The sequence below is a fragment of the Amycolatopsis echigonensis genome (assembly GCF_014174495.1).
Classification (GTDB): Bacteria; Actinomycetota; Actinomycetes; order Mycobacteriales; family Pseudonocardiaceae; genus Amycolatopsis; species Amycolatopsis echigonensis.
Genome location: NZ_JACJHR010000004.1, coordinates 173,015 through 216,835 on the forward strand (window position 1 = coordinate 173,015; position 43,821 = coordinate 216,835).

43 protein-coding genes and 1 pseudogene (1 of these 44 running past the window's edge) are annotated in these 43,821 nt (G+C 67.0%); 29 read left to right on the plus strand and 15 right to left on the minus strand.

What is annotated here, in order from left to right; translation table 11 throughout:
* The 3 genes in view from H5411_RS04780 to H5411_RS04790 are tightly spaced (at most 9 nt apart) and all read right to left on the minus strand, a layout consistent with a single transcriptional unit that may run on beyond the window.
* Positions 1–593 carry the 5' portion of an acyl-CoA dehydrogenase family protein gene (locus tag H5411_RS04780; RefSeq protein ID WP_134662666.1) on the minus strand. It extends 565 nt beyond the left edge of the window, so 593 of the gene's 1,158 nt are visible here — the first part of the coding sequence; its start codon is at positions 591–593; its stop codon lies off the left edge, out of view.
* Between the two features lie 9 nt (positions 594–602).
* Entirely contained in the window at positions 603–1,382 is a 780-nt protein-coding gene (locus H5411_RS04785) for an enoyl-CoA hydratase (protein ID WP_134662665.1), read from the minus strand.
* 3 nt (positions 1,383–1,385) lie between these two features.
* Positions 1,386–2,189 carry an enoyl-CoA hydratase/isomerase family protein gene (locus H5411_RS04790; RefSeq protein WP_183123022.1) on the minus strand — a complete coding sequence of 268 codons (804 nt, stop codon included), beginning with the start codon at positions 2,187–2,189 and terminating at the stop codon, positions 1,386–1,388.
* Positions 2,190–2,367: 178 nt separating this feature from the next.
* Between H5411_RS04790 and H5411_RS04795 the strand changes: the two genes are divergently transcribed.
* From H5411_RS04795 to proC, 3 genes are read left to right on the plus strand one after another with little or no spacing between them, the layout of a single operon-like run.
* Positions 2,368–3,108, plus strand: a complete 741-nt coding sequence (locus H5411_RS04795) for an SDR family NAD(P)-dependent oxidoreductase (RefSeq protein WP_134662663.1) — start codon at positions 2,368–2,370, stop codon at positions 3,106–3,108.
* A 23-nt stretch (positions 3,109–3,131) separates the two neighbouring features.
* Entirely contained in the window at positions 3,132–4,787 is a 1,656-nt protein-coding gene (locus H5411_RS04800) for an AMP-binding protein (RefSeq protein ID WP_134736075.1), read from the plus strand.
* A 51-nt stretch (positions 4,788–4,838) separates the two neighbouring features.
* Positions 4,839–5,672: a pyrroline-5-carboxylate reductase gene (gene proC, locus H5411_RS04805; RefSeq protein ID WP_134662661.1), complete on the plus strand. Its 834-nt coding sequence runs from the start codon at positions 4,839–4,841 to the stop codon at positions 5,670–5,672.
* On the opposite strand, the gene H5411_RS04810 is transcribed toward proC, so the two are convergent.
* Both H5411_RS04810 and H5411_RS04815 read right to left on the minus strand, forming a co-directional pair.
* The gene (locus H5411_RS04810; RefSeq protein ID WP_205669875.1) at positions 5,669–6,319 is read right to left on the minus strand and encodes a TetR/AcrR family transcriptional regulator; all 651 of its coding nucleotides are present in this window, start codon (positions 6,317–6,319) and stop codon (positions 5,669–5,671) included. The genes proC and H5411_RS04810 overlap by 4 nt on opposite strands.
* A 187-nt stretch (positions 6,320–6,506) precedes the next feature.
* On the minus strand, positions 6,507–7,016 hold the full coding sequence (locus H5411_RS04815; protein ID WP_134662659.1) for a hypothetical protein: 510 nt from the start codon (positions 7,014–7,016) through the stop codon (positions 6,507–6,509).
* Positions 7,017–7,544: 528 nt separating this feature from the next.
* Here H5411_RS04815 and H5411_RS04820 point away from each other — a divergent pair.
* The 8 genes from H5411_RS04820 (at position 7,545) to H5411_RS04855 (ending at position 16,261) form a co-directional block, all read left to right on the plus strand.
* Entirely contained in the window at positions 7,545–8,204 is a 660-nt protein-coding gene (locus H5411_RS04820; protein WP_240690602.1) for a sigma-70 RNA polymerase sigma factor region 4 domain-containing protein, read from the plus strand.
* Positions 8,205–8,353: 149 nt separating this feature from the next.
* On the plus strand, positions 8,354–9,247 hold the full coding sequence (locus H5411_RS04825; RefSeq protein ID WP_312877636.1) for a conjugal transfer protein: 894 nt from the start codon (positions 8,354–8,356) through the stop codon (positions 9,245–9,247).
* Positions 9,248–9,261: 14 nt separating this feature from the next.
* Positions 9,262–9,492, plus strand: coding sequence for a hypothetical protein (locus H5411_RS04830; RefSeq protein ID WP_240690600.1), 231 nt, complete (start codon positions 9,262–9,264; stop codon positions 9,490–9,492).
* Between the two features lie 2 nt (positions 9,493–9,494).
* Positions 9,495–9,902 (plus strand): hypothetical protein, encoded by a 408-nt coding sequence (locus H5411_RS04835; protein ID WP_240690599.1) that lies wholly within the window; start codon positions 9,495–9,497, stop codon positions 9,900–9,902.
* 32 nt (positions 9,903–9,934) lie between these two features.
* Positions 9,935–12,508 carry an ATP-binding protein gene (locus H5411_RS04840; RefSeq protein ID WP_134662656.1) on the plus strand — a complete coding sequence of 858 codons (2,574 nt, stop codon included), beginning with the start codon at positions 9,935–9,937 and terminating at the stop codon, positions 12,506–12,508.
* A gap of 19 nt (positions 12,509–12,527) precedes the next feature.
* The gene (locus tag H5411_RS04845; RefSeq protein WP_183123023.1) at positions 12,528–14,573 is read left to right on the plus strand and encodes a hypothetical protein; all 2,046 of its coding nucleotides are present in this window, start codon (positions 12,528–12,530) and stop codon (positions 14,571–14,573) included.
* A gap of 1 nt (position 14,574) precedes the next feature.
* Positions 14,575–15,729, plus strand: coding sequence for a C40 family peptidase (locus H5411_RS04850; RefSeq protein WP_183123024.1), 1,155 nt, complete (start codon positions 14,575–14,577; stop codon positions 15,727–15,729).
* 25 nt (positions 15,730–15,754) lie between these two features.
* Positions 15,755–16,261, plus strand: coding sequence for a hypothetical protein (locus H5411_RS04855; protein ID WP_183123025.1), 507 nt, complete (start codon positions 15,755–15,757; stop codon positions 16,259–16,261).
* Positions 16,262–16,375: 114 nt separating this feature from the next.
* Here H5411_RS04855 and H5411_RS04860 read toward each other — a convergent pair whose 3' ends face one another.
* On the minus strand, positions 16,376–16,909 hold the full coding sequence (locus H5411_RS04860; protein ID WP_183123026.1) for an immunity 26/phosphotriesterase HocA family protein: 534 nt from the start codon (positions 16,907–16,909) through the stop codon (positions 16,376–16,378).
* 341 nt (positions 16,910–17,250) lie between these two features.
* Here H5411_RS04860 and H5411_RS04865 point away from each other — a divergent pair, with 341 nt between their 5' ends.
* Positions 17,251–17,874, plus strand: a complete 624-nt coding sequence (locus tag H5411_RS04865; RefSeq protein ID WP_240690598.1) for a hypothetical protein — start codon at positions 17,251–17,253, stop codon at positions 17,872–17,874.
* A 33-nt stretch (positions 17,875–17,907) separates the two neighbouring features.
* On the opposite strand, the gene H5411_RS04870 is transcribed toward H5411_RS04865, so the two are convergent.
* Positions 17,908–18,294, minus strand: coding sequence for a histone-like nucleoid-structuring protein Lsr2 (locus H5411_RS04870; RefSeq protein WP_134662648.1), 387 nt, complete (start codon positions 18,292–18,294; stop codon positions 17,908–17,910).
* 232 nt (positions 18,295–18,526) lie between these two features.
* Here H5411_RS04870 and H5411_RS04875 point away from each other — a divergent pair, with 232 nt between their 5' ends.
* The 9 genes from H5411_RS04875 (at position 18,527) to H5411_RS04915 (ending at position 29,639) form a co-directional block, all read left to right on the plus strand.
* Positions 18,527–20,671, plus strand: a complete 2,145-nt coding sequence (locus H5411_RS04875; protein ID WP_240690597.1) for a type IV secretory system conjugative DNA transfer family protein — start codon at positions 18,527–18,529, stop codon at positions 20,669–20,671.
* 3 nt (positions 20,672–20,674) lie between these two features.
* Entirely contained in the window at positions 20,675–21,535 is an 861-nt protein-coding gene (locus H5411_RS04880; RefSeq protein ID WP_134662647.1) for a replication-relaxation family protein, read from the plus strand.
* Positions 21,532–22,656, plus strand: coding sequence for a ParB/RepB/Spo0J family partition protein (locus H5411_RS04885; protein WP_134662646.1), 1,125 nt, complete (start codon positions 21,532–21,534; stop codon positions 22,654–22,656). The genes H5411_RS04880 and H5411_RS04885 overlap by 4 nt, the downstream gene beginning before the upstream one ends.
* 242 nt (positions 22,657–22,898) lie before the next feature.
* On the plus strand, positions 22,899–23,780 hold the full coding sequence (locus H5411_RS04890) for a DUF4417 domain-containing protein (protein WP_220816526.1): 882 nt from the start codon (positions 22,899–22,901) through the stop codon (positions 23,778–23,780).
* Positions 23,777–24,088: a hypothetical protein gene (locus H5411_RS04895; protein WP_134662644.1), complete on the plus strand. Its 312-nt coding sequence runs from the start codon at positions 23,777–23,779 to the stop codon at positions 24,086–24,088. Before H5411_RS04890 ends, H5411_RS04895 begins: the two co-directional genes overlap by 4 nt.
* Before the next feature lie 12 nt (positions 24,089–24,100).
* Positions 24,101–26,458, plus strand: a complete 2,358-nt coding sequence (locus H5411_RS04900) for a hypothetical protein (RefSeq protein WP_134662643.1) — start codon at positions 24,101–24,103, stop codon at positions 26,456–26,458.
* 227 nt (positions 26,459–26,685) lie between these two features.
* Entirely contained in the window at positions 26,686–28,404 is a 1,719-nt protein-coding gene (locus H5411_RS04905) for a hypothetical protein (protein WP_240692034.1), read from the plus strand.
* A gap of 14 nt (positions 28,405–28,418) precedes the next feature.
* On the plus strand, positions 28,419–28,871 hold the full coding sequence (locus H5411_RS04910) for a hypothetical protein (RefSeq protein WP_134662642.1): 453 nt from the start codon (positions 28,419–28,421) through the stop codon (positions 28,869–28,871).
* 108 nt (positions 28,872–28,979) lie between these two features.
* The gene (locus H5411_RS04915) at positions 28,980–29,639 is read left to right on the plus strand and encodes a pentapeptide repeat-containing protein (protein WP_134662641.1); all 660 of its coding nucleotides are present in this window, start codon (positions 28,980–28,982) and stop codon (positions 29,637–29,639) included.
* Here the strand turns inward: H5411_RS04915 and amcA are convergent.
* A complete protein-coding gene (amcA, locus tag H5411_RS49235) occupies positions 29,636–29,821 on the minus strand; it encodes a multiple cyclophane-containing RiPP AmcA (protein ID WP_370318180.1) in 186 nt (61 codons plus the stop codon). The genes H5411_RS04915 and amcA overlap by 4 nt on opposite strands.
* Positions 29,796–30,896: a cyclophane-forming radical SAM peptide maturase AmcB gene (gene amcB / locus H5411_RS04920; RefSeq protein WP_134662640.1), complete on the minus strand. Its 1,101-nt coding sequence runs from the start codon at positions 30,894–30,896 to the stop codon at positions 29,796–29,798. Before amcB ends, amcA begins: the two co-directional genes overlap by 26 nt.
* A gap of 182 nt (positions 30,897–31,078) precedes the next feature.
* Here amcB and H5411_RS04925 point away from each other — a divergent pair, with 182 nt between their 5' ends.
* The 3 genes from H5411_RS04925 to H5411_RS04935 all read left to right on the plus strand — a co-directional run bounded on the left by H5411_RS04925 (position 31,079) and on the right by H5411_RS04935 (position 33,871).
* Complete coding sequence (locus H5411_RS04925) at positions 31,079–32,548, plus strand: helix-turn-helix domain-containing protein (protein ID WP_134662639.1); 1,470 nt, start codon at positions 31,079–31,081, stop codon at positions 32,546–32,548.
* A gap of 406 nt (positions 32,549–32,954) precedes the next feature.
* Positions 32,955–33,572, plus strand: coding sequence for a prepilin peptidase (locus H5411_RS04930; RefSeq protein WP_167756558.1), 618 nt, complete (start codon positions 32,955–32,957; stop codon positions 33,570–33,572).
* 59 nt (positions 33,573–33,631) lie between these two features.
* Positions 33,632–33,871 (plus strand): hypothetical protein, encoded by a 240-nt coding sequence (locus tag H5411_RS04935; protein ID WP_312877627.1) that lies wholly within the window; start codon positions 33,632–33,634, stop codon positions 33,869–33,871.
* 64 nt (positions 33,872–33,935) lie between these two features.
* Here H5411_RS04935 and H5411_RS04940 read toward each other — a convergent pair whose 3' ends face one another.
* Complete coding sequence (locus H5411_RS04940) at positions 33,936–34,979, minus strand: hypothetical protein (RefSeq protein WP_183123027.1); 1,044 nt, start codon at positions 34,977–34,979, stop codon at positions 33,936–33,938.
* Positions 34,980–35,086: 107 nt separating this feature from the next.
* Between H5411_RS04940 and H5411_RS04945 the strand changes: the two genes are divergently transcribed.
* Positions 35,087–35,893, plus strand: coding sequence for an N-6 DNA methylase (locus tag H5411_RS04945; protein WP_183123028.1), 807 nt, complete (start codon positions 35,087–35,089; stop codon positions 35,891–35,893).
* 60 nt (positions 35,894–35,953) lie between these two features.
* Positions 35,954–36,253, plus strand: a complete 300-nt coding sequence (locus H5411_RS04950) for a hypothetical protein (RefSeq protein ID WP_134662634.1) — start codon at positions 35,954–35,956, stop codon at positions 36,251–36,253.
* Between the two features lie 21 nt (positions 36,254–36,274).
* Here H5411_RS04950 and H5411_RS04955 read toward each other — a convergent pair whose 3' ends face one another.
* The 3 genes and pseudogenes from H5411_RS04955 to H5411_RS04960 all read right to left on the minus strand — a co-directional run bounded on the left by H5411_RS04955 (position 36,275) and on the right by H5411_RS04960 (position 37,481).
* Positions 36,275–36,841 (minus strand): Scr1 family TA system antitoxin-like transcriptional regulator, encoded by a 567-nt coding sequence (locus tag H5411_RS04955; RefSeq protein WP_246368749.1) that lies wholly within the window; start codon positions 36,839–36,841, stop codon positions 36,275–36,277.
* A gap of 6 nt (positions 36,842–36,847) precedes the next feature.
* Positions 36,848–37,042 (minus strand): annotated as a pseudogene (locus H5411_RS49240) (helix-turn-helix domain-containing protein); the annotation flags it as partial.
* Between the two features lie 178 nt (positions 37,043–37,220).
* Positions 37,221–37,481 (minus strand): hypothetical protein, encoded by a 261-nt coding sequence (locus H5411_RS04960; protein WP_183123030.1) that lies wholly within the window; start codon positions 37,479–37,481, stop codon positions 37,221–37,223.
* Between the two features lie 318 nt (positions 37,482–37,799).
* On the opposite strand from H5411_RS04960, the gene H5411_RS04965 reads away from it, so the two are divergent.
* Both H5411_RS04965 and H5411_RS04970 read left to right on the plus strand, forming a co-directional pair.
* Entirely contained in the window at positions 37,800–38,840 is a 1,041-nt protein-coding gene (locus H5411_RS04965; RefSeq protein ID WP_183123031.1) for a helix-turn-helix domain-containing protein, read from the plus strand.
* A 31-nt stretch (positions 38,841–38,871) separates the two neighbouring features.
* Entirely contained in the window at positions 38,872–39,528 is a 657-nt protein-coding gene (locus H5411_RS04970; RefSeq protein WP_312877633.1) for a YdcF family protein, read from the plus strand.
* A gap of 39 nt (positions 39,529–39,567) precedes the next feature.
* On the opposite strand, the gene H5411_RS04975 is transcribed toward H5411_RS04970, so the two are convergent.
* Both H5411_RS04975 and H5411_RS04980 read right to left on the minus strand, forming a co-directional pair.
* Positions 39,568–40,914: an FAD-binding protein gene (locus H5411_RS04975; RefSeq protein WP_183123033.1), complete on the minus strand. Its 1,347-nt coding sequence runs from the start codon at positions 40,912–40,914 to the stop codon at positions 39,568–39,570.
* Positions 40,915–43,125 carry an ATP-binding protein gene (locus H5411_RS04980; protein ID WP_183123034.1) on the minus strand — a complete coding sequence of 737 codons (2,211 nt, stop codon included), beginning with the start codon at positions 43,123–43,125 and terminating at the stop codon, positions 40,915–40,917.
* A gap of 328 nt (positions 43,126–43,453) precedes the next feature.
* Between H5411_RS04980 and H5411_RS04985 the strand changes: the two genes are divergently transcribed.
* Positions 43,454–43,780, plus strand: coding sequence for a DUF6355 family natural product biosynthesis protein (locus H5411_RS04985; RefSeq protein WP_183123041.1), 327 nt, complete (start codon positions 43,454–43,456; stop codon positions 43,778–43,780).
* The last annotated feature ends 41 nt before the right edge of the window (positions 43,781–43,821 follow it).

Below are 43,821 nucleotides of genomic sequence, written 5' to 3' on the forward strand. Positions count from 1 at the left end.
CGGGTGAAGCCCGGGGTTCCGCGCTCGACGACCAGCAGGCTGACCCCGGAGTGCTTCTTCGCCGAGTCGGTCTTCACCGCGAGGATGATCAGATCCGCGTTGATCCCGTTGGAAATGAAGGTCTTCGCGCCGTTGACGACGTAGTGGTCGCCCTCGCGCCGGGCCGTGGTGGCCATCGACGCGAGGTCGGAGCCGATCCCGGGTTCGGTCATCGCGATCGCGGTCACGGCCTCGCCGGAGCCGATTCCGCCGAGCCAGCGCGCTTTCTGCTCGGGCGTGGTCAGTTCCAGGAAGTACGGCGTGCAGATGTCGGCGTGCAGGGTGAGCCCGAGCCCGGCGGCTGCGGCGCCCGCTCGGGCGGCTTCTTCGCCGCGGACGGCGTTGAACCGGAAGTCGGGCACGCCTCCGCCGCCGTACTCCTCCGGGACGGCGGTGGAGAGCAGTCCGGCTTTCCCCGCCGCGGTGAACAGCTCCCGGGGCAGGATGCCGTCCTGCGCCCACGTTTCCGTGTACGGGACGATCTCGTCCTCGACGAACTGCCGCACGGTGGCGCGGTAGTCCTCGTGTTCGGTGTCCCACAGTGTCCGTCGCATGTCTGGTCCTCAGGCGTGGTGGAAGTTCGGCGGCCGTTTGCCGATGAACGCGGCCATGCCTTCCGCGCGGTCGCGGGTGGCGAAGGCGGAGTGGAAGGCGCGGCGTTCGAAGAGCACGCCTTCGGAAAGCGGGGTCTCGAAGGCCCGGTTGACGGCTTCCTTGGCCATCATCGCGGCCGGCGCGGACATCGAGGCGATCGCGGCCGCGGTCGCGAGGGCTTCGTCGATCAGGGCGTCGGCGGGCACGATCCGGGATACCAGTCCGGCTCGGTCCGCTTCCTCCGCGCCCATGGTGCGGCCGGTGAGGATCAGGTCCATGGCCTTCGCCTTGCCGATCGCGCGGGTCAGCCGCTGCGAGCCGCCCATGCCGGGGATGACGCCGAGCGTGATCTCCGGCTGGCCGAACTTCGCGGTGTCCGCGGCGATCAGCAGATCGCACATCATCGCGAGTTCGCAGCCGCCGCCGAGCGCGTGCCCGGCGACCGCGGCGATCGTCGGCGTGCGGATCCGCGCCAGCGTTTCCCACTGGGCGAACAGGTTGTCCCGGTAGACGTCGCTGAACTCCAGCGTCGCCATTTCCTTGATGTCGGCTCCGGCGGCGAACGCCCGCGCCGAGCCGGCGAGCACGATGGCTCCGACATCGGGCGCGCGGTCGAGTTCGCCGGCTGCGGTGGTCAGTTCGCGCATGACCTGCTGATTCAGCGCGTTCAGAGCTTTCGGCCGGTTCAGCGTGATCAGCGCGACCCGCTCGGCCGGGCGCTCGAGAAGAATCGTCTCGTAGCCGTCCATGGTTCAGGCGCTCGCGGACGGGAACCGGGGCGCGCGCTTCTCGCGCAGGGCGGTGTAGCCCTCGACGACGTCCGGGCCGAGGAAGGTCAGCATTTCGTACGCGGCCGACTGGTCGAAGGTCGGCCCGGCGGACCGCAGCCAGTTGTTGAGCGACTTCTTCGTCAGCCGGATCGCGTGCTGCGCGCCGGTCGCGAGGGTGTCGGCGACCCGCAGCGCCTCGTCCAGAACCTGTTCGCGCGGAAGGGCCTTCGCGACCAGTCCGGTGCGTTCCGCTTCCGCGCCGGTGATCATCTCGCCGGTCAGCAGGTAGTAGCGGGCCTTCGCCATCCCGGTCAGCAACGGCCAGATGATGGCGGCGTGGTCGCCCGCCGCGACGCCGAGTTTCACGTGCCCGTCGCCGATTTTCGCGTCCTCGGCCGCGATGGCCACGTCGGCCAGCAGGGCGGCGACCGTGCCTGCGCCCACCGCGACGCCGTTGATCGCCGAGACGATCGGCTTCTCGCAGTTGATGATGTTGTAGACGAGGTCGCTCATTTCCTTGAGCATGTGCGAAACCCGGTCGTAGTCGCCGGCCATGCGCTCGACCATCGCGAGGTCCCCGCCCGCCGAGAACGCCTTGCCCGCTCCGGTGATGACGACGACGCGGGTTTCCGGGTCCGCGTCGACGTCGGTCCACACGCGCGCGAGTTCCGTGTGCATCTGCTCGTCGGCCGCGTTGTACTTCTCCGGCTGGTTCAGCGTGATCAGCAGGACTCCGTTGCCGCGCCGGGTGAAGGTCAGCTGTTCGTAGCCGTCGAACCTGGTCATCGTCGCTCCTCGTCTCCGTCGGGCCGGGACGGTTTCGAGCCCCGGCGCGGGCCAACCATAACCCCGATTAGTCGACTGTGTCGAATGAAGTTCGACTCATGGGTTGAAAAAACGAGCCGACGGTCGTTAGGCTCGGCGAGCCGCGGACCGGAGGTGTCCGCTGACGGAGGAGGCAGGCGTGAAACTCGACGACAAGGTGGCCCTGGTGACCGGGGCCGCGTCCGGGATCGGGCGCGCGATCGCGGTCGCGCTGGCCGGTGCGGGCGCGACGGTCGCGGCGGTCGACCGCAACGGGGAAGGACTCGCGGAAACCACCCGGCTGATCGGCGTGCGGGCCACCGCGCACAAGGCGGATCTCGGCGATGCCGCCGCGATCCTGGGGTTGCGCGACGAGGTCGTCAGCACGCACGGCGTGCCGGACGTGATCGTGAACGCGGCGGGGTTCGACAGGGTGGAGCCGTTCATGAAGAACGACGACGCGCTGTGGGAGTCGCTGGTCGCGGTGAACTTCCTCGGCCCGGTGCGGCTGACCCACGCGCTGCTCGAGCCGATCATCGCGCAGGAACGCGCGGCGAAGATCGTCAACATCGCCAGCGACGCGGGCCGGGTCGGCAGCCTGGGGGAGACCGTCTACGCCGGGACCAAGGGCGGCGTCATCGCGTTCACGAAGTCCTTGGCCCGGGAGGTCGCGCGGCACCGGATCAACGTCAACTGCGTGTGCCCCGGCCCGACCGACACTCCGCTGTTCGCGACGCTGCCGGAAAAGGTGCGCGAAGGACTCGTGCGCGCGATTCCGTTCCGCCGCCTGGGCACGCCAGAGGAGGTCGCCGACGCGGTGCTGTTCTTCGCGTCGGACTACGCCGGATTCGTCACCGGCCAGGTCCTGAGCGTCAGCGGCGGCCTGACGATGGCCGGCTGAACACTTCCCGAGGAGACGAACCCGTGAGTTCACTGTTGAGCTACGCGTCCGGCACGGCGGAGCTTCCGCTGCTGGGAGACACGATCGGCGCGGACTTCGACCGCGCCGCGGCGTGTTTCGGCGACCGGGAAGCCTTGGTCGACCGGCCTTCCGGACGCCGGTGGACCTACCGCGACCTGGCCGTCGACGTCGACCGCGTCGCCGCGGGCCTGCTGGAGAAGGGAATCCGCCGAGGCGACCGGGTCGGCATCTGGGCGCCGAGTTCGCCTGAGTGGCTCCTCGTCCAGTACGCGACGGCGAAGATCGGCGCGATCCTCGTCCCGGTCAATCCCGGGTACCGCGCGGACGAACTGCGCTTCGTCCTGCGCAACGCAGGCGTCCGCCTGGTCGTCTCCGCCGAGAGGTTCAAGACCTCCGACTACCGCGCCATGCTCGACGAGGTACTGCCGCAAGTACCCGCAGCGGATGACGTGCTCTACGTGGAAACCGGCGATTGGCAGCAGTTGCTCGACGCCGGAAGCCGTGCGCTGGCGGAGGATCCGGATCTGGTCTCGCGGCTGCAGGACGAGTTGTCGGCCGACGACGCGATCCACATCCAGTACACCAGCGGCACCACCGGCGCTCCGAAAGGCGCGACCCTGTCCCATCATTCGGTGCTCAACAACGGCGCCTCCATCGGCGAGGTGCTCGGGTACAGCGAACAGGACCGGGTGTGCGTGCCCGTGCCGTTCTACCACTGCTTCGGCATGGTGATCGGAAACCTCGGGGCCACCGCGCACGGCGCCGCGATCGTGATCCCGGCCCGCTCCTTCGACGCGCGCTCCACTCTGGAGGCATTGTCCGCGGAATCGTGCACCGTGGTGATGGGCGTGCCGACGATGTTCATCGCCCAGCTCGCGGACCCCGGGTTCGACGAATTCGACCTGAGCGCGCTGAGGGCGGTCCTGCTGGGCGGCTCGCCGTGCCCGGTCGAACTGATGAAGAACACCATGGCGCGCATGGGCGTCGAGGAAATCTCGGTCTGCTACGGGATGACCGAGACCGCACCGGTTTCGATGCTCACCCGACGCGACGACAGCGTCGAAAAACGGGTCGCCACGGTCGGCCGGGTGCTCCCGCACCTGGAAGTCAAGATCGCCGACCAGGAGACCGGGCGTCCGGTGCCGCGCGGGACCGCCGGCGAATTCTGCACTCGGGGCTACTCGGTGATGAAGGGGTACTGGAACGACCCGGACCACACGGCCGCCGTGCTCGATGCCGACGGGTGGATGCACTCGGGCGACCTCGGCGTGATGGACGACGAGGGGTACGTCGCGATCACCGGCCGGATCAAAGACATGGTGATCCGCGGCGGCGAGAACATCTATCCGCGCGAAATCGAGGAATTCCTCCACACCCACCCCGGCATCGAGGACGCACAAGTCATCGGCGTGCCGGACGCGCGGATGGGCGAGGAGCTGATGGTGTGGATCAAGATGCGCCCCGGCCACGAACCGCTCGACGCGCGGGCGCTCCGGGCGTTCTGCAGCGGTCGGCTCGCGCACTTCAAGATCCCGCGATACGTCCATGTCGTGAACGATTTCCCGATGACGGTCACCGGGAAGATCCGGAAAGTCGAGATGCGCGCACTGTCGCTGCCGTTGCTCGACGCGAGCGAGGAATCTCAGCCCACCGGCTGAGACTTGAACGGTCGCGGCTCTCGCGAGCTGTTGTGCTGGTGGAGGTTCGGTATGGTGCGGGACAGGAAGATCGCCCTGCTGGGGGTGGGACAGCTCGGCGAAGCGCTGCTCGCCGGGTTGCTCGCCGCGGGCAGGCGACCGCAGGACCTCACAGCGGTCGTGCGCAGCCCTGATCGTGCTGCGGAGTTGACCGAGAGATACGGCGTCCGGGTCGCCGACGCGGCACGCGCGGCGGCGTCGGCCCAGATCGTGGTGATCGCGGTGAAGCCGCCGGACGTGGCGGAGATTCTTCAAACCATCGGCGGTGAGCTGAAACCCGACGCGACGGTGGTGTCGCTGTGCGCGGGAGTGCCGACCGCCTGGCTGGAGGCGCAGCTGCCCGCCGGCGCCGCAGTGGTTCGCGCCATGCCGAACACGCCGATGGCGATCGGCGAGGCGATCAGCGCCATCTCTCCCGGCCGGTACGCCGCCGACGCACGACTGGCCGAGGTCGAATGCCTGCTCGCGCCGGTCGGCAAGGTGGTGCGTGTCGCGGAGGAACAACAGGACGCCGTCACTGCCTTGTCCGGGTCCGGACCCGCCTACTTCCATTACCTGGTCGAGGCGATGATCGACGCGGGGGTTCTGCTCGGCTTGCCGCGAGCGGCGTCCCGGCAGCTGGCGGTGCAGTCGATGCTGGGCAGCGCCGAACTTCTCCGTGCGCGCCGCGATCATCCCGCGCTGGCGCGGGACCAGGTCACGTCACCGGGCGGTGCGACCACCCGCGCGGTCCAGGAACTGGACCGGCATCGGGTGCGTGCCTCGTTCATGGCCGCGATCGAGGCCGCCAGCGATCGCTCGAGGACACTCGGCTCGCGCTACGCGGTCCCCGGTCCGGATGCCTAGGCGGCTTGCTTCAGGCTGAGCATCCGCGACGCGGTCTCCACGACCGCCTCCCGGAGTTCCTCCTTCTTCTCCGCCGGGAACGACGGGCGAATCCACAACGAGGACTGGTTGAGCACGCCGTGCAGGCAGTGCAACGCCACGTCCGCGTCCGGGCAGTCGAACTCCCCGGCCGCCAGACCGGCCTCGACCACGCGGCGGAAGATCGCGTCGTGCCGGCGGCGGCTGTCCTTGATGATCTCGTCGAACGCGTCCGGCCACGCTTTCGGCCACGAGAACACCGTCGCGACTTCCGGTGCGGTGTCGGTGAGAATGCGCACCTGCTCGCGGATGAGGGTGCGGATCTGCTCCAGGAAGCTCTGGTCGCGCACGAGTTCGAGGGCGGCTTCCAGCCTGGTGTTGACGTCGACGGTCAGCGCTTCGAGCACCGCGGCGACGAGTTCGTCTTTGCCGGAGAAATAGTGGTACAACGTGGCTTTGGCGATGTCCGTCTGCTCCGCGACGTCTTCCAGGTTCATGCCTTGGTAGCCGTGCTCGGACAGCAGTTCAGTGGCGGTGCGGACGATCTCGGCCTTGCGCCGGTCCCGCCGCCGCGCGACACGGCTCGACTCCTTGCGCGCGGGCGCGGGGGTGGTCGCTGGCTCAGCCACTGGACGCCTCTTTCTCGTCGGGATCGGCCTGGGTCGGCCGGACTGCTTCGCCATCGTAGCGCGAATCGACCCATCGGACTGTTCCCCGACTGAAGCGACGAATTTTGCGAGGGAGCTTCGGCGGAGAAGCACGGGCGTGAAGTATCGGCGGTGGAGCAACTCGCGGTGCGAGGATTTCGCACCGCAGTCAGCGATCGAGCGCCTGTTTGCCGATCGGCTCGGTCAGGGGCAGCTCACTTGCCTGCGGCCCTTGGCAGTGGCGGAAGCTCGTTCTGACACCGATTAGCCGTCGGGCGCGAGCGTGAGCAGTTCGTGCACCACCGCGTCCAGCACGGTGTCTTGTCGTTGCGCCGCCACGCCGCTCGCACATCCACCTGGCCTCCTGTGCATCCAGTGGCACGAAATACGACGTGCGGGTCCGTGAAGTTGCGGCGACAGATTCCGGCGTCAGACCGCTGACCTGCGCGTGCTGCTCGGCCAGTTCCGCGGCCTGATCGGCGCCGCCGTGCCAGTCCGGCGCGCCCTTGCTCGCCATGATCTGCTTGACCAGTTCCGACTGGGGCACGGCCTGCTCGCCGAGGTTGCCCTCGAACAGATCGCCGAACCATCCGCCGGCGTCGCTGGCCCGGTCTCCGACCCGCTCGACGGCGTGCCCGACGGCTTTCGCCGCGTCGCCCAGGACATCGAAGATCGACATCACGAACCGCTTTGTGCTTCAGATTCGTCATCACCCGCTGGGCGGCGACGTTCGCGACGTAGCAGGGTCGACGGTGCCCTTCTTCGCGGAGCTGAGGCCGATGGAGACGTCCCACGGTCCGCTGGTCGTTGATCCCGATGGTGACCTGGCAGAACTAGTCAGGTGATTCGCTGCTCTGCGTGTCGTGGTCGTGTGTCGCCGCAAAGGGTGAACTCACGCTTGCTCTTAGCGCGGGGTAAGGATCGGACCCAGCAAAGGAGACGCAGTTCGTTCAGAGGGTCGGGCGAAGCAGCCACGACTTGAGGAGGAACTGCGATGAGTTCACAACATGCAGATGGAATCCGGGAAAGCCCGTTGACGGCGTTGCAGAGCCGTCTTCGTCACCCGCGCGTGATCGGGAGGTTCGACCGGGCCTTGGAGGCGTGGTCGCGGTCAGATCTCGCGTTGGTCGAGACATCGAGTCGAGACCGTCTTGCACGGGTACTGGCGACGCGAGAGTACGAGACACACGACCGGATCCTGCACGCGTTGCTCGAACGTGCCGCGGTGCCGGGCCGAGACGGAGCGACGGCGGCGGAGATCGTGCTCTCGGCGATGTTGCCCGCAGTTCCGGGGGTGACTGGCCGGGTGATCCGGGCGGTGCGGGCCTCGACCGGCGGGGGAGGTCCGCGGAGGGGCGTAACCGGCGGGGGAGCCTCGGCAGACGAGGCCAACGCTGACGTGCAGGCCACAGTGATCGGACACCTGTGGGAGCAGGTCCGGTGTTTCCCGTTGCGCCGTCGGCATCACGTGGCGGCGAATCTGGTTCGGGAAACGCAGCGGGCGGCGTTGCGCTCGTTCGGGGTGGACCATGTTCAGGCCGCGGTCGAGGTGGCGAGTGTGGACGACGACGCGTTCCGCGGCGCGTTGGCGCAGCCGGAGCGCGAGGTTGCCGCGTCAGAGGAATTGCTGTCAGTGCTGTCGTGGGCGGTGGCGCGTGGCTTGCTCGACGAGCGGGGCCAGGCGGTGCTGACGCGCCGGTTCTTCGGTGACCGGGCCGGTCGGGACGGGGTGGCCACGGATCGGCAGGTCGGCGAGGAATTGGGAGTGAGCCAGCCGACGGTGACCCGGTGGCGCAACCGGGCGATCGCTGCGCTCGCGGACGCCGCGGAGGAGTACCCGGGCGGAGTTCTGCCGTGGGCGAGTTGAACGAGGCCGCATCAAGCCGGATGGCGAGAGGCATGTCTGCGAGGCCAGTGTCCGGCGGGAGGCGGGAGAGGGCCATGGCGCATAGCGCGAAGCCCGTCGGTCGGGCCGTGCGCAAGCCGGGCGGACGACGGAATAGCGCGTTGGCAAGGGTGTTGCCGGACGCCGCGGTCGAGCCCGCACGCCGCGCGATGACCGGCAGGGCCGGACGAACGGTGGCCTGGATGGTCGTCGTGGCCAGCCCGTTGGCGACGGTAGGAGGGCTGGTCGTGTTGCGCCCCGGTGCAGCTCCGAATCCGGTGCCGGCGGCTGAGAAAGTACAGCGGGGTCCGCAGGGGTGGGCGGAGATGTATGTGCGGTCGTGGTTGTCGGCCAGCCGCGACGATTCCGCAGCCCTGGTGGCTTTCTACCCCGACGGGATGCGCTCGGAGCGAGAAGTCGGGTCGCAGATCCCGGTGGCGACCGCCACGGTCTCCACTGTCTCGCCCGAGCCGGGGGTCTGGTCGGTGGTCGTCGCGGCGAACCTGCTTACCCTGCAGCCAGACGGCACGCGTCCCGCGAAGATCACCTGTGAGCAAGTCGGTTTCGTCGGGGACGGCAGCTCGTACGCGGCGACGTCGCTGCCGACCCCAGTGACCTGCCCCGCGACGGCAGCGCAGCCCGAACTCGCCTACGGCCAGCCCGCTGATCCGGCAGGACCGGTCGGGCAATCGGTCGTCGGGTTCCTGACCGCTTATCTGGTGGGGCAGGGGCAGCTTGACCGGTATGTCAGTCCCGGGACCAGCGTCGCACCGGTGTCGCCGACGCCGTTCGTGTCGGTCCGGCTGCAGGACCTGCGGACCCACGAGACGTTCGAGCCGGGGCAGGCCGCGCGGCCGCTGGACGGGACGCAGGTCCGGGTGCTGGCGCGGGCGAAGTGTTTCGACGCGACCGGGCAGAGCACGCTCGCTGACTACCCGCTCACCCTGACCGCGCGGTCAGGCCGGTGGGAGCTGACCCGGATCGACCCGGTCCCGCTGCGGGAACCGACTCCAGGGAGGCGTTGAGGATGGGAATGCTGATGGCTGCTGATGTGAAGTCGTGGCTTGACGCGAATCTCGCGTGGGGCGGCGAGGCGGTCCGGCGGCTGATCCTGCTGGTGGCTGTCGTCGGCGGGATCGGTCTGTTGATCGGCACTCGCGGGAACTTCACGAGGGCGATCAAGTACGGGGTGATCGCGGCGGTGTTCCTCGGGATCCTGCTGAACCTGGACGCCGTGTCGGGGATGTTCGGCTCCTGGTTCACCCACTAGCCGTGCCCGCGCCGAAGCCTCGCGGCGAGACGTTGATCGGCCGGTCCTACACGCGGTCGCGGCGGTATCCGCGGATGTTCGGCCGGATGCCGGGCCGGGACGGCGGGTATCTGCCGGGCGGGCCCTACACCCTGACCCAGGGCGTGGTGTTCCTGCTTCTCCTGCTCACGGTATGGAAGTTGCCGCTGCTGGACTGGCTCGGCGCGGCGCGTTGGTGCTTGCCGTTGTCGGCGGTGTTCCTGCGTCGTGCCCGGATCGAGTCGCGGACCCCGCTCGGCTGGTTGTGCGGCTTGGTCTCGCACGTGCTGGCACCACCGTCCGGGATGCTCGGCCGTCGTTCGTACCGGCCTGCCCGTCCTGTGCGGACACAACACCGGATTCATCTCCATCTCGGTGCGCTGCAGGACTAGCCGCAGACTGCGGCGGAGACGAAGGAGCGGAGATGGAGCAGATCCTCGACCTGAGCGGGAACCTCGTTTTCTGCGCTGACGGCTCGACCTGGGCCGTATGGCGGGTGCTGCCGAGGGAGAGCGCGCGTTCGAGCGGACGGCAGCTGCGGACCTTGTACGAGCGCACAGTGACGTTCATGAAATCCCTGCGCGGCCAACCGCTGATCGTGTCGCTGTGCGAACAGGCCCAGCCGCACGCGATCGTCCGCCGCTGCCTGGCCGGGATCGACGTCGAGACGAACCCGCACTGGGCCGAAACCGTGCACAACGCCTGGGACCAACTCGACGCCCTTGACCTGCTCGGCCGGACCTACTGGATCGCGCTCCCGCTGACGGGCCACGGCTGGCGGGACACCGCCGGCGGCCTGCTGCGCGCGACCGGTGCCGCGCTGGCGGCCAGTCTCGGTCTCCCCACGAGACCAGCGACAACCGCGGCCGTAACGCAGGCCAAGGAACGGGCCCGAGCCGCGGGACAGGAACTCGGCGGAGCGCTGCCGCTGCGCCCGGCGACGGAAGCCGAACTGCTGTGGTGGCTGTGCCGCGCACCGGTTCGCGGCGTGAACGAGCCACAGCTCGAGACCAGCGAGACCGTCCACAACACGCGAGTCTCGGTCTCGCCCCAGCGGCGAACCGCTCTCGCGACATTCCCGGCGAGCGTGCTCGACGAAGGCGGTCGCACCGACCACGACGGCCGCGGCCTCCTCGCGCCGCTCGCGACCCTGAACCGCCGGTTCCTCAAATGCCTGACCCCGTCCGACGACGGCGTCCTCGCGAGCTACCAGGCCTACCTCGTCCTCGCCGAGATGCCACGCGTCTTCACCTTCCCCGGTCACGAAATCCTCGCCCGGCTGGCTGATCTCGGGTTCGGCATCGACTACGCCCTTCGGGTCACCGTGAAAACCAACGAGGAAGCCCGAGCGGCCAACCGCCGCCGCACTCGTGACCTGATGGGACAGGACGAGGAGCATGCTGCCGACAGCGCCGGCGTGCCCGCCGACGTGCATTCCGCGCAGGAGGAGATCCAGCACAAGAACGCTCGCCTAGGTGCCAGTTCCACCGAAGTCGACCTCGAGGTCGGCGTCATCGCCTGTGTTTGGGGCCAGACCGCGGACGAGTGCGACGCCGCTGCGAAAAGGCTGCGGCAAACGTTCCTCGGCGGCGAATATCGATGGGAACGCCCGCTCGGCGGACAGCGCCAGCTCTACCAAGCGATGCTGCCCGGCTACCGCACCCCGATGGTCGTGCGCGAATGCAGCCAGAGCCTCCTCGCGACCGACGCCGCCATGCTCCTGCCGTTCTCCGCCACCGACTTCGGTGATCCGACCGGCGCGCTGTTCGGGCTTGCCCTTGACGGCGGGGCACTTGCCCCGTTCCTGCTCGACCCGACCTACGGCCCGACTCACGACTCCTCCGGCGGGATCGCGGTGGTGGGGGAGCTGGGTGCTGGGAAGTCGGTGGTGCTCAAGAACGTCGCCGCAATCGTCCGGCTCATGCTCGACGGTCGCGTCATCGCCATCGACCGTACCCGCAGCCGTGAATGGGTCCCGGTCGCCGACGCCTTGCCCGGCAACACCCAGGTCGTCGACATCGTCGACCCCGCGCTCGACGGCGAACGCGCCAGCAACGCCGAACTGCGCTGCTCGTGTGACCCGCTGCGCGTGTTCCGCGGCAAGACCAGCACCGGCATCGCCGAAATCTTCTTCGCCGCCTGGCTCGACCTCGAATCCACCTCACCCGAACGAGACGCGCTCGGCCGCGGACTCGACACCGTGACCTCCACAGCCGAGGCCTCCAGCAACCGGCTTATCGACGTCCTTGCAGCGCAAGGCAAACAAGACGTTGCCGCGCGTGCGTTGGCGTCGCGATTGGACCGGCTCCGGCACGACCCGATCACCCGCACGATCTTCGACCCCGACCTCCCGCCGGTCGATCTGCACACTGCGGACTTCGTCGCGTTCTGCACCCACGAAGTCCCGCTGCCCACCACGCTGGAAATGAGCAGCGAACGCATGGCCGCCCGCATTCCGCCGCGGAAACTGTTCGGCCGAGCCTTCCACCTGCTCATCGCCGCTATTGCGAAAGAAGTCTGCTTCGGCACCACCCGATGGGGAGAGTTCATCTGCGACGAGGCTTACAACGTCACTGGCACACCGGAAGGCCAGCAGATCGCCCTGGAATTCGTCCGCGACGGCCGCAAACACGGTGCCGACGCCGCATTCGGGTCGCATGCGCCGCAAGACCTCGGCGATGACGTCCTGCGCGGTCTGATTGCCGTCCGCCTGGTCGGCCGTCACCGCGACGACAGTCTTGCGCGCCAGAGCCTGGCCTGGCTCGGCGTCGACCCGGCCGACCCGCGCTACCACGACGCTGTCACCAAGGATCTCTCGCCGCTCAATCCCGCCGGAGGGGAAACGGAGCGCAAGGCCCGTGCGGGGGAGTTCCTCGTGCGGGACCACTTTGGACGGATCGGCAAGATCAAGGTGCTTCCGCAGCCATACCGGACTTTCCCGAAGGCCGTCCTGACCACGCCCACGGTCACGCGCAGCGCGAAAACTTCGCATTCCTGAATCGGACGTGTCTGGGCGCGTGCGTGTCCAGGATGTGCCCCGTCCCAACGTCACGGCCGCGTGCGCGGCTGTTCTCCTGGTGCTGCTGACTGCGGCACTGGCGGGTGCACCATGTGCGGCTGCTCAACAAGCGCCGCCGAAGCCGCATTCCTGTGAACCGTATCCCTATTGCGTCACCAACCCGGACGTCGTCGCGCCAGCTCCGGCTCCGTCGCCGGGCAAGCCCGTGCCGCCGAGCGAACCGCCGCCGCTTCCGCTGCTCGACCAGCAAGGGTACGAGGGGCACGGCAATGGGCTGTTTAGCATCGATGACGGCTACGGCCGCGATCTGCACAATTACGATCTTTTCGCGAATTTACCGTCGCTGCTGAGCGATCCGATGCCCACGATCTGGCTGTGGCTGGGGAACATGGGCTTCGCGGTCGGCAAGTACTCGGTGGGTTTCTCGGTGTGGTTCACCGAATGGTCGATGACCGCGGGCGTTGTGGACTGGGTGAAAGCCCCGGCGGAAAGCCTGGAACAAGTCTGGCAGACCTCGATCATCGGAGACCTGCACCTGCGGCAGATCGCCTTGCTGATCGCGGTGTGCTATCTCGGTTTCCTGTTCGCGCGGGGGCTCACCACACGGGCATGGCGCGAGATGCTGTCGACGATCGTGATCAACGCGCTCGCCGTCTCGGTCATCACTCACCCCGTCGGGTTCCTGGTGGGAGACGACGGGGTGCTGAGCCTCAGCCGCGCGCTCGGCACGGACGTCAGCGCCATCGTGCTGGGCCAGCAGCCGGGCGGAACGGGGAACCCCGCGGCGCCGATCGGGCAGGCGCTGATCGACAACCTTCTCGTCACGCCGTGGGAACTCCTGAACTACGGATCCGCGATCACGGGCGACCGCAAAGTGGACGGTGGCTGCCGGTATTCGGTGAAGAAGGTGCTCGACGACGGCCCGTGGTCGGGAAAAGACGACAGCACTAAGGCCCGCGAGCTGGACGGATGCCCCGACCGGTACGGCAAGTACAACGAGGTTGCCGACGCCGACCGCGCGTTCGGCGCGTGGGGCTACGCGATCGCGATGGTGCTGTTCGCGATCCTCACCGTCTGCCTGAACGCGATCCAAGTGCTGGCCCCGTATCTCTTGTTGTTCGAAGGACTGCTGCTGGCGCTGGCGCTGGTGGTCGCGGTGGTTCCGGCTTGGCAGCACCAGCTCGCTTACCGGGTCAGTTCGATCGCAGCGACCGTCGCCAAAGTCTTGATGGGCATGCTGTTTCTGGCTGTGATGACAGTGATCGTACGGTCGCTGATGACCGCGGATCTCGGTCCGGCGCTGGTGCGGTTCTCGGTGATCGACCTGGTCGTGTTCTCCGGTTTCCTGTTCCGCAAACGACTTGCCGCCAATGTCGCGCGGGTGCGGTCGCGGGTGAGCGCGGGCATGCAGCGGCTCGGGCAACCGCGCACCGCGCCGAAACCGCTGCCGGAACCCATCGTGGCACCCGGACCGCATCGGATCTCCCGGACGGTCACAGCGGGGACAGACGCGTTCGCCGAGTCCGTCGCCCCGGTCGGGGAACTGAAGAACAGGCTTGTGGCAGCGGGAAAAGTGGGCGGCAAGGCAGGAAGCAGAGTGCTGTCCTACACGATCGGCGCGCCGGTCTCGTGGCCGCGCGCCGCGCACCGGGCCAGCACGGCGCTGACCTCGAAGGGCAACGCCGCGAAAGCCGCGCTCGGACGGCAGGCCGTCGCAGCCAAGGCCTACGGCGTCCGCTACGCCAGCAGGCTCGGCACGATGACGGGTGCGAGACCGGCTTGGCACGCCGTCACGACCGCCGCGGCCGCAGTGCAGGCGCGACACGGCGCGGCGGAGGAAAAACCGTACTTGGCCGACGAAGTCGCTGCCCACGTCCCCGCGCGCATCGCGGCGGCACCGACGTTCACCGGCACCAACCACGCAACACCGGCCGAGCCGAAATCGCCTCCTGACGCCACTTCGTTGCCGCCGGGCATGCTCGCACCGCCCGTGTCCTGGAGCCAACGCCTGCGCGACCGCATGAACCAGAACAAGGGGGCATGACATGAATCCGTTGCTGGCGCTCCGCGTTGCCGAGTACGCGCGCGACGCCTACCGGCAGCACCCGTGGCGATGGCGCATCCTCGCCGCGTTGCCGCTGGCCGCGCCGCTGCTCGCGGCGCTTCTGCTCGCCGGAGTCCTGATCGCGATCGCCGACGATTCCAGCGGATCACCCGAGACGCCAGGAGACGTGCCCGGCATCCCGCCTGTCATGCTCGCTGCGTATGCCCGCGCCGCACAGCGGGTGGCGCAGCTCCGCCCGGACTGCCGCGTGATGCGCTGGGCCGTCCTGGCCGGCATCGCCCAAGAAGAATCCCACCACGCTCTCGGCCGGACGATCGCGCCGAACGGCGACATCACGCCGTCGATCCTCGGCCCCCTCCTTGACGGCAGCGGAACAGGCGGAAACCGCACGCCGATCCGCAACCTCGACGGCACCTTCGCTCGCGCCGAAGGCCCCTTCCAGTTCCTCTCGACTACCTGGAGCACCGTGGCCCAGGACGGCAACGACGACGGCATCCGCAACCCGCAGAACGCCTTCGACGCAGCATTGACCGCCGCGGTCTACCTCTGCGGTCGCGGACCGCGTGACCTCGGCAAGGAATCCGAGCTGCGCGACGCGATCTACTCCTACAACGCCAGCCAGGTCTACATCGACCAAGTGCTGGCCGACATCCGCAACTACGATGCGCTCCGACTCCACCCCGCTGCGGCGCACTCCCCGGCGAGCGGACAAGCGAAGCAGGTCATCGACGCGGCGATGTCCCAGCTCGGCGTCACCTACGCCTGGGGCGGCGGCACCGCGGCCGGGCCAAGCCGCGGCATCCGCGACGGCGGCGAGGCCGACCGGCACGGCGACTACGACAAGATCGGCTTCGACTGCAGCGGCCTGACCCTCTATGCCTACGCCCGCGTCGGCGTCGCCCTGCCGCACCAAAGCGGAGCCCAGTTCTCCCTCGGCACCCGCCTGCCGAGGACTGCGGGCCTGGCCGCGCTACGTCCAGGCGACCTCGTCTTCTACAGTCCAGGCATCATCCACCACGTCGGCATCTACCTCGGCGACGGGCAGATGGTCAACGCTTTCGCCTCAGGCACTTTTGTCCGCAAAGACCCTGTCAACCTCCACGAGTACGCCGGCGGCGTGCATCTGCTCCCGTAGTGCCATGTCGAAACGTGGAACTGTCGTGCTCCGCCTCGGCGGAGTCGTCGCGATCGGAAGCATCGTCGTGTTGATCCTCGGTTTGAGTCCTTCCACTGGCGATCCTTCTCGTCCCGGCTCGTCGCGAGTCACCCCTGTTTCCCGTCTGTCGTCGTCACCGCCAACGCGTGATTCCTCTCTCGGGCGACTGGGCGATGGCGACCTCAACCGGGCCTTGCGCACGTCTGAGCCGACCAACCTCGATCGGACGCTCGAGCAGCCTCTTCTCGCGCTCGCGACTGAGGTGCTGCTGGCGGACCTGACAGGGGTCGGCCGAGAACGCTTTCCGGACTATCTCCCGGGAGGACCGACAATCCAGACCTATCGGGAAGCACGCGTTCAAGCTGCCGTTGCGCGACGTATCGGCGACACCACGGTCGAGACGCATCTGCTCTGGGCTGGCATCAGCCCGGACGGCCAGTACCTCGAGCGCCAAACTGCGGTGATCCGGCTGCGGTACCTCAGGCAATCCTGGCGGCCGGTGCGCTCCTGAGCTGGCTCGTGAGACTGCACTGGCTGCGCGGAGCCGTCATGGTCTTTGCTCCACAGGGTTCCTGTGACACCGAGCGCCGCTCCGCACAGACGGCGCTGCGCTCGGCCTCGAAAGTCAGTAGCGGATTTCCTTTCGTGACGGTGTCGCGACGCTTGGGCAGGTTTGCTGGGTCAACAGCTTGGTGAGCCGCTGCTCGACGAATCCTGAACCGGCGAGCCCGTCTTCGGGCAGTGTCGCTGCTTCCTCGGCGCTGATCCGCTGTTGGGTCGGGTGGATGCCGGGGTCTTCGTTCGGGTATTCGCGGCGCACGTAGCGGTCCGGGATGAGTGCGTCCTTGTGCGCGAAGACCGGCATCGGCCACTCGGCGCGGTGCCAGTCGGGGGACTGGCCGAGCACCAGCCAGGTCCCGTCGTGGAGCCCGACGTCTCCGAACTGGCTGAGCCAGATCGCGTCACCCGGCTGCAGTCCTTCGACGTCGGACAGCAAGGGTACCGAGCCGCGGGCCGGGCCGAAGAAGTACCCGAAAAAGATCGATGGGGACTTCCGGGTGCTCCGCGCTATCATGCCGAGCGCGTACTTGCCGCGCTCGAGCGGTACCGCGAACCAGTCTCCTTCGCGGTACTTCTGTTTCGCGCCTCGCCGCGTCATCCGAGCTCCCCATGAATTTGCAGTCAGGCTGATAGGGCGGATCTTGTTGAGAATCGGGCGGTGGACATCGTACAGGTACTGCTCGAGCCCTCGGGCAGTCTCGTAGTCTTACGTCTCGTGTTCTGGACCTAGAGTTCGCAAGCGATCGACGAGGCCATTTAATTCTACTTTTATCGGCGAGTTCGCATCAGTTGCAGATGAAATTGAACTCCCAGGACATTCCTGGACTCTTCGGCCGGAAGAACCGCAGCTGACGTTGTCTCCCGGCGACAGTAGGCGGCGAATCGAGCTGGGCGTTCTTCGACCTGTCTCCCAGGCCCGTTCGAAGAGAGGAGTCGCACGTGTTGATCTTTGCCGTCGGGGGATGCCTTGGCTCGGCCGTTGGCCGTTCGCCCGAGCTGATCCCGAAATCAGCGCAATCCGCTGGTCAGTGGCGCTGGGAAAGGCTTGCCCATAAAGCCGACATGTTCTCCCGCACGCAGGGCCGTCAGGCCATGCAGGAGAACGGTGCGCCGCAGGCGCTCGATACGGACCACCTGCTTGCGAGCGCCGCGCTGTGGTGGGTGACCGCAGCGGTGGTCGCGATCCTGATCGCGGTCTTTGTCCTCCACCGACACATCCGTTCCCGCCACCTCCGCTCTCGTGTCCGCTACGACCTGCTGCCGACAGCCGCCTTCGACCCGTCGCTGCCTGCCGTTCTGGCTTTCGCGCACCAGTTGGGCCGGGCGCGCCCGGTGCACGGCTGGGTGCCGCGCTCGGTGGTCGGCGTCCGGGTCCGGTTCGGCACCGACCCGGAATTCGGGAAGATGATCATGAGCATCGAAGGGCGGGAGTCCATCGCCGGTGTGCTGAACAAGCTCAGCTATCCGCAGGTGGAAATCCGCCGCGCGACGCCGCCCGGCGACGGAGAAACCACCCTCGCCGATGGAGGAGAGACCACCCCGGGCGGCGTGCCGGAGAAATGACCCCGACGGCCGCCGCCCGGGACTGCTGACGCTCTACTTCGCAGCGGCTTTTTTCGTGGTGCGGTTGCGGCGGGGTTTCTCGTCCTGCTTCAGGCTTTCCTCGTAGGCGGCGACCACGTTGGCCGGGATGCGACCGCGTTCGGAGATGGCCCAGCTGTTTTCGACGGCCCACGTTCGGATGGCCTTGGAGCGCTCGCGGTCCTCGGTGGTTGGTGCGGCCGTGGCGGGGCCGGCGGTCTTGCGGCCGCCGGTGCGGCGGGCGGCCGCGATGAACGACGCGAGTTGGTTGCGCAGGGCGGCGGCGTTGTCGTCGGAGAGGTCGATTTCGTAGTGGGCGCCGTCGAGTCCGAAGGGGACGGTCTGGCTGGCTTGGGTGCCGTCGAGGTCGTCGATCATCTCGACGAGGACTTTCTGTGCCATGGCGGTGATTTCTCCTGGGATCGGGGAAGCGAGCGATCCAGACCATAACAAGTGGTCCACTGTGGCCGGTCGGCGGCAAGAATCATTGCGGCCGGTCGTGGCCTTGTCTCCTCAGCGAACCCGCGCGGATGGAGGGGATCGACATGGCTGAGGGAGCGTTGCGGAACGTCGGATGGCTGGGAGGAGAAGCGTCCGCCCCGGTGGGTGCGGCGTGAGCCGGGACGGTGTTCACGTGGCGCGTGCCGAGTTGGTGCTGGCGCGACCGCCGCAATTCGCGTTGAAGGCGTTGCCAGTCCGGCCGGACGATCCGTTGCAGTCGTTGGCGAACGCGCTGGGCGACGTCCGTCCGGATCTCGGCGAGTCCGTCGACGTATGCCTGGACTTGGTGCCGCTGACCCCGGCGCGGATCCGGCATGTCTCGCGGAAGCACCAGCCGTCGGGCGATTCCGCAGGTGTGTTGCGCGCGGTGGGTGACGGGCTCGCGGAGGTTGTCGGCGCGTTCCTTCCGGCAGCGCGCGGGCAGGGACGGTTCTCCTCCCGGCAACCGGCACGGAAGCCAGTGCCGCAGAACAAGTTCCTCACCGACGAGCCCGTGTTCGCGATTCAGCTGCTATTGCGGTGCGCGTCGGAGATCCCCGGACGGGCCGAGGCGCACCTGCGGAGCGTGATCGGTGCGTTCGATGTCTACCGCGGCGAGAACTACTGGCGTTTGCGCGGCGTGCGGTTCGTCGGCCGGCACCTGGGTGCAGACCTGCCGGTGGTGCGGTGGTTGTTCGACCGGCGGTTCGCGAGCGGACTGGCGAAACCTCGTCGTGACTCACTGGTCACGGCGAGCGAGATCGCTGCTTTGCTCAAGCCGCCGTCGGGCCGGTGTCTGTCTCCGGTGATCGCGCGGAGCCGCGGCTGGGTTCTGCCTGCGCCGCGCGAGGTGCCGAGCTACCGGCCGGACGCCGGTCTGGTGCGGCTGGGCTACGTGACCGACGTGAACGGTGAGGAGCGCCTGGTCGGTATCCCGAAGCGGGAGTTGCTGTTCTCGGCGCGATTCGGCAAGGCCGGGTTCGGAAAGACGGAAGAGGCGCTCGCGCAGGCGATCGAGATCGCCCGTGCCGGCGGCGGGATGTGGTTTCTCGACCCGCACGCGGACGGCTGGCAGCGCGCGAAGCCCTATCTGTCGGACCCGGAGCTGCGGAACCGGCTCTGGGAAATCAATCTCGACGTCCGAGGACGCGGGAAGCGGCTGCCCGGCTGGAACCCGCTGAGCATGCAGGGCTACGACGAAACCGACATCGAGGACCGCGTCGACGCAGTGGTCACCTCCTTCGCCGCGGCACTGAGCTGGGGTGACGCCGCACCGCGGGCGAAGTCGATCCTGACGAAGGCGTGCGAAGCGCTCTGCTACGTCGCAATGCGGGTTCCGGCCGAGTGCGCGCCCACGATCTTCCAGATCCCCACGTTGCTGGACGACGCGGACTGGCGCGAGGAAATCCTGGGCTGTCTGCGGCCGAGCGTGCGCAGGTACTGGACTGATTCCTTTACCCGGCTTGCTCCGGATGCGACGACGGTGGTCACGAACATCATCAACCGGCTCCGGACCAGCCCGACGCTGTCGGCGTTCCTGGGATCGTCGGTCACCACGTACGAGGTCCGGAAGGCGATGGACGCGAACCGGATCGTGTTCGTGTGCACCAGCGGGGCCGGCGAGACGAGCAAGCTGATCACCTCGTTCATGATTTACGACCTGTTCCGCGCGGGCCGGTCGCGCGCGAACACACCCGTGGAGAAACGCCGCAGGTTCGACGCGTTCATCGACGAACTCGCCGCGGTCGACGGCGCGGCTAAGGGCTATGTCGCGGCGATCCTCGAGCAGATGCGGAAGTTCCAGGTCCGGCTGCACGTGATGAACCAGATGCCCGACCGCCTCGCCGCGGAGACCCGTCGTGCGCTGCTGCAGAACCAATCGCTGCTGATGACCAGCGCCGCGGCGATCGACGGCGCCCGCACGGTCGCGCGCGAGTTCGGAGGTCTCGTCCAACCGGCCACGATCACCGAACTGGAGCAGTTCCACCACGTGGTCACGGTGACCCTGGGCGGGCAGCGGACGACGCCGTTCAAGATCCGCGGCCTGCACGTGGACGACGAGTTCGCCGAGCACTTCCACCCGGAGTGGAACGACAAAGTCGACGAATGCCTGGACCGCAATCTCCGCCGCCGCCCGATCGGCGAGGTCCTGGACGAACTCGAAACCCTCGACGAACGCATCATCGCTGCCCTGCACGGCGGAGAACCGCCCCGATCGCAGCGCGGCAGGCCGCCGGGGCGGGGGAGCGGGGCCGCTGTCGATCTCGACGGCGGCGAGATCGAGTCCAGTGTGGAGTGACGGATGGTGCTCGATCCGTTCCAGCTGCAAGCGCTGCTGCTCACGTACTGGCACCGGCTCGTCTCGACCGATCAGCTGGGGCGGTTGATCGCACCGGGCCTGCCGTTGCGCACGGTCCGGCACAAGCTGGCGGTCCTGCGTCGGACGGGCCTGCTGGATGCGGTGACCCGCGAGCACAGCCCACGAGCCTGGTACGCCACGGCGGACGGCGCGGCGATGGCGGAGGTGTCCGACGCGGTCGAGCCGAGGCAGTACCGGGTCGCGGATCCCGAGGTGGCGCAGGTTCTGCTCGCGCACAGTCTCGACGTGGTCGAGACTGGTCTCGCGTTCGTCGAGACCGCCCGTGCGCACGGCCATGACTGCGGACCACTGTCCTGGACGCCGGAAGTCGCGCACCACCGCGACGGCCGCCGCGCCACGGTCATCGCGGACGCGGTCCTGCACTACGTGCTCGACGAGGGAAGCCGTTCTCAGCGCATCTTCTTCCTCGAACTCGACCGCTCGACCATGCCTGTCGCGCGCCTGGCGCAGAAGCTCGTCGCGTACGTGCGCTACCACGACTACGTGCCCCGCCGACCTGGCGCGAGCCCGGTCTGGCGCGCCCGGTACCCGCGTTTCCCCCGTGTCGTGATCGTCCTGTCCGGTGCTGCGGAGCACGTGCTAGAACGCCGGCTCGCAGATCTGCGCGCTCACGCGCAGGCACTGCCTCCGGTCGCGTCAGCTAGTGATCGGGTCGATCTGGTCGTGACGACGTTGCGGCGGCTGCAGAACGAAGGGGTGCTCGCCGACGTCGCCGTGCCCATTCTCGGCACGGACACGCGCCGCCGGTCGTTGTTCGCGCCGCTCCGCGGGAACACACGATGAACAGCGAAGAAGCAGGGGAGGCTGTCCAGCAGTTCGGGTTGTCGCCGAGGTTGCGGCAGCGTCGATTCGCGCTGTTGCCGTTGCGCGGTGAGGGCACGGTGTTCACCGAGTCGCAGGGGCGGCTGCCCGGGGATACGACCGCGCCCGCGGATCTCGCCGACCTCATCTCGTCGATCTCGACCGTCGGTGTCTTGCAGCCGGTGCTCGTCGAGGAGGTCGCGTCGCGGGAAGGCCGCGCTCCGGCGATGAAACTCGCGGCCGGGGAACGCAGACTCCGCGCGTGCCGCTGGGGTGCGGTGCACCGGCCGGACAATCCGCACTTCGCCGCACTGCCCGCAGTCGTCTGCCCTGGCCCGTTGTCGGACGAGGAGCGGCGAATCTGGCAGCTGGTCGAGAATCTGGCCCGGGAGAACCTCCGCCCTGGCGAGTTGGCCGCAGCCCTCGTGCTCGACCGGTGCGCGGTGTTGCTGGGCAAGCTGCTCGCGGGCGGACACCCGGTGCCTGCCGAGGTCTATGCCATCGACGACCCGATCGCCCGCTTCGCCGCGATGGAACGCATCCGCGGCAGCGACCGCAGCTGTGCCGCCCCCTGGTCAGAGGTCCTGACCAGACTCGGCCTGCAACTCACTCCCCGCAAGGCACGCGAGCTCGTCCGCGCCTTCGCCGAGATGCCACGCGAACTCGCCGAGGAGATGGATGAAGCCAAAATCAGCCTGCACACCCGTATCCGGTTCATCGAACTGCGTCGCGGACGCGAGGATGCCGCCGAAGAAATCTGGGCCGCGGTCAAAGAAAACGGCCGGATCCGGCTGCTCGGCACCGCGCTCGCGCACGCCAACGATCGAGACCTCTCCGCCGAAGAGGCCCTCGCAGCGGCCGAGGAAACACACCAGCACGCCGATGAGGCCCGCGCCGCCAAGCTCCGGGCTCAACCGGCCGACGAGTACCTCGCCGAGGAGAAGGCACCGCCGGTGGACCAAACACTGGTCGACGCGGCGCTCACCGCACTTCGTGCGCTCGTGCATGCGGTGTCTGCCGGAAACCGGCTGCACGAGCACGACGCCTCGTCCCTGCGCTTGCTCACCGATCATCTCGCCGACAATTCAGGGAGTACGCCGTGACCGTATTTCTCGGCCAGCCAGGTTCCACCGCGCCCGCCGCTGCCTGCGATTGCCGCCGATGTCCGTGGTACTCCGGCGAGGACGCCGAGCCCGGCGTCACCATCGCTCCGTTGTGCTCCGGCTGCAATTCCGACTGCAGCTACTGCGGCTGTGCCCGCGCCGACCTGCCTGGCCCTGCTCGGCAATCGGCGTGCGGCGCTTGCCCGATCCGATGCGGTTCCCGCGTCGACATCCGCGCCTGGATGAGCGACGTCGGCGGCACCTTGGAGTTCGACGACATCGAGTTAGCCGGCACGCTGCCTGCCGGGCTGCCCGCGTTCATCCCGCAAATCGACGGCTCGCGCCAGGACCAGGTCGACGCCGCACTGCACTGGCCCGCCTATGCGGTCGGCCTGCGGCGGGTGTTCTCCCTGGCGAGCCACGAGATCTTCCCTCGCTGGCGAACCGGCGAAACCGCGGCCGAGGTTCTCGGTCTACCGCCCTCGACGCTAACGGTGTTCTCCGGCTACGGCGAGGACCCGCTCGTCGAGATGTTCTGGACTGTCCGCGACCGCGAACGCCTCATCGAGCGGATCGCCACGCTCAGGTTCGACCTCGTCCTCGCCCCGAACTTTTCGGTCTACGGGAACTGGCCCCGAGCGGAGCACCTGCTGAACATGCGCAGGTCGTTGCTGATTGCTGCCGAATTCGCCGACGCGGGAGTCTCCGCGGTCCCGAATCTGTACTGGTACCGGCTCGAAGACCTCAAGCGCTACGTCGACTGGCTCGGAACCGCGGCCCCGCCGGCCGTCGCGATCAACCTCCAGACCGTGCGGGAGAGCGGCAACTGGGACACCTGGACCCTTCCCGGGCTGCACTGGCTCGCCGAGAACCTTCCGACTCAGTTGCCAGTCGTCCTCACCGGACTCTCGCGGCGCGACCGGATCGCCACCGCGGTCGAACTCTTCGGTGAACGGCTGGTCCTGGTCAGCCAGAACCCCGCCCAGTACGCCCTTCATGGGGCCGTCATGACCGAGGAAGGCCGCCGCGACCTGCACGCACGGACTGCCGACGCGTTCGCGCAATCGGTCCGCTACATGGCCTCCCTTCTGCCCCACAGCACCGTTCCCGGCGGTGCCCGATGACACGGCACGTCTGGGTCCTCCTGGCCTGGTCCTCCGAGTACGGCGCGGCGACAACACCGGTCGGAGTGCTCGGCCTTGACCTCCTCGACGCAGCCGAGGTTTTCGTGGAATGGGTGCCTCGTATCTACGAGCCCGCGACCCTGTGGCGGCAGCGGATAGCCGGAACCTCGGCTGACGAGATCGCCATCAACATGGGGATCTGGGAGAACTCGCCCGTAGCGCCGGCCGCGCGCGTGGAGTCGTTGAGCGACGGAGGTTTGGCCGAGGCGGTGCAACGGCAGGTCGACGACCTTCTCGCCAGCGGCTGATCACCAATTCCGATGGGCACGAACTCCAAGGCCTCCCACGCCGTCTACGCCATCGCGCCGACGGCTGGCGGCGTCGTGCCAGCCGAGGCTGTCGACGCACCGGCCGAGGAGTACCCGCAGCACCTGATCGGCGTCATCGCACATGAGGAAACAGCGGAAACCGACGCGGAAGAGGCGCTCGAAAAGCTGGCCGTGCTGGCAGCCGGCGGCGATCCAGAAGGCCCGCCGGAGTTCGACTTCGCGAGCACAGCCGACCACTACGACGCAGTCACAGCAGCCGCGGAGGATGTTATCGCGGCTGCCGGCGCGCTCGATCCGGAACAAGCGAACGCGCTGCAGCAGAAGACGCACGAGTTGTGCAGGCAGTTCCTGGCGGGTCTCGAGCACGAGGACCTGCTCGACCTCGCCGGCAAGAACGGCTTTCAGTATCCCGAACTGGCAAGCCTGGACGAGACCGCACCGTCGCCGCTGACCTTCTGGCTCGACCCGGCCGCCGCGGACGACGAACAGAAAAAGACCATCCAGGCGATCGCGCTCAACCGCCACGCGCTCCTGATCGCTGGCGGCAGCGTGGGCGGCAAGACAGTGGGCGAGTGGTACCCGGCCGCACCGGAAACCCTGGCGGACAACACATTCGCCGCGCACCTGGCAGAGGTGGCGCAGCATCAGCAACAAGGCGGAGCGGCTCTCGCGAGTTCGATCGCCGCCCTCATCGACGAAGAGAACAAGTTCGTTGCCGCACATGCCTCTCCGGAGTTGATCGAGGCACACCGCTCCCAAGTCGACGCCGCCCTGACCGCCGTGACCTGGGACCAGCTGGCGCCGGCGATCGCGCAGGCCCAGGCCTCGGGATCGCTCGACGACACTGCAACGCAGGTTCTCGGTCCGCACCAAATGCTGAAGCTGCTTCGCACGTCGACCCCCTCGGCCGAGCACACTGACCTCATCGCGATCGCAACCGCGCGAACGGACCAACTCAAGTCCGCCAGCGCCCTCGCGGAGGAGCTGAAGGGCCTCGCAGCGGGTCAGCCGCCCGCACTGGGGGCGAGCGGCGGCGAGCAGGCGGCGCTCGAGCTTCTCGCGAAGACTCGCGATCTCAACCAGCTCGTCAGCGAGATGGGCGCCTGGAACAGCCTTGCCCCGGCACCGGACTATCAGAGCACCCTCAAGCCTTGCCATGCCGCTCTCGCAGGATGGCTCAAGGAACAGAAGCTGACCGAGCTGCGAGAGTTCCTGACGCACAACGGAATTCTGGACAACGCCGCCAAGATGTCGCGGTCCAAGCTGCTCCTGGCAGTTCAGCAGCACATCGGCACGGACAAAACGATGGCCGGCGCGCTCGCCACCACCATCAAGGGACAGAACAAACCCACCGCGCCGTCGCCGACAGCCAAGCCGACCAGCTTCGTCTACATGGCGGCAAACCCGAAGAGCGCGTTCGGCCACCAGCACGCCCAGATGGTCGCTGCCCTGCGCGCCGCACAGTCTGCGCAAACAGCCACACCACAGCCCGTCGACGCCGCAGCAGTCGAGAACTGGGACTTCGGCTCGGGAAAGCCCGCCGCACTGGGCGGAACCCACCCCAAAACCGTCCACACCGGACCCGACGGAAGGACCTGGCTCGCCAAACGCGAAGGCACGCCCCGCGACGGCGCGGTCACGCACGCCGAGGCCGCGGCGTCCCGCATGCTCGCCCGCGCGGGCTTGCCGTGCGTCCCGGTGTACGCGTCGAAGATCGACGGAATTCCGGTGAGTCTCCAGCCGATGCTCACGGGTGCCAAGGAAATGTCCACCCAGCCTGGTTCATGGACTCAGGCAGACGTCGACTCCCTGGTCCGGCTCCACGTCGCGAACTGGGCGCTCGGCAATCACGACGGGCACAGCGGGAATGTCCTGCGCACGAATGATGGGGGTCTGGTCCCCATCGACCTCGGTCAGGCGTTCAAGAACTTCGGCCGCGACAAACTCAGCCTCGACTACCGGCCCTACACCAACCCCCTGCACCACATGGCTTACGACGCTCACCTCAAAGGCGGGCTGGCGAAAGGCGTCCGCGTCGATCCTTCAGCTGCCCACCCGGTCATCCGAAGCATCGAGTCCATCCCGGACGTCGAGTGGCGCGCGATGATGCACGAAGCGGCGCATCGCGGCGCAAGCCAAGCGATGAAGTGGTCGCAGCCAATGCGCGCCCGCGCCGCGAAGAAGCACGGAGTCCCCGAAAGTGCCGTGACCAAAGACCAGATCGCGGAGGCGCTCCTCGACACCGCGGTCGAGCGCAAGAACAACCTGCGCAAGGACTTCGTCCAATTCTTCACGAAAGAACTCCAGCTCAGCTCCGCATCGGCCCTCCAGTACCTGGGCAAGAGCTGATGGGCACCAACTCGAAGACCTCGCACACGACGTACTCCGTGTCTCCGACATCGGGGAGCCCGGTTCCGGAAGCACCTGCCGGAGAACCGGTTCTTCCGCCCACAGAAGCCACTTTTGCCGGCCAGACGGCGTTGACCCAGATTCCCGAAACTCCCGAGACCGGGCAAGCATATGGCGAACCGGTTCTCGTCGGAAGCGACGACCTGCTGGCATCAACGGCGACGCTGGTGACCTATCAGAGTGCGGACGGTCCGCGCACAGTGCTCTACGCTCGCCTCGACGAAGACGCCGAGGCGAAGCTGCTCGACGCCCTCGACGTAGGTTCGAACCTGGTCGCCAAAGAGGTGGAGCAGACGGTCCAAGGCCGGGTTCCGCTCGACGAAAAGAACGAGCTGGCGGAGAAGCTCATCAGTACGGCGAAGAGCGTGAACCACCACATCACCAACGAAGACCTCACTCCGGGGCACGCACCGGCAACCACCGTCGCCAAACTGGACGCTGCGAAAGCTGCGCTTTCCGCAGTGATGGACGCCGCCGGCGAGAACCCCGGTGCGGCCGAAGTCGAGATGCTCCAGCACTACCAGAACAAGCTCGCCGCGCTCGATCATGCTGTGGCCACCGCCACCAAAATCGCGCAGGTTCAACCCTTCACCTACGAAGGGAAGACGCTTGCCACCATGATGGTGCCGTCCACGCCGGCCGACGCGACGAGCGATCACGCCGTCGCGGCGCTGAGGGACGCCACCCGCATCAAGCCGACGCTCGACCCCGAGACCGGTGAAGCGAGCTGGAACGGCACCGAAAGGTGGACCGACGTCTCGGCCAAGGAATATGCCATCGAACTCGGCGACGGTTTCCAAGCGGTGTACCGGCCCTACAGCCTCAACGATCCGAAGACGACCGAGTACTCGCTGCGCGGCCGCCTGGAAATCGTCGCACCCGCCGGTCAGGGCAATGGCCCGGAACTGGTGAATCGGCTCGGCCAACTGCACCTCGCCAACCGGCCGATGAGCCCGGAGGAAGGAGAACACAGCTATCTCAACGCCAACGTCGTGGCCCAGAACCTCGCCCAGAACACGAGCATTCAGGAGGCTCGCAAGACCGGCGACCACCTCGAGGACATGGTCCGGCAGGAACTGTTCCACGAACGAGCCCACGAAGCAGTCGGCATGACCGACGCTCAGCTCGCGCACTTCGCGAAGGAACTCCAGCTCGAGGCTCATACGCGAGCACTGCCTGCGAAAGTCGGAGTCCTTCGCGACGCAGTCGCCCAAGCCACCGGGTTCGCCGACGGCACGGCTCTCGCCGCGAGCCCCGGCTACGATCCGACGCCGCGAAAGGTCGGCGGTTGGTTCACCTGGAGCCGGTTCGACGTCGGCAACGCCGCGGACAAACTCGCCAGCGCCGCCGAGGGGAAGTCCCTCGTCCATGCGAGCTCCCCGGACGGCCTGCGGATGATGCTGAAAACCGGGCTGCTCGCCTCCTCCGAACGTCGGCTGACGATGGGAACCAAGCGCTCGATGGGCAAGAGCGAAGACGTCGACAAGCTCACCGGCGGGGCCAGCTCAGTGTTCCTGCGGGTACTGAAGACGCCGACCTCCACCGAGCCCCACCCGCGACTCATCTGGGACGACCCATCGCGTCTGCTCGCCCGCACTGACTACTACGGTGCCAACGCCGACACCTTCGGCGTCATCAACCCGGCGAAAGCCTCCGAGTACTCGAACGGGAACCCTGCGACGCGTGACCCGTTCAAGATAGCCAAGTTCACGAACCCGTCGAACGAGGTGATGTTCGGCGACGGCATCGATTTGCTCGGACCGGAAGGCCCCAGCAGGATTAGCTGCGGATCGGAGACACTGCGCAACGAACTCCACTCGATGCTGGCCGCCAAGGGCGTCACTCACATCGCCGGAAAGCCCGTTGGCGACGTGGTCGTCTTGTAGCGGAAGGAGCAGAGATGCAGGCTGGTTTGGATGAGGCGTGGATTCGGCTCGTCGGCTTGCTCAACGGCCGCGACGGCGAGGAGCGGGGCGACCAACTGCCGGGAGCCGAGCTGAGAGTGACCGAGGACGGCAGCGAGGTCTTCCATGCTGCGCTGGGGCGGCACGCTCGTCGCGAGGGCGCCATCTTCTGGATTCGTCCCATTGTCGCGAGGGAGACCGATTCAGCCACCGGGTTGCCCGCATTCGACCTGCAGGTCAACCGCCGCCGTGCGCTCGACGTCACCGAGGCGCGGGTGGACGGGCCGTGGCTAGAGCTGACGCTGGCCACCGGCCAGGTGGCGGTGATTCGGCCTGCATCAGGGCCGCGGCTCGCCATGCTTGCCGATTTCGACTCATGGCTCGCAACGTTGCCAGCTCGCACAACTGCGCGGATCGACCAGCTCGAGGATGACTCCGAGGTGGCCTGAAGCCCGGGCCGTGCTTGCTGCGACGTCTGGCAGTGAGCTGGAACGTTCGCGGTCCTTGGGCGAGGTTGGCAGAGAATGCCAGAAAGCGCGGGCCGCTATTCTGTCCGCGTGGAGTTCCGAGAGTTCGACGGCAAAAAGGTTCAGCGTCCTTCGCTGGATCTTGAGGATGTGCGCGCTGAGAGCGCCGGTTTCCGAGGCGAGTTCGCGTACGATCTGGCTTCGCTCGTCGGGGCTGACCAGGCTGGGGTCGTGGGCGAGGGCGAGGTCGTCCGTTCGATGGTGAAGCAGGTCAACCTCGCTGGCGCCACGCTGGACCCTCTGGACATGCGGGATTCCGTTTTCGCAGGCATCGACTTTTCTCGCGCCAAGTTGCCCCGGGCGACGGCACAGCGGATCGAGCTGGTGGACTGTCGCGCGGCGGGTGTCCAGCTGACCCTGCTTCAGGCGTCGGATGTGTACGCCGAGGACTGCCAGTTCGACTACGGAATCATCCGGATTGACCGGGTCAAGCACGCGGTCGCTTTTTCGGGATGTTCGTTTCGCGAGACGCTTCTGGCCGGCGATCTGTCCAATGTGGTCTTCGTCGATTGCGTGTTCGCCGGTACGGAGTTCGAAGCGACGGCCGCGGCGGGATGCGATCTGCGCGGTTCGACGTTCGAGGGCGTGAAGGGGCTGTTGTCGTTGCGTGGTGCGCGGATCAGCAGTGAGCAGGCGCTCTCGGCCGCAGCGGCGATCGCAGCCGAGAGCGGCCTCATCGTGCGGGACTAACGGCGCTTGTTCCAGTTGTCCCAGCCTGGCCGGTTGTCGAATTTCGGGCGGTCGTCCCACGAAGGCCGGCTGTCCCACTTCCCGCCGGGGGCAGGTGGAGGCGTCCATGATGAGAACACGGTCGTCAGGCAGCGCAGGGAGTTCGCGATTCGCCGGTCAAGCGGCGCCGCTGTTTCGGGCATGACGGAGCACTCCTTCCAGGACGGTGATTTTGCTGTTGACGCAGTAGTTGGTCCGGGTGCCGTCGAGCCGCTGGTGCTCGAAGAACCGGTTCGCGGGCTGGCCTCCTCCACAGAAGTCGAAGTACGGGCAGCTGGTCCGGCAGCGGCGGAGCCCCTCCAGGTATTCCTGCACCCACGCTGCACGTGTTCCCTTCGCGATCAGCGTGTCCAGGGGCGTGTGGAGCACATTGCCGCACGCGAAGTCGCCGAGGCGGGGCGAGGTGAACCCGGCTAGTTCCGGTGAGATCAGCGTGACGGTGCCGTCGTGGGCGACGGTCGGCAGCGGGTCCACCTGCGCCGCAGCTGTGCGCCTGGTTCTGTCGAGGCCGTGCGCGTAAGACAGCACACGGTCGAGTTCGCGCAGCCGCACTTGGGGGTCCGCGGTCCAGGCGGAGGCGAGCGCGGCCCAGAACTCTTCCAGTTGCGCAGTGTCGCGGTGGTTGTCGTGGGTGTTGACGCCTTCTTGTTCTTCGATGTTGACGCCGAGCCACGTGGCACCGAGTTCGGCCGCGAATTCGTACAGTCGGCGCGCTCGGGCCGGTGTCGGGTCGGACACCACGGCGATGATCGAGACCTCGTGCCCGTGCCGGGCGAGGGTCTTGATGCCGCGCAGGATGCGGGCAAACGACTCCTTGCCGGTGAGGTCGGTCCGGTGCCGGTTGTCTTCGGCAGGTCCGTCGATGCTCACCCCGACGTGCACGTCGCGTTCGCGGAAGAACCGGCACCACTCGTCGGTGATGAGGGTGGCGTTCGTCTGAATGCCGTGTGCGACGGCCATCCCGGCGAAGGAGTCCATCAGCGCTCCCAGCCGTGCGGTGCCGAGCGTGAGCGGTTCACCGCCGTGCCAGCACACTTCGACGGTGTCGTTTTCGGTCCACGGTCTGATCGAGGCGGCCACCGCGTCGGCAACCTCACGGGACATGGTCAGCTTGCGTCGGCGGAATGGCAGGTAGCAGTAGCTGCAGTCGAGGTTGCACAGGGTTGTCGGCTGGAGGATCACCGAGTCCGGTCTGGTGAACAGGACGTCCGATGCCATCGTGCTGCTCCCTCCTCGTCGAAATGGGCACGGTTCGGCCCGTACGTTCGAGAGAACCAGGCGAGGAGCGAGGGTTCGGCCCCTCAACGTGGACGAAGGGTCCCCGTCGCGGCGGCGGAGAGTGGACGAACCGTGGACGTTGTCGGCCTGCGCAGCCCGTTCGCCCCAGTACCGTGTCTGGCATGGCAGGCGAGCGTCGTCCCAACTTCGTGTTGATCGAGCTGCGGGAGAGCAGGGGACTCTCGCAGCAGGAACTCGCCGTGGAGCTGAATCGCCTCGCCACCACGAAGTACAACCGCGAAACGAACCTCACCAAGAAATCCGTGTGGCGCTGGGAAGGCGGAGACACCGTCAAACCGAAGGGCATCTACCAGCTGCTGCTGTCCGACTTCTTCGACGTCCCGACCGGCGAGCTGGGCTTCCTCCGCACCCACCACGAACCGGCACCCGCATCCGGTACCGCCGATCCGACCGGCCCGTGCTCCGATCCGGAAGTGGACCGCGAACAGCACGAGTGGCGCGAAACCCGCACGTCGCTGGGCCGAACTCGCCGCGCTCTGGCCCTGGTCGCCGAACAGCTCTACCCCGACTATTCCGTTCCCGGTCTCGAAGGCTGCGGTGTCATCGCCCACCCTGACTGGATCCCGCCTGCACCGGTGTCGTTGGACCAGGTCGCTCTGCGGCTCGACCCGGACCTGGCACCGGCGACGGTCACCGGCGGCGAACCCGAGGCCGCCTCGGTCAGGCCGTGGTGCGCGCCCGGCGTGCGTTATCGCCGCTACCACGACGCGATCCGTGACCTGGCCAGCCCACGCTTGTTCGAGAACCGCCTGTGCTTCCGCCTGGCCTCTCTCGACTGGACAGCCAACAGCATGCGGTTCGGACACATGGGTTTCTTCGATGCGATGGACGTCAACGAAGCCCTGGCCCACGAAACGGCCGAGGAGCATCTCGCGCGCGATCACGACGGCCGGCTCGTGACGACCAGGCCGTCGTGGCGGAACCTGCGGTTCCGCAGCCGCGTCGGGCACCCGTTCGACCTTCGCCGCCGTCCGCTCATGGGAGCGGTCGGAACCCTCACCATCCGCGGAGGCGACTCTCCCAGCGTCGTGCTCCACCACCGCGACGGCAGCCGAGTCGCCGGCGGAGGAGGCATGACGCATCTGCTGCCTGCCGGGATCTTCCAGCCCTCCAGCGTGCTGCCCGCCGCCATCAGCGCCGACTTCTCTTTGTGGCGCAACATCCAACGGGAATTCGCCGAAGAACTCCTGGGCCACGACGAGTACGACGGCAGCGGCCAGCCCATCGCCTACGACAGGCTCGAGCCGTTCGCGACCATGGACCGCGCTTTCGCCGAAGAACGAATCCGGGTCTGGTGCCTCGGCGTCACCATGGACGCGCTCACCCTCGCCGGAGACATCCTCACCGTCGCTGTCATCGAGCCCGACACCTACGACACCCTCTTCGGCGCAGCGGTCGAGTCCAACACCGAAGGAGCGGTCCCGTCCCGAGCGCTGCCGTTCGAGGGCAACACCCTGCGCCACCTCCGCGAAGACGGCACCCTTTCACCAGGCGCGGCCGCGGCCCTCCATCTCGCGTGGACTCACCGGGCCCTGCTCCTCCACGGCGGCCGGGAGACGCCGGTCGCGTAGCCCTTCAACCCCGAGGCCGCCGAGTCGAGCGAACGATGACGCCGCGGACCTGTATCGGGCTCGTGCCCGTTCGCCGTGTCTCCCATGCCATCGCGCGCGGTCCGGGGAGGCGACGTGGAGCTGCTGAGAACCGTCGAGTGGGTAGCGAACCACGACGAGGCACACGGCCAGCTGCTCGTCCGAGGAACGAGCCTCGGCGGAATGATCGATTGTGCGTGTGCGTCGGTGGCCGGACGGTTTCCGTACGGTCGGCTGCACCTGCTGAGAGTGGGCTGGTGGACGACAGCGCCGTGTCGATGCCGTCGGACGATCGCCGTCTCCAACCACCCCAGCTGGCACTACCGACCGGCGCACCGTGGCGGCGGCGGCGCTTGGTACGGCGCGGAGGTGCGGGTCGAGGTTCGCCGTGACGGCTGAAACCCTCGTATGGTCCATCGCGGCCACCGTCGTCACGGGCATCGGCGGGGTAGCCGCGCTCCGGTGCTTCCTGGCGACGCGCCGCCGGTACGAACTCCTCCTTATCGGTGCCGTGGTGGTTCTCGCCGCCTGCACCGCTGTATGGCCGCCGGCACTGAGGCTGGCGGTAGTGCCGTTCGGCGCATTCGGGTTGCCAGCTGCCGTTGTCGACCTCGCCGAGCACCGGATCCCGAATCAGCTCAGCGCGATGTTCGCCGCGTCCGGGGCAGTGGGAATCGCCGTCATCGGTGTTGGTTCGGGCACGCCGGAGATGCTGCTTCGCGCCGCGGTCGGCGGCTTGGGATGGGGCGGGCTTTTGCTCGGGTCGTTCGTTGTCAGCGGACAACCTGGTCCTGGTGACGTGAAACTCGCCCCGTCGCTGGGGATGCTCGCGGGCGCGGCGGGGTGGCCTGTGATCGGATCAGCAATCGCGATCTCCTACCTGATTGCCGGATGCGCCGCACTGGCGCTCGTGCTGTCGAGCCGGCGGCAGGCACGAATTCCGCTGGCCCCGGCGATGGCGGGCGGGACGGTGTTGGCCGTGACGATGACATCGCTGGCCGTCTGAATGAACGGTGACCGGGGTGGCCGTGTCTTGCGGGAACCGGTAACGAGAGGGGTTTGCCCGTGAGTGAGCAGATGTGGTCGGAGGAAATGCTCGATTACGCCGCAGCCAACGCGGCCGACCGTTTCGACCTCGACCAGGACGAAGCCCGCGACATGGTCGGCATGGTGTCCGAGGCGCTGGAGGAGGGAGGCGACGCCGTCGACGACGCCGCCTGGGACGTGCATCAGCACGACACTTCCGTCCCCGGTGAAGACTTTGTCGAGGACGTAGCCGACAGCTTGGGGTACGACCTGGAGTAAGCAGTCCGCCGGATGGTTCACCCTGCGGCGCCCCAGACGTCTGCGCCGCGGCGGACCATCAAGATCAGTCTTCGAGACGTTTGTTGACGAGGTTGACGGTCTTGCCGATGCGGATCGGTGCGTCGGCGGGGCCGCGCCAATGGCCGGCAACGAGGGTCCGACGTCGCAGCTGACGGCCGGGCCCATAGGCCTGTCGACGGACGAACGGCCCGACCGGGAACCGGACCCCGACTGTGCGGCCGCTCGGCTCGGCCGGTCGTGTGGCAGATCGCTGGGGCGTCCGGCTGACGGACACCACGCGGACCGGCGAGGTTTCGAGGCCCGCCCGTTCCGCGCGACGGCGCATTGTCCGTGGAAGGTGCTCGTCTTCGGCGACGGTGAACGAGTTCGGACGGCAGAACAGCCACGCCGCGATCACGACCGGAAGCCATGCGGTTGTGGTTTGCCCCGCGACGACCACGCGCGGGTCGATCAGCCGCGGTCCCTCGGCAGGATCGGCGATCACTGGCGCCTCGGTATGCCCGAACGGCAAGTAGATCTCGTTGTCCCAGGTCAGCTCCGCGTGGAGCGTTCGGGCGTAACGCGCCGCCTCCGCGGCGGAAAGCTTGGCGCGACGCAACTCCTTCTCAACAGCCGAATAGTCGGTCGCACTCCAGAACGTGATCCATACGCCGGTCGACGGGTCGTCGATGAGGTCAGTCGGCCCCCAGGAGAACGCGACGATGGGAACGTTCGCTCCATCCGTCCTCGTGTACGTCGCCAGGGGCGTTGGGAACAGCGCAAAGCCGGAGAGGGCAGGAAGTTCCTCCGGCTCGATCTCCCATTGGTCCGTAACACTTCGTGCGGCGTGCTGCACGAGCTGGGCGATGTCCTCGGTGAAGTAGAACATCTTGGCTTGGCTCAGTCGTTGATGCTCGTCTTGGAGCAAGAGGTAAGCCGCCATCGCGGGGTCGCCGACCGGACGGATCGTGCCCAGCCCGTTGAGCATTGCTACCGCGGTGAGCTTCAGCGACTCGTCGCTGAGCAAGTACTCGACCTGCCGTTCCCGCAATGCAGGGAGTTCGCGCGGTATCGGTGCTGCCCAGGGCAACGGATCTGTGCGGTTCACGCATCCTCCCAAAACATTGCGAGTACTGGTTGCAACGTTTACGGTAGATCAACGTTGAGACGTATGCCTTCAACGTTTCTGGGATCTACTCGATCGGAGGAACCAAGGTGAGGACTGACGAGATGGCGACTCGCGTCGCCGATGCGATCGACGAAGCCTGGCACCGGAGCGGGAGCGCGGGCAGGCACGAAGTCCCGCTTGGCGTGGCGGCAACGCTGGCGCTGCTGCAACCCGACGACGGGGTCGCCTTCGCGAACCAGGTCATGGCGATGACGCCCCGCGCGTACTGGTACCAGTCGCGCGCGGTGTGGACGGAGATCGTCCGGGCGCGGACGGATCTGGTGGACGCGATCAGTCCGATGATTTCCTGGTTGTACGACGAGCCTGACGACCGTCTTTGCGAGCGGGTGAAAGCGACAGCAGACGCGGCTTTGGCCGCAGGCTTGCTGGATCTGTACCAGCCGGAGCTGCGGCATGACGCCGACCTGCTCGGCCGCTTGCTGGCAGTCTTGAAAACCCGGACCGAGGCCAAGGTCAATGCCCAGGTCTACACCCCGCCGGACATAGCTGACGCGCTGGTTTCGCTGACGATGGATGTCGTGAAGCCCGGCCAGGCGATCTGCGAGAACACAGTCGGCACTGGCAGCTTGTTCCGGGCGACCGCGAAGCTTCTTCGGCAGCGGTCGCTGGATCCGGCATCGATGATCTGGATCGGGGCCGACATCGACGAGCTTGCCGTGGCGGTGACCGGCGTGAACAGCATGTTCTGGGGCCTGGGCCACCAGGTGGTCCTATACCACGGTGACTCCCTCGCCCGCGCCGATTGGGTCGAGGTGGCGTACCAGCGCCGTCGGCACGTCCTGCGCCTGGCCAGCAAGGTGCGCGCTGTCCGCCGGATTCTCGACCTGATGTGACCAGGTCAGTGCGCGTGGCGATGCGACTGGAGCTGCAGGTTCGCTGCTATCTTCCGCGACGTGACCGACCGGCGAACCGAGGTCGACGGCCAGCCCGCCGAGCCCGACCAGACCCTTCGCTACCTCGACCTGGGCGAAGTCGGCACCTGGTTCGGCGTTACCCAGACCACCGTCTCGACATGGCGCAGCCGCTATGCCGAGACCCACCCGTTTCCCGAGCCGGACGTGGTCGTCGGCCGTACTCCAGGCTGGGCTCGTGGGCGTCGTGAAGAGATCGAACAATGGGAGCGCGGCCGTCCCGGCCGCGGGGCTGGCGGAGGCCGGCCGCGGAAAGACCGCTCCGGCAAGTCCGCGCAGTAAGCGGTGACGGTCGTCGGCTGGTCACCGGTTCGTTTTGACGTCGTGAAAAGCCATCTCGACTGCGTAGGCCGTCTCGGTCGGGGAAAGCGCTTCCTCGCGGAAGCGCTCCATCGCGCGGACGTAGGCGGCAGTCGCCAGGTCGGACGTCAGGTAGACGGAGCAGTGCGCGTGTCGCAACGCGACGGTGGGAGTCTTCCCGTCGATCTGGTAAACGGTGAATGCCGGAAGGTCTCCAACCTCGGAGGTTACTAGCCGGATGCGTTCCGGTCCGTCGACGAGGCGGAGCAACTGTTCGGTCTCCCCGAGGACCGCTTTCCTGCTGATGAACAAGTCCCGCGTAGCTTGCGGGGCGTCCGGCTGCGGTGTTCGGCGAACGAGTGGCAAGGCTCGATAGAGTCCGCTCGAGGTGACTTCGGCGCGCTGCAAGCGGTCAGGCAGGGATGCCGGAGCCCACTCGACAATGCGGGAAGCCAGGTGGTCGTAGGCCGTCCTTAGCCGCGCCGCCGCATCTTGATCGGGTTCGACGTGGTCTTCGCGGCGCGCGTCCGCGGCACGTTGCCGAATGCGGCGGTGCTCGGTCATCGTCATGTGCAGCAGGCCTGCCAGGTACGAGACGGAATCCGATGGCGGGATCCGCTCTCCGACTTCCCAGCTGCTCACTTGGCCGGGGTGGACACCCGCCCTGCGGGCGAGCTCGCGGACTCCGAATTTGGCTTTCACGCGTGCAGCGCGAAGTTCAAGCCCGAGAGCGACGGAGCCGGGTGGCGTGGCGCGAGTGAGCGTCCTCATGGCTCTGTCGATCTTGTGCGGCCGTGCGGCGTTTGCTGCCCGACACGTCGGCGAAGAGCCTCGACAGAGTTGGGCGAACGGCGAACCGCCAAGTTCCGCCGGTGCTCGATGATGCCGGTCGCGGTGAAGAAGACGACGGGGAAGGCGATGACTGCGAGTACGAAAACAACACTCCAGCTCATGATCGCGGATCCAGTGCGGTCACGCTGGCGAGAGCGCGGTCGGCGTCAACGTCGGTCTCGCGCTGAAACTGCACGATCCCACGTGCTTGGTCATCGGCGTGATCGCGCACCAACTCCGTGGCTTCGCCGAGGAGATCGGCGAACTCCCGGACCTCGTCGGCTGTCACTTGACCGTCTACGAGGCCGACAATGATGCCGGGCAGTCGGCGGTGCACGCCTGCCAACGCAGTCAGTGTGTCGATCGTCAAGAGATTCATGAGATCACCCAGCCGATCGGGATCAGCGCGCTGCTTTTTCGCGGTCCGGTCATCGCTCCTGTCCTCCGTTGCTCGGCAAGCTGGGCAGCAACCCGGAGGCCGGGGCAGATTCGGACGAAGGGACAGCTTGGCCTTCGACCGGATCCTCGGGGGCGGCCGCGCGGAACCTCCGGGTTGCCTGGCGCAACTGTCGTTCTTTCGGCCGGAACGGACCAGGGCGGTAACGGGGCGGGCGGGACGTTTTAGGGACGGTGAGCTGTGTTGCGGCCTCCGCGAGCAGCACTGAACTGGGGTAACTTGTTAGCAAGGGGGTAGATCATGAACACTCCGCGGATAAATCTGAAGCGTGCGCGCAAGGCCGCAGGCTATACCCAAGAGACATTCGCTTACGCACTCGAAGTCGACCCGCGCACGGTTAAACGCTGGGAGAACGGCGTTTGGGCACCGAGTCCAGCCCGTCGCAGCGAAATCGCACGACTGCTGGGCATAAGCTTGAGCGAACTCGAAATGCTGCTTGCCGATGCGGAGCCGGTCGGGTCTGAGAACGAGCAACGTCCCTATGTGTCCACTGTGGATTGCGAATCCTGGTCGGATGATCTGGATCGTGCGATAGTCCACTTCGGACGGCAAGACTTTCCGGGTGCGACCATGTTGGTCGATCGCTGGCTGCGGCGGTTTTTGCCGGACAGCAACGATACGTGCGGCATGTCGCTCTATGCCCGGAGCCTGCGGCTGCAGGGAGACTTGCGCCAGGACCAGGGATTGCTCCGCGGGCCACTGTCGGCCAGACAGAGCTACTCGCTCGCACGCGAGATCTTCACTGAACTCGGCATGCACAGACGTGTCGCGCAGATCGACCTCCAGCTGGCTGTGAACGAAGAGATGACAGGCGCGCACCGCCGAGCGGCCGAGAAATACTTCGACCTTGCCGATGACGTACGGTTGTCTGGACGCGACCGTGCAAGGTCACGGCTCTGGGTCGGCACCGCGCTGAGCAAAGCGGACGATCCGGAACAGGCCATCCAATTCATCGAACCAGCGATCATCGAGTTTGACCGGCTGGAAGAACCCCTCGACTGGTCGACTGCCCACCAGAAGCTCGCGCTCGCACACCGAAGCGCTGGCGATCTCCAGCGGGCGACAGCGGCGATCAGCGTGGCATTGGACGCGCACGGTTCCGGTACGCCGATGCAGCAGGTCCGTTTGGACACCGCTTACAGTCACATCCTGCTGTCTGATCCGCGGACCGAGACGGCTGGGCACCGCCGGCTTGAGGACGCTGCGGACGTCGCGCGGCAGTACGGCATGATGCACCAGTTGCAGAGCATCCGAAGTCTTCGCCTCGCTCAGGAGGGCTAGGCGTGACCGAGAGGGGTTGACGGAGCACGTGGTGCGCGAGCTGACGGCGCAGGACTGGGCAGATGCCGAAGTCGTCTGGGACTATCACCAGCTCCACCACGAGCTCGTTCCATGTTCGGCCGCGCTGGTTCTCGGTGGGAACGACCTCGGCGTCGCATCGTTCGCTGCCGAGCTGTACCACCGGAGCGTGTTCCCGGTGATGGTCATCAGCGGTGGGAAAGCTCCGGGGACTGAGAAGCTCTTCCCGCGAGGCGAAGCCGAGCACTTTCGCGAGGTCGTGCTCGCATGCGGCGTTCCGGACGAGGCGATTCTGCTCGAACCGAACGCCCGGAACACCGGTGAGAACTTCACTCTGTCGCGCGAGGTCTTCGCCGCGGCAGGGATCCAACCGACTTCGCTGCTGCTGATCGCGATGCCGTACATGGAGCGTCGCGCCTACGCGACCTGCCGACGGCAGTGGCCAGAGGTCGCCCCTCGATGCGCATCTGCGCCCGTCACCCTGCGCGAGTACGTCGAGACGATCGGACCCGCGGCTGAGGTCGTCGACATGATGATCGGCGACATGGAACGAGTCATGCGTTACCCCGACCTGGGCTTCGCGATCGCTCAGGACGTGCCGAAACCTGCTCTCAAAGCCTATACACGGCTCGTCGAGCGAGGTTTCACTAGCCGGATGCTGAAAGCCTGATATCCGCGGAACCAAGCTTTGGCCCGGAAACTTCCTCCGCTAAGGAGTCAGTTTGAGGCGGCGGTTGAGCACTTCACTCGGGTCATAACGGGCCTCGGCTTCAGCGAAGGATTGGTGCGCTTGGCCGAGATGGTTTCGCCAGTCGTCCTCCGTGAACGGGATTGCGCCTACTGGGTAACTCGTGCCGCCGAGGCCGACTGCGCTATCGAACCAGCGGCGGTTGCTTCGCACCATCTGCTCGGCGATCGATTCGGATGATGCGAAGCGGAGCGCTGCGACGAGGAAGATCGTCGGTGCGTCCGGTACGCGGAAAAGCGGCGTGGTGAGCACGTCGGTGGAAACAGGGTAGGTCAGGATCAGCCCGGAAGCGCCGAGGTCGGAGTGGCTGAGGCCGTGCATGATCTGGTCAACGAAAGTGTCGGTGGTGCGGTCGGGCAGGAACAGGTTGGGCCAGGGGTGGGGTGCGCGCCATTCGCCGGTGGTTTCGAGGTAGGTGACGGTTTCGTCGAGCCGGGTAGCGAACTCCCAATAGCTGAGGTCCTCGATCTTGTCCCGGGCCGGGTCGTAGCCGATGTCGTCGACCAAGGTGGCGTCGTCGGGTTCTGCGGGCGGCGTGTAGAAGGCGGAGACATCGAGCATGTGGACCCAGCCCGCGTCGCTGGGAAGGATCTGTCCTTGGAGGAAGTCGAACCGGCGCTCGCGGAGGAGTTTCCGCTGCTGGCTGCGTAGTTCGGCCGCAGTCGGGTAGTAGACCTTGATCCGCCGCACCCGTTCCGGTGCGGCGATGAGAGGAATGGTGGCACGTACGATCACGCCGCAGCGACCGAACCCGGCGAGTACTGCGTTGAAGAGGTCAGGTGATTCGGTAGGGGAGCAGGTTCGGAATTCTCCGTCGCCGGTGACGACGTCGAGGGACAGCACGTTGTCGGTTTGAACTCCGTAGCGGTGAGTCGTCCCGCCGATTCCGCCGACGGACAATGTTCCGCCGACGGAGGTGCCGAGATAGTCGGTGAGGACTCGCGGAGTCAGTCCGTGCTGGAGAGTGGCAGCCAGGAGCGCGGCCCAGGTCGTACCGGCGTCAACGACTACACGGTCGCTGCTGATGTCGTGCACCGTATTGAGGTCGCTCAGGTCGAGCACGATGCCGGAGACTGCCTGCGCTTGACCCATGCTGCTGTGGCCTTGCCCCCGTGGCGTTACCGAAAGGCCGTGCTCTGCGGCGAATCTGAGGACGGACCTGACGTCTCGTGGCGAGTGCGCTCGGGCGACGGCCAGCGGAGTGCGCGAGATGATGCCGCCGAAGTCGGCTGCTGCGTAGGCGATTTCTTGGGAGTCAGTGGACAGCGTGCCCTCAAGCCGTAGTCCCGAGAAGGATTGTTTGGGCATTCATTGCCTCCCGGCGTCGAGGTCGTCAAGCCGAGCGCGGACCTCGGCTTCAGCCGGTTCTCCGCGTTGGCTCAGGATCATTGCTGCTTGTTGCAGGTAGTCACGTGCAGTGTCGTGGTCGCCGGCGACGGTCAGCACCTCGTTCAGGAGCAGGAGGGTGTCTGCCTCTCCCTTGCTGTCCCGGGCAGCTCGCTGGCTCGCAAGCGCCTCCTCCAAGTAGCGCACCGCGGCCTCGAGCTTTCCTCCTGCGAAGTTCGCTTTGCCTATCTGGTGAAGTGCGAGTCCTTCGCCGTACTGGTCTCCGACAGTGCGGCACAGCGACAACGCGCGGAACGCGTATTGAACCGCGTCCTCGTGGCGTCCTTCTTGTCCGCACACTTCGGCGAGGTGCATGAGAGTGACGGACTCACCGTGCCGGTCATCGTGCGCCTGCTGAATCGCGAGTCCTAGTTCGAACGACTCTCGGGCCTCGGTGTGGCGCCCAGCTCCCGCGTAGGCGAGTCCGACACCGACGTGACACCAAGCAGTCCCGTTGGGGTCGTGATGGCCCTCGAGCGTCTCCAGAGCTCGCAGAAAGAAATCGAGGCCCTCGTCGTACATGCCCAAGCCAAGGCGGACCAAGCCGAGCCCGGTGAGCATTTCCGCTTGGGCGCTGGGGTCGAGCGCCTTGTGCGAGCCTTCGAGTCCGAGTTGGTAGATGCGATCCCAGACCGTCCAGGGCTTGCGCAGGTGCAGAAACGGAAACAGTACTTGTGAGATTTGCCAGCCGATTTCCGGATGTTCGCCACGCATGGCCGATGCGATGACGGAGGGGAAGTTCTGCAGCTCCGCTTCGCACCACCTGAACGCGGCAGCATAGTCAAGCTCCCCGGCGGCGACACCGGGCTCGCGATAAGGCGCAAGGGCATGTGCTGCAGAGCGGCACATGTGCAGATACCACGTAAGTTCGCGAAGGTGGGCGGCATCTCGTTCGGCCGGAGTCTCTTCGTCGAGCGCACGCTCGGTTGCGTAAACCCGGAGGAGATCATGGAGCCGGAAGCGGCCTCGGTCGATCTCGGCGACGAGATGCCCGCCGGCGAGGAGGCGGAGGAGTTCGCCCGCGCGTTCGACCGGGAGACCTGCGAGTGCGGCGACGGCCTCGACGCTGATGTTCTTGCCGGGATGCAGGCCGATCAGCCGGAACACGCGCGCGGTATCGGCGGCGAGAGCTCGGTACGACCACGAGATCACCGTCCGTACGTTCGTGTCGTCGTCCTCGACCGTCAGCGCACCGAGTCGAGTGCGCTCTTCGGCCAGGTCCTGGGCGAGATCGGACAGCCGGAGTGGATGCGCCGCGATGCGTTCCGCGGCGACTGCCACGGCCAGGGGCAGGTGCCCGCACCGGTCGAGCACGTCGCGCGCGGCCTCGGGTTCCTGGTCGACCCGCATGCCGACTACGTCCCGCAGGAGCCGAAACGAATCGTCCGGGGCAAAGGGGTCGACGCGGAGCTGCGTCGCTCCCGGTCGTACGGAAAGCCCGGTGAGGACGCGCCGCGTGGTCACCAGCACCATGCTTGTCGCGTCGCCAGGCAGGAGCGCCCGGATCTGTTCTGAGGACACCGCATTGTCGAGGACGATCAGCAAACGACGTCCGTGGGTCATCGTCCGGAACAGTGCTGCCCGCTCTTCGGCAGTTGCGGGTACGTCCGAAGGCGAGAGACCTAACGAAATGAGGAATTCTTCCAGGGTTTCGGCTGGTTCGACCGGATGGCCGTGCCGCGAGTATGCGCGGAGATCAGCGAAAAGCTGGCCATCCTCGAAATGGGCGGCGTTGCGATGCGCCCAATGCAGGGCGAGCGTCGTTTTTCCTATGCCGGGAGGCCCGTGAAGGACCGCGACCGAGAGCTGGTCTTGCTGCCGCGAGAGGGAGTCCATCGCCGCCAGATGCTCGATCCGGCCGATAAAACGACCCGCGGCGGCTGGCAGTTGAGCCGGACGCGTCTGCGGCTTCTGGGCTGTCGATCGTTGTTTCGGGATGAGAGCTTTGAGTTCGCCGTCGGCACCGAGTGCAGCGTCGCACGCTTCGGCAAGCTCGAAACTTGCTGCTTTCGTGCCGTGCTCGACATTGTTGAGATGGCTGCGGCTGTAATGGACGCGCTGCGCCAGGGCCGCGAGCGAAAGTCCTTGAGAGGTGCGCAACTCGTGAAGCTTCTTCGCGAATTCGGCTCGCATTTGATCGGGCTGCTTCGAGTGCGTCTTCTGTATTCCCATCATGAGAAGACGGAAACCCCCTAGTCATACCCGTTGCCGCATTCGATCCTTGACGGAGTGAAGGCGAGCATCCCCCTCGCACGACCCCTCGTCTGTTGAGGGTAGCGCGAAGGGGCGCGGCTCACATGCGGCTTCCGGTGTCCGCCCTAAAGGAGCTGGTTTCAGTGGCTATCCGTAGTCGAACTGATCCCGGCGGCCATTTGGCTTACGCGGGGAAGTGCCGGCAGGCGGCCTGGCGATCACTGGGCGTGATCGTCTGAGGAAATTTCATTTTAGTTGGGGAGGAACTATGTCCATTTCCGGAACGATCAGGCGTGCCGTGGTGATGGGGATGACGGTGCTCGTGGTGGGTGCGGGCGTGGCGGCTGAGGCGTCGGCCGATCCGGTGGGTGCTCACATGCCGTGCGGCTACATCGACCCCGGCATGTACCGGCACTGCGACGGCGGCTCTGGTTCGACCGTGATGCTCGACGTGCAGGACATCTTCCGGAATCTCTTCCACTACTGCGTCGGACCGGGCATCACGAACGTGCAGCCGGTGATCCACTGGCGAGTGATCGACGCCTGGTGGAACGGCGGCGTCGGCTGCCAACCCGGCTACTACGGCCCGGCCTGACCTTGCCCGCCGCGGTGTGGCGGGCCGAACCGGCGCTGCCC

Excerpts from the sequence above, each read along its gene's own strand:
- proC (WP_134662661.1), top strand. The coding sequence starts at position 4,839 with ATGGTGCGGGACAGGAAGATCGCCCTGCTGGGGGTGGGACAGCTCGGC.
- H5411_RS04785 (WP_134662665.1), bottom strand. The coding sequence starts at position 1,382 with ATGGACGGCTACGAGACGATTCTTCTCGAGCGCCCGGCCGAGCGGGTC.
- H5411_RS04985 (WP_183123041.1), top strand. The coding sequence starts at position 43,454 with ATGTCCATTTCCGGAACGATCAGGCGTGCCGTGGTGATGGGGATGACG.
- H5411_RS04830 (WP_240690600.1), top strand. The coding sequence starts at position 9,262 with ATGGCTGCTGATGTGAAGTCGTGGCTTGACGCGAATCTCGCGTGGGGC.
- H5411_RS04815 (WP_134662659.1), bottom strand. The coding sequence starts at position 7,016 with ATGTCGATCTTCGATGTCCTGGGCGACGCGGCGAAAGCCGTCGGGCAC.
- H5411_RS04980 (WP_183123034.1), bottom strand. The coding sequence starts at position 43,125 with ATGCGAGCCGAATTCGCGAAGAAGCTTCACGAGTTGCGCACCTCTCAA.
- H5411_RS04900 (WP_134662643.1), top strand. The coding sequence starts at position 24,101 with ATGGGCACGAACTCCAAGGCCTCCCACGCCGTCTACGCCATCGCGCCG.
- H5411_RS04960 (WP_183123030.1), bottom strand. The coding sequence starts at position 37,481 with ATGAATCTCTTGACGATCGACACACTGACTGCGTTGGCAGGCGTGCAC.
- H5411_RS04955 (WP_246368749.1), bottom strand. The coding sequence starts at position 36,841 with ATGACGATGACCGAGCACCGCCGCATTCGGCAACGTGCCGCGGACGCG.
- H5411_RS04870 (WP_134662648.1), bottom strand. The coding sequence starts at position 18,294 with ATGGCACAGAAAGTCCTCGTCGAGATGATCGACGACCTCGACGGCACC.
- H5411_RS04925 (WP_134662639.1), top strand. The coding sequence starts at position 31,079 with ATGGCAGGCGAGCGTCGTCCCAACTTCGTGTTGATCGAGCTGCGGGAG.
- H5411_RS04850 (WP_183123024.1), top strand. The coding sequence starts at position 14,575 with ATGAATCCGTTGCTGGCGCTCCGCGTTGCCGAGTACGCGCGCGACGCC.
- H5411_RS04880 (WP_134662647.1), top strand. The coding sequence starts at position 20,675 with ATGGTGCTCGATCCGTTCCAGCTGCAAGCGCTGCTGCTCACGTACTGG.
- amcA (WP_370318180.1), bottom strand. The coding sequence starts at position 29,821 with ATGCCCGAAACAGCGGCGCCGCTTGACCGGCGAATCGCGAACTCCCTG.
- H5411_RS04885 (WP_134662646.1), top strand. The coding sequence starts at position 21,532 with ATGAACAGCGAAGAAGCAGGGGAGGCTGTCCAGCAGTTCGGGTTGTCG.
- H5411_RS04790 (WP_183123022.1), bottom strand. The coding sequence starts at position 2,189 with ATGACCAGGTTCGACGGCTACGAACAGCTGACCTTCACCCGGCGCGGC.
- H5411_RS04910 (WP_134662642.1), top strand. The coding sequence starts at position 28,419 with ATGCAGGCTGGTTTGGATGAGGCGTGGATTCGGCTCGTCGGCTTGCTC.
- H5411_RS04895 (WP_134662644.1), top strand. The coding sequence starts at position 23,777 with ATGACACGGCACGTCTGGGTCCTCCTGGCCTGGTCCTCCGAGTACGGC.
- H5411_RS04965 (WP_183123031.1), top strand. The coding sequence starts at position 37,800 with ATGAACACTCCGCGGATAAATCTGAAGCGTGCGCGCAAGGCCGCAGGC.
- H5411_RS04890 (WP_220816526.1), top strand. The coding sequence starts at position 22,899 with ATGAGCGACGTCGGCGGCACCTTGGAGTTCGACGACATCGAGTTAGCC.
- H5411_RS04860 (WP_183123026.1), bottom strand. The coding sequence starts at position 16,909 with ATGACGCGGCGAGGCGCGAAACAGAAGTACCGCGAAGGAGACTGGTTC.
- H5411_RS04975 (WP_183123033.1), bottom strand. The coding sequence starts at position 40,914 with ATGCCCAAACAATCCTTCTCGGGACTACGGCTTGAGGGCACGCTGTCC.
- H5411_RS04840 (WP_134662656.1), top strand. The coding sequence starts at position 9,935 with ATGGAGCAGATCCTCGACCTGAGCGGGAACCTCGTTTTCTGCGCTGAC.
- amcB (WP_134662640.1), bottom strand. The coding sequence starts at position 30,896 with ATGGCATCGGACGTCCTGTTCACCAGACCGGACTCGGTGATCCTCCAG.